This window comes from Acinetobacter sp. IK31 (genome assembly GCF_035615195.1).
GTDB lineage: Bacteria > Pseudomonadota > Gammaproteobacteria > Pseudomonadales > Moraxellaceae > Acinetobacter > Acinetobacter calcoaceticus_C.
Genome location: NZ_JANBOB010000016.1, coordinates 173,015 through 230,685, shown reverse-complemented (window position 1 = coordinate 230,685; position 57,671 = coordinate 173,015). Strand labels below are relative to the sequence as shown.

Genomic DNA, 57,671 nt, shown 5'->3' with positions numbered 1-57,671 from the left:
TTATTGGCAACTTCAACATCACGGTCAGTAAATTTAATGGTGGTTTCATCTGCATTGGCTTTACAAAATGCAGTCCAAGAGGCTTGATTCTGGAAATTTTCTAGGGCTTTTTTATATTGTTTTTGGTCGTAGTTTTTCTTACCTAAGCTCGCGTATTGCTTCACTTTATTACAGCTTTGCTGTAGCTCTTGTGCAAAAGAAAATTCTGCATGAGTAACCGACAAAGCCGAAAGTGTCAGAACCGCGCAACCTGAAATAACAGATTTAATCATTTTTAAAATTCTTTAATAATTAACTAATTATATAATATGAGCTAGTTCGACAAATCACAATTCTCTGCAACAAAAGTCCATTACAATGCTGGTTAGCTTAGGTTCTTTTATCATGTCATATAAAAAGGCCTGAACGTTTAAGTCCAAGCCTTTTGATTTTTAAACTCTAACCACAAACAAACTGGGTTTACAGATACTCAGCTAAGAAGACTCCGTTAGACTCAAACTAGAATGATGATTTTGACAAATTGCGCTTTGCAAAATTTTCATACTATTTTTAATCGCATCTTCGACCTGTATTTGGCTCTCTCCCATGAAATGAATTTTTGCAGGAATATTTTCATAACTAAAATTGTTATGGTCGCCGCTTTCTTGAATTAACTGATATGTAATCGTTTCATTCTCTAATTCTTTAATGCCATTAAATAAAAAGCCAGAACTATACGGATTCGGCATCATCAGAAAACCAGTGATTTTCGTATTTACTGGCTCTAGCGGAATATTCATTGCCGCCTTAATCCACATTTCATATAAATCGACTGACTCATTACGTAATGTAATGAACGGAATTTCCCCTCCACCGACTCGCCCACCGACTTCTAAAAAGACCAGCTCACCTTTAGATTCAATAAATTCGAGATGAATCGCCTGATCTTTTAATTTTAAAAATTTACATACGTTTAAAGTAAATCTTTCTACTTTTTGAATAAACTCAGAATTATCAATCGTGACTGAACCTAATGGCGCACCGTTTCTGAAGTCTAAACAGGTATTAATATATTTTGAGACTTTAAAGTAAGGCATTTTATTGTCAGAAATAATCGCATCGACGTGATAGATATCTCCCTCAATGAATTCCTCTACTTCATAGCCCTCATAGGAAGACAAATGCGGGATATCTTGCAATTCACTGATTTTAATTACGCCTTCAGAAGCTGCACCTACTTGAGGCTTTAAAATAATCGCTGAGCCACTTTCTAGCAGAAATTTCTCAATGTCTTGCTGTGAAGACACTTCCGCATATTTAGGGTAACGGACAGTAGAATGAGCTAAAGCATCCTTCATTTTTTTCTTGTTACGGCACAACAAATTGTCTTCAACTGTTGCACCCACAATATTCAATTCAGTTCGAATGCGAGCCGCAGCATCGAGGTCATATTCCGAGATGGCAATAACATAATCTATTGGCTTTTTTTCATAGATTTTTACGGCTTCTTTTAATACATCCTCTTCATTTAATTGTTCTAAACCCGCTATGTAGCAACAGTTTGAAGAGGTGATATAGCGCATGGTGTCTACTAATGAAATATAAGAGACATGCACGGCATCGTGATCTATATATTTATTAAAGTCAGACAATTCATCGTCATATCTATTGATGATTAATACATGTTTCATATGACTTTCACCTGCTCATGTATATGTGTGACTAAACTACGGATCTTATCTTCACTTTCAGAACGGAGAATGATGTAGCCTAATCGCGAGGTCCAATCATGGTTACACGCCAGTTCATCGTCTGCTTCGTAGTAGAAGTGATGGTGTACACATTCAGGCGCTTCTAACAGTTGCTCTAGCCCACTAAAACCTTTAAAAAGACGGTGGTTTCCTTGCGGAATAAAGGCAATTGCAGAGACCATATTTTTCTCTATTGAAGGTGAATATGGCAGGTCAAGATATTCACTCAGTACCGCTTGTGCGAGATCAAAATTAGTCGCCAGTTTAATTAACTCAACAATATTGTCACCCGGTAAACGTGCAGCTAACTCAATTGCGATTGCTTTCCCCTGAGGTGTTACTCTCAGTTCTAGGTGAAAAGGTCCGATGTTTAATTCTAAGGTTTGAATGACTTTTGCGGCATAATCAAAAACGTGTTCAGAAAATTGACCGTCATATTGATTACCCACAATATGCCCAATTTCGACAAAGTAAGGTTCTGGGCCTAATAGCTTCTCTGTCAGTGAAGCGAAGGTTATTTTTCCATCTGTATGAACAATTCCTTCAACACTGTATTCCTTCCCTACAATGTATTCTTCAACAATTAAATCACCACTTGCATAGAAGCCAATATCATTCGGTTTAGATTTCCAGATCGCTTCAACTGTTCGTAAAAGCTCCTCAAAATCTGCAACTTTTTTAACAGACATACTGCCCGCCATATCAACCGGCTTCACTACAGCAGGAAACTTAAAATCTTGAGGTAAGCAGATCTCTTTACCCTGTGAAATCAAGGCATATTTAATATCGCTTAAGCCTGACTTGGTTAGCTTGTCACGAAATTTGAATTTATTTCGAACCGTTTGAGCTGTCGTATATTCAAGAGAGTTTTTGGCAAATGAATTGCCTAGTTGTGCTGCCATAGGTACAGCATATTCAACCCCCGGTAATATCGCTCTTACTGTCTTTAACTCATTAATTTTAGAGAGCTGGCTATGAAAATCACTGGTATCTATTTTTATTATCTCTTTTGCTTTTTGTCGCATTGTTCCATCAATGCTGCACTCTCCTTCGTTAGTAGAAAAAACATATAAATCTATACCTAATTCTTGAGCGGCATTTAAATAAGTGATGCCCGAAGAAATAGGTTCTATAACTACTACAGTCATTGTTACAGTCTCCGTTAGGGACCAAAACTTTCCAACTCACACAGAGGCTGATTTAAAATTTTATTAATTATTGGGGTAGAACCGACACCCACTGTTAACTCGTGAGAGTCCAAATAATTTGAAAAATCAAATCCATTATTCGTCCACGTACAAAACGGGATATTTATAATATTGACCTCAGCTTCAACCTGCTCTCGAAAAACATTGACGCAATGTTGATGATAATGACTTAAAACTGACCGATTAATCGCATAGATATTCACTTTAGAAATAGGATTTTTTCGGATGAGATCCAATCCCCGAGTAAGTGCAGCACCCATACCACTTCCACCGCTTACAATATTAAGCGTAGATATGGCCTTCTCGTATTCAGGTTCTATATGATTATTCAGGTTGTATTCTAATTGGTCACCAATCGCTAGCTTTTGAAATAAGTTAGAAAATATTCCATTTGGTCTTAATTTTATGTGCAAAACAAAAAAATCATAATTTTTCACACCCAGTGAAACCACAGAGTAACTTCGAATTAAAGATTCTGATGGGTGTTTGATATTTACAATTGCTTTAGAACTAAAGAAGGTCCTTTTAATTTTAAATGTGAGCTCAACAATATTTTCAGAAAGAAAATTTCGAGTTATTAATTGAGCCACACTAAAATTATTAACCGATGGTGCGATTTCAACATCGCTCTGAGCATAGCTAATACAAGGCAAGAACTCTTTATCTATGGCAACTTGGTTTCCCGATTCATATACGACTCCACCTTTTAGCTTACATCGACAAACTCGGCACACACCTTTTAAACAGCCTTTCATCACTGTGCTATCAGGCACTGCATTGATAAGAGGCTGCTCAGAATCAGCAATGAAAATATGCTCTTTAATGCGAACATTCACCATTGGCATATTCTAATTCCATTGCTATGAAAGGGTTTCAGCACGCACAGCCTGAAAATACTCTCCCACCATCGGAACAAAGCTATTGATATGCTTAATTGCAAGATCAAAGTCTTCTTGTGTTTTAATTACAGAAGAAAGCATATCTGTCATCATGCCGCTATGGTCTTCAGCTTCATCAAATGCAACATGCGAAGCTGCACCCGATACAGCCTGATTCCCCATATGAACACCCGCTTTTTGCGTAATAAAATTATTAAATTTGTCGCCATAATATTCGAGGAACCAGTCCCAAACGACTGCTGGCAATGCACCAAATTTCTCTACACAAAAGTTTAAATACCCCATCAGTTTCCATGTTTCAGGAAATGCATTTTTTGAAATAATCTGATCTGAAGAATATCCATATTTAGTCAAGTCTTGACCAAACATTTCATCGTGTCCAAATTCATCATATAAATAATATGAAAGCTGTTTTGCAGCAGAGATATTATTGATTGCAGCAACGCGTACAGCATTTGCATCTAACTCATTATTCATATGAATGCGAATAACGCACTCTAAAATATGTCGTTTATAATATTTTTCATCGAACCAGTCTTCATTATGAAATTTATGCATAATTTCATCTTTTTTAAACTCGCTATGCATAGCATGATCAACCGCACTTTCTAATTTTTTCAGACTTTCCTGTGAAAAAAACACGTTTTATCTCCGTTATATTTAAATTATTATCCAAGTATTAAATACTTATTTAGCTAGAATTAAGATTGTTATTAATTAAACTTAAAACAAGCAAATATTATGTTTAAATATATTTTATAAAATGTCAACAAAATATTATTTTTTAGAATTTCTAACTAAAATAAGTATTATTAATCAAAAATAAAAGCAATAATTTTAATTAACAATTAAGCAACAATATTGTTTAAACAAAAAAATTAATTCCAATTAATATTCACCACCAACAAAATTTAAATAACTTACACTTCATGGAAAAGAAGGAATTTAACAGGGCTATATTATTACAAAAAATAATGTAGAATCCTTTGGCTAAATATATGGAAGTATTATAAAAGTGAATAATTTAATTATCGGAACCCTATTTGCGCTCTGTGCAGCTGCACTCAATGCCTCTATTGGTGTGATTAGTAAATTACTCATGCATAGTGGTTTAAACCCACAAGATATTGCCTTTTTAAAAACCATTATTGCCTTTTTCTTTTTAAGTGTTTTTTTATTTAAAGTCCCTGTCCGCCAAAAGATTGCATACATTAGTAGCACTCCGAGCAAGCTCAGTGTTTTTGCTCAAATTGCGATATGTGCTTTTTTAGGGATTTTCTCTCTATTCTTTTTCGAGACCATTGCCTACAACCACGGCGCTGCGGCCAATGTGGTCGTGGTATTAATGGCTTCAGCAGCTATTTCAGCTTTATTTTTTGGCAGATTAGTTTTAAAAGAAAGTATTTATATTCATTCAATTATTGGAACATTATTAGCTGTAACGGGTATTAGTGTAATTTCATGGAAAGGTGAAAATAGTTTATTAATGCTTCTCAATGCTTCTATTGCAGGTATTGGATATGGTTTATTTTCAGTATTAATTAAAAAATTCAGATTAAATGGTGGTTTATTTCTAACTAAGTACTTATTACTTTTTGGTAGTGTTTATCTTGCTGTTCCCTTTCTAATCAACTTTCATAGCATAAACTTTAACACTGATATTATTTTAGGTTTGGTTGGCTTAGCAGTCTTGCCTACAATTCTTGGCTTTTTCTGTACCACCAAAGCTTTGTCTTACATGAGTGCGGCAAAAGTACAAGTGACTGAGCTTTCTGAGCCAATTTTTGCGGCACTCATGGCTTGGGTCTTCATTCATGAGCAACCGACTTTATCTTTTTTATATGGCGCGATTTTCATTATTTCAGGCATCTTTTTAATGAATAGAGCGTCTAAATCATAATTTGACTAATTTCATTTATATTGCTCTGCATGATGGCAAGCCACTTGCACCACACTGGCAAAATTAATCGCCATTTGTGAAGGGGCATGTTTTTTATATGCAAGCGCTAAACCCACTGTAGGTACTGGCGCTTGCAACGACCGATAAGCCACACCCTGTATTTGCAATTGTTTGGTCGACTCTGGAACCAAAGACACCCCCAAGTTTGCAGACACTAACGATAAAATTGACACAATTTGCGGCGCATTTTGTCCAATTTTAGGTTCAAAGCCACAGTTTTGGCATGCTTGTCTGATCGCATCAAAAAGTCCTGCACTAATTGAAGGTGGAGAGACAATAAAATCAAGCTCTCGTAAGGAAGCTAAATCAATTTCTTTTGATGACTCGTCTAGTTTAAAAGACTCTGAAGGCAAGGCTGCAATTAAAGGTTCAGCCAATAACTCTTGAACGATTAAGCTCTCTGGAATATGACGTGGAGGCCGAATAATCACGACATCTAAACGATCTTCAAGCAGTAAATCGATAAGCAGCAAAGTGTTAGCTTCTTCAAGCTTTAAATTCACTTTAGGATATTGCTGCTGAAAATAGCGAACGCATTTAGGAATTAGAGGATTCAACATTGAAGTACCTGTAAAACCTAATCGCAATTGGCCAACTTCGCCATTTGCCACTTGTTTGACCAAGTTCGCTGCATCTTCTACACGCTGCTGTACTGGCTGAATGGCATTTAAAAAGGCAAGCCCAGCTTCAGTCAGTTCCACCCCATGCGGAGAACGAATAAATAAATCTGCACCTAACTCTTCTTCTAAGTCTCGTATTTGCATGCTTAAAGGTGGCTGGCTCATGTTTAAGCGATGCGCCGCTCTGGTAAAGTTTTTTTCTTCTGCTACTGCTAAAAAGTAGCGTATATGTCTGAGTTCCATCGCTATATATAAAACATATCATGACCTATTGTTAAATATATTAGAAAAATACCATCTAAATTGCTAATTTTAATTTATCGAATTTTCTCGATGAAGCACGCCGAAAGGTGCTGCACCTCTTTTCTGTCATGGTTATGATATGAGCTCTTCATCTACACCCAGTACCTTAAGCACTGAAGCAACTTCTGTTCTTTCCCGCGAGTGGATTCACAAAGGTACTAAAGCCTATAAGCACGCTGGTTTCGCTTTATTCTTGGTAGGCTTTGCTAGTTTTTCTCTGATTTATTGCGTACAGCCGCTTCTGCCAGCGTTTAGCCAAAGCTTCCAGATTAGCCCTGCAAGCAGCTCTTTAGCCTTGTCTTTAACGACCGCCTTTTTAGCGATTTCAATTGTACTATCGAGCGCTTTTTCACAAGCGATTGGCCGTCGTGGTGTGATCTTCAGCTCAATGCTGTGTGCAGCGATTCTTAATGTTGTGGCGATGTTTACACCTAACTGGCACAGTTTACTCATAGTGCGAGCACTAGAGGGTCTGTTACTCGGTGGAGTACCTGCCGTCACCATGGCTTGGATTGCCGAAGAAATCGCACCTGAATACCTTGGTAAAACCATGGGTTTATATATTGCAGGTACGGCTTTTGGTGGAATGATGGGCCGTGTTGGCATGGGCGTTTTGATTGAATATTTTTCTTGGCGCACTGCTTTAGGCTTACTTGGGGCAATCTGTTTTATTTGCTCGATTGCTTTTTTGAATTTACTTCCTGCTTCCCGTAATTTCGTCCAGAAAAAAGGTTTGAATTTAGATTTTCACATACAAATGTGGCGTACCCATTTAAGTAATTTCAAATTGCTACGTCTGTTTGCCATTGGATTCTTGCTCACCAGTGTGTTTGTCACTTTGTTTAACTACGCCACTTTCCGTTTAAGTGGAGCACCTTATTCACTCAGTCAAACGCAAATTAGCCTTATTTTCTTGTCGTATAGCTTTGGTATGGTGTCTTCCTCATTAGCAGGTGGCCTAGCCGATCGCTTCGGCAAAAAAACCATGATGATGAGCGGCTTTGCCTTAATGGTTGTGGGCAGTCTCATGACGCTGCTCACCTCTCTTTTCGGCATTATTATCGGTATTGCATTTATTACAACGGGTTTCTTCATTACCCACTCACTCACAAGCAGCTCAGTAGGTGCTGAAAGCAAACAAGCTAAAGCCCACGCCAGTTCACTGTACTTACTTTTTTACTATATGGGTTCGAGCATTGTTGGCTCGGCAGGTGGTTGGTTCTGGTTACACGGCGGATGGAGCGCCATAGTCAGTTTAACCGTTGTACTTTCATTACTTGGAATATTTTTAGCGGTTTATACCTCACACGCAAAAGCTCATTAATTTTTAATTTAAAGGAACCTCACATGTCGAGTTTATTTGTTTATGGCACATTAGGCCCAGGCCGACCTAACGCTCATATCCTTGAAAATATTGGCGGACAATGGGCAGAAGGCTGGGTAAATGGAACCTTACATAACGAAGGTTGGGGCGCAGATTTAGGCTATCCGGGAATTGTGCTTGATAATAGTGCTAATCAAGTTCAAGGTTTTATTTTTAACTCGGAATACGTAGATTCGAATTGGAAATTGCTTGATGATTTTGAAGGTGAAGAATATGAAAGAGTACCTTTGCAAGTCACTTTAAATAGTGGTGAACGTGTTGATTCTTTTATTTATGTGTTGAAGCCTTAAGTAATTTCTAAAGCTTAAGCGTACAAGCATTTAAAAATTGATAGAAAAAATTTAAATGCTCATTTTTTGGCTTGTATTTTTTTTAAGAAACTGTAAAATTCACTCCACGTTGCCGGCATAGCTCAGTTGGTAGAGCAACTGACTTGTAATCAGTAGGTCCACAGTTCGAATCCGTGTGCCGGCACCATCATTGAACCTCATGAATATTTGATTTATGGGGTTTTTTGTTACCTATAAATTTTGCAATACTCAAAAATTTATAGTTATTACCAAAAGAATAAAGTGCAGATCTATTGCCCTAAACCCCTCAAACTACTTTTCATAGTTCTGCAATTCAGCAACCATTTCTTTTTCTGCCGCTTTAATTTTAAACAAACTATATTAATTATATTTTTTAAAAATATCTTTTTGATAAAAAGCTCTTCTCAAAACTCTGTTTTTAAATTTAATAAATAATTATTATAAATCTAAGCTTAAAAATGATGTTATAAAAACCAATTTATGCCTTTAAAGACAAAAAATTATGTTTCTAATTTATTAAAAAAATATGTTTTAAAATAAAAAATATGAAAAAGATATGATTATAATGCGCCACCAAATAAGGTCATGTTAATAAGACCTATTTATAAACTTTAATTCATTATGATACCAACAAGGAAAAATATGAAACTCCGTTTTATTTTACCTGCTTTATTTCTAGGGTTACCTTTAACAATACATGCTCAAGACGCTGCATCTCAACCCCAAATGCAAACACCAGTTTGCTTAATTGAGGGTAACCCTTCAGCCGAACACTATAAAGTAATCAAACGTATTAAAGCCGCAAAAGGAACCTATGGTGGTTTTGAAGAAATAAAACCTAAATTAGCTATGATTGCCCGTAAATACGGTGCAGATGTGGTGATTAATTATCATCAAAGCCAAAGATTTGGTTTCTGGCCGTGGCGTATTGTTCGTCCTGTACTTACAGGAACTGCCGTGAAATGGAATACGCCTGTTGATTGTGCAACCTTAGGTGGAAAACAAATTTATTAATACAAAATGAAAAAAGCCCAACATCCTGTTGGGCTTTTTTCGTATTTCGTTACTAGGTACACTTCCTGTAATACCTCACATCCTGATGCTTAAACTTATTATTGTTGTTTTACGTTTCGGAACTTCCTGTTCCTGATGAGTTCATCATAGGCAATTCATGAGATCATAGAAAGACGCAAATTTCCTGAATGAATGTACGAAAAAGCGTACGGACTTGTCAGATTAGCTTTAACTTTCTTTTTTCTTCTCTATCATTTTTTTCAAAGTATCTAAGGTTTGGGTTGAGCGTATCCCAAGCTATCTCGACTACTTTGTAGTAGTGAAAACCTAATCATGTATTTTCTTAATCTCTATTTTACATACTGCCAAACATCTGGGTCTTGATATGCCTCATCAATATGAAAACCTTCTTTTTTAGCTTTAATTTCAGCTTTTTTTCTATCCTTTTGATCTACTAACACCATTTCATCGTAAGCTCTTTTTAACTCAGGCCCTGTTAAATTATATCCATTTTCAATTGAGTTTTTTGTTACGTATCTAATTGTTTGTACAGAAAATCTTAATACATACTGTTTTTTATCTTCTTTAGATTTTGTTCTAGACATACTTAATTCTGCTAATATACCATTTGTATATAATCTAATTACCACTATGGACTTGCTATCAAAATATTCTTTCCATTGTTTTAAAGTTAAGAAATTATAAGGATCAATAATAACTCCATCTTCTTGCATAACTTTAAGATTATCTTTTTTATCAAAACGAGTATCTGAAGGATAAAAGTATGCTTTCCACCCTGCTTTTTGTAATTGACTAAATAGCTCCTTATAGGCCATATAAGCCTGCTCTTCACTAACAAACTCTTCTTTATTTAACCCTGCTGTCACATCAATAATTTGGATACCTTCATTTTGCTGTGCATAGTCAATCCGGGTTCCCATTGCTAAAAATGCATTCTTGATAACAAAACTATTTTCACCTAAATATATTTTTATATTTGCTAAATGCGGTGGTTCCCATGTAAGGTCAAAAAAAGACATCCCAGCTGGTTGCTGGTCTACACCTGTTTGCATATAAGATTTAAACTTTTTTTCACCTTCTATACCAAAATTCAATGAGTAAAGTTCAGGTTGAGAAAATGCTTTTTTATTATTTTTCTCAGCATTACATCCTTGTAAATTTAAAAGAATAAAAAATAAGAAGAAATAACTAACTATTTTTTTCATCAATTAGAAAATCCAGAGTTTAGTTTTATAGATTTAAATTCAATAATCCGACTATTTTACATACTGCCAAACATCAGGGTCCTGATACGACTCATCAATATGGAAACCTTCTTTTTTGGCTTTAATTTCAGCTTTGCTTCTTTCCTTTTGATCTACTAACACCATTTCATCGTAAGCTCTTTTTAACTCAGTCCCTGTTAATTTATATCCATTCTCAATTAAATTTTTTGTTACGTATCTAATTGACTGAATAGAAAACCTCAACATAAACTGTTCATTTTTCTCAGCATTTAACTCTTTTTTACTAGTTTTCTCTAAATTTAGTTCAGTTAAAACACCATTTTTATATAAATTGAAATATAGTGAGGTAGAAGATTTAAAATGCTCTCTCCATTCGGCTGGAGTTAATAGATTATAGGGATCTATTACAGTATTATTTTTTCCAATTCTCTTTAAATTATCTTTTTTATCAAAACGAGCATCTGAGGGATAAAAGTATTGTTTCCATCCTGCTTTTTGTAATTGACTAAATAGCTCCTTATAGGCCATATAAGCCTGCTCTTCACTAACAAACTCTTCTTTATTCAATCCTGCAGTTACATCAATAATTTGGATACCTTCATTTTGCTGTGCATAGTCAATCCGGGTTCCCATTGCTGAAAATGCATTCTTGATAACAAAGCTATTTTCACCTAAATCTATTTTTATATTTGCTAAATGCGGTGGTTCCCACGTAAGGTCAAAAAAAGACATCCCAGCTGGTTGCTGGTCTACACCTGTTTGCATATAAGATTTAAACTTTTTTTCACCCTCTATACCAAAATTCAATGAGTAAAGTTCAGGTTGAGAAAATGCTTTTTTATTATTTTTCTCAGCATTACATCCTTGTAAATTTAAAAGAATAAAAAATAAGAAGAAATAACTAACTATTTTTTTCATCAATTAGAAAATCCAGAGTTTAGTTTTATAGATTTAAATTCAATAATCCGACTATTTTACATACTGCCAAACATCAGGGTCCTGATATGACTCATCAATATGGAAACCTTCTTTTTTGGCTTGACTTTCAACTCTAGCTCTCTGTTTTTGATTATATTTCACTCTTTCATCAAAAGCAGTTTTTAGTTCCTGACCTGACAGTTTATAGCCATCTTTAATTGAATTTTTTATACTGTAATTAATTGTTTCTATTGAATATCTAAGCATATATTGTTTTTTATCTTTTTCTGATTTTGTTTTATCTATACTGATTTCTAAAGATACACCATGAGTATATAATCGTACTGTCACTGTTGGTTTTTTATTAAAAAAGTTACTCCACTCTGTAAGCGTTAAAAGATTATAAGGGTCTATAATAAGGCCATCTTCACTCATAGACTTCATATTATCTTTTTTTGCAATTCTAGAAGTACTTGGAAAAAAATACTGTTCCCACCCTGCTTTTTGTAATTGACCAAATAACTCCTTATAGGCCATATAAGCCTGCTCTTCACTAACAAACTCTTCTTTATTTAACCCTGCAGTTACATCAATAATTTGGATACCTTCATTTTGCTGTGCATAGTCAATCCGGGTTCCCATTGCTAAAAATGCATTCTTGATAACAAAACTATTTTCACCTAAATCTATTTTTATATTTGCTAAATGCGGTGGTTCCCACGTAAGGTCAAAAAAAGACATCCCAGCTGGTTGCTGGTCTACACCTGTTTGCATATAAGATTTAAACTTTTTTTCACCCTCTACACCAAAATTCAAGGTATAGAGTTCAGGTTGAGAAGACATTTTTTGTTCCTTTTGCTGGGCATGACAGGCCTGTAAATTTAAAAAAATAAAAATTAGGAATATATAACTAACCGCCCTTTCCATCATTTGAATCTTTTCCTATTTTAATAAATAATTTATCGAACTGACTTAGACCGTCATCCCATTTACTGGTATTCCAACCAGCAATTGTGCGTAACTCTTTTTCTAAATAAGGTCGCCCAACATCACTCAACATCAAACGATGATATTTTTGAGCTGCCAAATTAATCCAACGCATACGGCTATCTTGGTTCTCAACTTTGGTGCCACTCGGCGGTGTGCTGATTGGAGATTCGGGTAATGACTTGATCTTTTTCCCAAATTCAGTTTCATACGAATAAACATTGCCACGAACAGCATGTATTTTTTTTATTGTTCCATCATATTCACTTGAAAGAATCAGTTCAGCTTTGGGGATTCCAGCCTTACGTTGAACATCTGCACCATTTTGTACAATAGGATCATCCCAAACGATTTTCTGTAAGATATTGATCTGTTCTTGATTTGCAATTTGTAATAAGTGATATAACAAGTCTTTAGCAGCGAGGGTGAACTTGTCTTGCCTTAAAGCGTTCGCCGCAAAAACTTTTTCTATGTTGGGTAAAGTCTGTTCAAATGCATTATGAATCTCTGTGGTTGCTTTAAGATTATTAATCTTTGTTAAACACCCAGACCATGGAAAATTATACAAAGAGCTTTTAACTTTTTTATAAGTTTTTGTATTTCTGTTGCCTACGCAAATTTTAAAATCGGCAGATGACTTAGCCCAAACAAAATGCCAGACGCTAATGTCCATATAGAGCCATAAATTGCCTTTTGCAAAAGTATGAATACCTGCAACGCCAACCCTATCTAAATTAAAATGATCAGAACTAATCGATTTAATTAAAGCATCTGCATTAGACCCTGCCTTAGACACAATATGATCAAATACTGCAGCAACTGTTTTTGATGCAAAAGCACCTAACCCCATCCAGTAAAATCTCCCGCTATAGGTTGATGCGGTAAGAGATTGATTCGATGTAAAAGGAAACATTTCCAAATAAATACGGGCGTAAATTGATGCAATTCGTCTAGCACGAGCTTCATAACCAGGTTCTATACGATAATTTTGATTATCTTTTTTATTAGATAAAAGGGACATTGCCATCTGTTGGTAATATTCCCATACTGTAGTGCAATCACAATTTACTGATTTACAACTATTTTCAATATTATTTGTAGTTCCAGCCCAATCAAGAGAACCAGCCATTTTAAAATTTATCCTTTTAAATGATGAGAAGAAATAATTATTTCACAGGGTCATTTTCATCAGGTTCAAAATTCAACCAATTTAAATCAACATCAAGTTGTTCCGCTTCTTTAGTATTAACCCTTTTAGTTTTCCCTTTCATATCAGTGGTTGCCATAACGCTCTGATTATTAGATTGAATGTTATAACTCACATTAGTTAAAGGTTTGCCAGAAGGTAGAAATAAATTAAACTTTTCATCGTATTTTTCATATGCAGGTAAACCTTGCAGGTTTACTCCAACTTCTGCACCACCTTTAAAGATATGCTGTCCCGCTTTTACTTCAAACTTTGCGGGTGTAATAACTGTAATACCATTCTTATTAATAATGATTTGTGAACCACCAGCCATGATTTACCTATTATTTTATTAAAACTAACCTATAATCAGTCTAATATTTTAGACCTTTCTCACTATTTAAACATGACCTTTATTGTTGCTATTCAATTAAACGATAGCATTATTGTTGCTTCAGATAATAAGAAAGTTAACCAGCAAGAAGATGGAATAATTCAATTTTCTCATGAAAAGATCTCAAAGATGCATCTATGGGAGAATGGAATCATTACAGGTACAGGTGAATATCGGGTTATCAGTCAAGCGGTTAATCTTTTCAAAAATCTTCTAATTCCCTCATTAGAAGAGTTACCAAATTGCTTACTTATTTCTAAACTTATTAGAGAGGCAGAAATGGGAACTGGCTTCTATCAAATAGAGAATACTAAGTTATTATGTTCAAGCTATACTGAGCATAGAGCACAACTCTATAAAATCGAAAAATTTTCTCCCGAACAAGATTATTTATCTACTCCATTAGAAACCAACGAAATTCTTATTTGGCTTTTTCAACCCAATATTGATGTGATCGCAAGTAATCTACAATCGCTCTATGCCGGGCTTAGAAGTTGTTCTTTTTTTTCAGATAAAACTGACTGGATAAATTACTACATTCAACAACTTTCTGAGATTTTTAGAAAACAAAGTCAACATGACAAATTAATGAGCAAGAGCTTTGATATTTTTTTCCAGACTAAAGATGAATATATATTTGGTCATATACCGAATACACAAACTACACCTTTAGATTTTCATCATTAAAACCGATTAATTCATCATTCTCATCATAAGATTAGGGTCGGATATATCAAGAACCTGTTTTACTACTCCGTTTGGGCTTTGGAGAATTGCTTGTTGATGGGTATAAATTTTTCCATTTTTATCTATTGCGTTCAACTTTTCAGGGGGAATGAATAACCATGCTTCTTGCTTAGCTAAAGGACGAACCAGTAAATTGAATTCAGTACCTTTAGGATACTTAATATTGCCTAATTTTAAATCTTCTCCCAATCTTGCATTTTCAATACCTACTAAATTCTTATCGTGGTCAAAATAGATATCAGCCCAACTCATCGAAATATTTTTATATTTTATAGAAGCACTTTTAATTTCCCAGTAATCCTTTGAAACAAAGCCATCTGGATATTTCTGGTCTTTTGAACGCTCGACACTAGCTTCTGGCTGAATTTCCAGATGATTCGACCGAACTAAATGCGCAAGCGAACAGTATTCCAGTCCATTAATTTTGGCATCTTTATCTAGGTAAACTTTTATATAAACAGAAACCTTACATGGCCATCCTTCAACCAGATCTGTGCCATCGCCTTCTAAGGTTATAGATCTATCATTGAATAGTTCAAGATCAAATCCTCTCGCAATTTTAATAGAATTGACGTGAAAATTTCCGAATTGAATAGGTTGAGGGAACGTCACATTTCTAAACGAATCAAGCTGATCAGGTTGATATAGCTCAAGTTGAGTACCTTTAGGCATCTGAATACCTAAAATTTTTTCTTCTTTTACAAGTACCTTATTTAAAGCCTCATGATCTTTTTTAATTTTATTATCAATAATGATTGAGAGAATACCTAAACCGATATTCAACAATACACATAAAAAGCTCATTAAAAAAATGAGTCGAATTAATATATTTCCATTCCTAATCACAGAGCGTAATTTAGTACTAAAAATCATGCCCACTGCAAATAGAAAAAAAACGAAACTCCCTAAGGAAGCAATTAAGAAAATCCAGAGATAGTTAAAAGAAAAAGGAATCATATTTTTTGACTATATTTATTAACCTTCTTTCTTCTTCTCTATCATTTTTTCAAAATGTCTAAGGTTTGGGTTGAGCGTATCCCAAGCATAGGCTTGGCTCACAAAAACTTCCGCCCTAGGCTGATAGAGACTCGGGTCATCTAAAGTGCCTGCACGTATTGAAATCATTTCAGGGGCAATTTCAGGTAAGCCAAAAAGCTGAGAACCACAAGTCGGGCAAAATGCTCTTTTAATAGAACGACCAGAAGAACCTAAAGTCTCAAAATATTTAAGCTCGCCACTCACCTTCAATTCAGATTGATGAAAAAAAGCAATTGGCGCATATGCCGAACCTGTTGCCTTCTGGCAATCTCGACAATGGCAATTAAAGCTATAACGTGGCTCTGCTGCACTTTGATAACTTACAGCTCCACACAAACACGATCCCTGATATTTGGCTGACATAGTTCACTCTATTTTTTTATTGCTGTTATCTGAATATAACGTACATATCCGTTCTGGTAGAGTTGTCGACATAACTTTGCAGTCATTTGAATTTTAAAGTTTGCCAACCCTCGGCTTTGATTTCTCTCTTGTTGATTTTGAATATATTGTGAAAAACCGAGTAATACTTGCTCGGATAAATCTTCAATTTGAATATTGGCAAAACCTTGTTGTTCCAAGGCATTTCTTAGCGTTTTCTCGTTTGGCACATTATCCCAAACCACGTCTGCCGCTTTAAGCAGGTAACGATATTTTTGTTCTTGCAACACCGTCATGTTTTGACATGAATCGGCACGCATTAGGTAATGAAAACCTAATCGTCCTTTTGAATTTAAAACTGAAACAACTGAATCAAGAAATGAATTTAAATGACTGTGATAAGCCGCGTCGATACATAGCACGACATCGAAGAATTGTTTGAATTCAAATTGTTTTAAATTTAAAAAAGAACCACTGTAAATCTGGTTTATCTCTGGAATAAGTTTTTGAATTTTATTAACACATTCGGCTTGCAAATCGACCGCACTTACGCTTTTTGGCTGATAGTACTTTAACCAATGCAATAAACTTGCACCCTGCCCACAGCCTAAATCTAATAGATGATCTTTTGAATTTAAATTGACAGCTTGTGCCAAATGGTCGGCCAATTGGCAACAAGCTTCACGGTAGTTTTGGGTATTTTTCCACAAACCCAAATTTGTCCAAGCAAGCTCTCCATCATCCCCTAAATTTGATGCATCAATTGCATATTTATGGGGAATCAATCGAGAAAGAGCTGCTCGAACTTTTGTTTTCACAATTTTAGTAACCGAGCTCAGGAGCAACTTCAACCTGAGGTTTTAAACCTACAAATGGTAAAGGTGCACCTAAAATTTCAGCAATGTGCATCGCAGAGGTTACTGCTGACTCTAAAATTGGCAAACCATCACATGACCATGAACCACAGTAAAATACTTTACGGTTTAAGTCTAAATGACGTTGTTGCAATTCTTTATTTAAAGCAATTGTTTGCGAGTCTACAACTGCACGCGTTAAGGTCACTTTTGAAATAACTTTTTTAGGGTCAATATCGGTGACTGGACGCCAAGTCTGGAATACAGGATTTTTACCAACCAGTGTTGGCTCAACCGCATTCATCCACACGGTGAATTGCTGACGCGTAAATTTACGATCCATCATATAGCTCAGCACCGACCAGTCTTTACGGCGTGGTGGCATTACTGTGGCATCTGTATGAATCACAAGATCGCCTTGCTCAAAACGGAATTGCTTCAAGAGTTTCATATCTTCAGCAAATTGTTCAGGGTTTAAAAACTCATCGATCTTAGATGTCGGAGTTGCAACAATCACGCGATCAAATAAATTCTGTTCACCTTGGCTGTTTTCAACCAGTACTTTTTCGCCTTGTAATTCAACTTTCTTAATCGCTGATCCGCTATGGATGTCGATATCTTTAATTAGACTATCTACAAATGCAGGTGTACCACCTTTCATACGTAACAGCATGTCGCCATCAGTTAAGTGACGTAAAAACTCAAGTAGATTTTTTGCAGGCCAGTCGCCAATTGTTTTTGGATTACACGTACAAATGGTATATAGCACTGGCATTACCACACCATGCCAGAATACTTCTTCTATATCGTTCTGATTAATAAATTCAGCAAGGGTAATATCTTGATTTTTAGATTTAAAGAACTGATGAATCGCAGTTTTTAATTGCAACATCCCTTTAACCAAGCGCCAGCCATATTGCTGGATTCCTTTACGGTTATTAATAATCGGGAAATTACCAATACGGCTACGAGATGTGGTTAACCATGTTTCAGTACGGTCTTCAAATAACCAGCTACATGACATATAAGTACGAACCGGAAAGGTTTTAATGCCTAAATGAGCAGCAAGGCTAAGCGTGTTCTTCCATAAATGCGGGTTCATAACACGCAATGGCGCATCAATAATTCCACCATCGAACTCAATGCTATGGCTGTCCATTCCCCTGCCAGGAAGTGCTTCAAATATCGTGATCGTATGCCCTGCATCTTTCAGAATTCTTGCTGCCGCAAGACCTGCCATTCCACTGCCAATAATTGCGATATTCAAAATGATGTCCCATTCTTTGAGAGTTTTTTTGATTATCACTCATACCCTAAAAAAACACCGTATTAAAAACTACCAGATTTTTATTTTTTGCATGAATTTATACACAAAATATTTAGTTTCTCATCCGATTCATTTTTTATATTTCCTTACAATAGTAGTGAAGCACATAAAACCTTAAATTCTTTAAAAATTTAAAAAAAATCTTTTAAATAAAATAAGATAATTTAACTATATTTATATCATTCGTTTTACAACTGTTGTTTTTTGGGATATCATTGACCCATAATAATGAGAAGCAAATCACACAAAACAATGCCGACACAACAATGCCAACCATCATAAAAATAGAACCTTTACAGCGAAAAAGCCCGCTATTCACACTTGATAGCGGGCTTTTTATTATTTTGCTTTAATGCCTACTCGAGAGCAATTTATCCTTCTTGCATGAGTGAACCAAATTTTCCACGGTTAAAATCATTAATCGCTTCCATAATCTCGGCTTTGGTATTCATTACAAATGGACCATAACCTTCGATCGGCTCATTGAGTGGCTGACCTGTTAGCACTAAAAACTTGGTGTCTTCTTCTGCATTTAGGGTGAACTCAACGCCTTCACGAGATAGAATCGCAACAGTTTTACCTTCAAGACGGTTTGAGTCATTAACCACAACAGCCCCTTCTAACACCACAACCAGCGTTGTATGTCCTTCAGGTACATAAAGGGTATGTTTTTGGCCTTTAACTAGTTTGCCATCCCATACATTTAACGGACTAAACGTAGTTGCTGCACCTTGTATATCTGCATAGTCACCTGCAATAACACGCAAATGGCTACCATGCTCGTCTAATGCAATGTCTGGAATATCTTTAGCTTCAATGGCTTGGTATTTTCCAGGGGTCATTTTTGAATTGGCAGGTAAATTCACCCATAATTGCACCATTTCAAAAAGACCGCCATGCTCTGCAAACTCAGGAGAATGAAACTCTTCATGTAACACTCCTGCACCAGCAGTCATCCATTGCACATCACCAGTTTTAATGGTTCCACCGCCACCACTTGAGTCTTTATGCGTCACTTCACCTTGGTAGGCGATTGTCACCGTTTCAAAACCACGGTGGGGATGTGAACCTACACCTTGTTGCTCAGTCGTTGGTGAGAAGGTATAAGGCGCTGCATAATCCAGTAGCAAAAATGGGCTTAGGGTTTGGCCTAAACGGTCATAAGAGAACAGGTTATATACAGGGAAACCATCACCCACCCAATGCATCTGGTTATTTTGATATGCACCAAGAAATTTCTTCATCTGATCTCTCCTATATATGTAGGATTTTCTTGAACTGGGATTGATTTTACGCCTCAATAATTGCAGTTTATAGATCAGGATTAGCAACACATTATTTCATCTATGAGACAATCTTAGAATTTGATACGCAGTTTAAAAGATCGTCCTATTTTTAAAATTCTTAATCCTATTTTTTAGACTTAATCACAACATAAAACTCAACTAGCATAATTTTAGGCAATGATGACCTACTTAATAATTTTTCATCATTCATTTTGATAACATGAGGAAATAAAAAATGGCTCAAGATTACGTGCGTTTAGACAAGAATAATGCTGCAGTTCTTTTAGTTGACCACCAAGCAGGTTTACTTTCTTTAGTTCGAGATATCGATCCGGATAAATTTAAAAATAATGTTTTAGCACTTGCAGATGCTGCAAAATATTTTAATTTACCTACTATTTTAACGACCAGTTTTGAAAATGGTCCAAATGGTCCTTTAGTTCCAGAGTTAAAAGAACTTTTCCCAGATGCGCCTTTTATTCCACGCCCAGGCCAAATCAATGCATGGGACAATGAAGACTTCGTAAAAGCTGTCAAAGCAACAGGTAAAAAACAACTGATTATTGCGGGTGTGGTAACCGAAGTTTGTGTGGCATTCCCTGCTTTAGCTGCGTTAGCAGAAGGCTTTGAAGTATTTGTGATTACCGATGCTTCTGGTACTTTCAATGAATTAACACGTGATGCTGCTTGGGATCGTATGTCAAAAGCAGGAGCACAACTTATGACTTGGTTCGGGATGGCATGTGAATTACATCGTGACTGGCGTAATGATGTAGAAGGTTTAGGTGCATTATTCTCAAATCATATTCCTGATTATCGCAACCTGATGACCAGCTATAGCTTTAATACATCGCAAAAATAATGACATGACCAAGATTAGAATGCTTAAGCATTCTAATCTTGCATTTAAATGGATTGATCTGAAATTGATAAGCTCTTTTGATGATTTTTATTATTTCTATTTGGTCGTAAAACACGGCGGCTTTAGTGCGGCCAGTGAAGCCGAAAATATTAGCAAGTCAAAGCTCAGCAGACGCATTATTGACCTTGAAAATAAATTTAATGTGAGCCTGATTCAAAGGACAACCCGCCATTTTAAAGTGACCGATTTAGGGCAAGAGTTTTACGAGGAATGCTGCAAAGTTATTGCTCAAGTTGAATGTGCAGAAAACGTTTTATTAAAGCAAAAAAGTGAACCTCAAGGGTTGGTAAAAGTGAGTTGCCCACCTTTGATGATGCATTTTCAAATTAGAAAAATTTTAAATCAGTTTTTAAAAACCTATCCTAAAGTTGAAATATCACTCGAACTTACAAGCCGTCGAGTAGATATTTTGCATGATGACATCGACCTTGCCATTCGGACCAATTTCGAACCCAATGAAGACTCAAATCTTATTGTTCGTGATGTGATTAAAACCGATCATTGTCTGGTAGCCGCGCCTGAATTGCTCCAAGGTCGAGTAATCCAAAATTATTCAGAATTACAGGACTTTCCAAGTATTAGCCTGGGTACTCAAAAGCAAAATCATGTCTGGCATTTATGTAACACACGCAATGGCGAATCGGTTGATGTGCCTTATCAACCACGAATAAAAAGTAATGACTTAGCAGGTGTTTACTATGCCGTTATGGACGGCCTAGGAATCGCGGACCTTCCCTTTTTAACCGTTGAATCTGAAATTCGTAAAGGCAAACTTATTCATATTCTGCCTGACTGGAAGTCAAATATTGGCATGCTACAACTGGTTTATGTGTCCAGAAAAGGCCAGCGTCTTGTGGTTGAAAAACTCATTGAAACGCTGATTGATGAATTGCGACGTTTGCCTGAAAGTAATCAAGGTTATTCATTTTCATAATGCATTGAATACTTCTTTTAATAAAGAACAGATGCATTCTTTTTAAGTTCTTTAAACTTTTCTACAAGAAAATCAATGAGCAACTTTACTGAAGGCAACAATCCACGCCTGCTTGTATACACCAAATGAATCATTTCAGGAGGAAATTGCCATTCAGGCAATACGTTCACGAGTGTTCCTTTAGCGAGATCTTCATAGACCACAAGTTCTGGTAATTTTGCTACCCCTAATCCTTGTAATGTGGCATTTTTTAAAGCGGTTAAATCCGTAGTGGTGAACCGAGGGTGACATTTTACTGTGACTTTTTGCTTATCTTGCGAATCGAGATGCCATGTATATTCAGGTGCAAAAGACTCCATCATCAAAATAGGCCAATCGGCTAATTGCTCAGGTCGTGAGATTGAAAAATATCGACTGGTTAAGTTAGGACTAGCAACAACAAACTGTCGTGCCAGAGCCAGCTCACGAACAATAGAATCACTATCAGGTAAAGGCAAAGGACGGATTCGAATGGCCAAATCAAATCTTTCATCAATCAGGTCGACTCTTCGGTTTGTCGCTTCTACATGTAGTTTAATTTTAGGATAAAGTGCCAGAAACTCGTTAAGCATTTCACTTACATTAATGTGCAGTAAGTTTGTGGGACAAGACAATTTAATTAGGCCACGTGGTTCCGATGTTAAATATTCAATCGCCTCTTCTGCTGCCTCTGCTTCAATCAGCATTGCCTTACAGTGCTGATAGTAAATCTTGCCTACCTCAGTAATCGAGACTTGGCGAGTTGTTCTATTGAGTAACTTCACGCCAAGCCGATTCTCTAGCTCTGCCATACGTCGGCTTAATAAAGACTTGGTCACCATCAACTCGTGACTCGCAGCCGAAAAACCACCGCAATCAATAATCTTTACGAAAAAAAAGAGGTCATTTAAGTCTTTCATTTTGTAATCCTGACATATCACATATTAATTACAGTGCATTTCAGCAAGCTGAATATAAAACATACCATATTGTTTTCTGTATATGACAATGATTTCTATTTTAGATATTTTTCACCCTTTATCCTATTTGTAATATGAATTACACACTCATCAAAGAGAGCATATAACAATGACAACTCCAGCAAATTTCAATGGTCAACGCCCAGTCATCGATCCAGATGATTCAGTCATGCTTTTGATCGATCATCAAAGTGGTCTATTTCAAACTGTAGCAGACATGCCAATGACCGAATTACGTGCCCGTGCAGCAGCATTAGCTAAAATCGCAAGCTTGTCGAATATTCCGGTAATTACAACCGCTTCTGTTCCACAAGGTCCAAATGGTCCCCTTATTCCAGAAATTCACGCAAATGCACCTCATGCACAATATGTTGCCCGTAAAGGTGAAATCAATGCATGGGACAATCCTGAATTTGTAGCTGCAGTAAAAGCGACTGGCCGTAAGACTCTTATTATTGCTGGGACAATTACCAGCGTTTGTATGGCTTTCCCAGCTATTAGTGCAGTTGCAGAAGGATATAAAGTTTTTGCAGTGGTTGATGCTTCAGGAACTTATAGCAAAATGGCGGAAGAAATTACGTTAGCACGTGTTGTGCAAGCTGGTGTAGTTCCTATGGATACAGCAGCAGTTGCTTCTGAAATTCAAAAAACATGGAATCGAGATGACGCGCTTGAATGGGCACAAGTTTATACTCAAATTTTCCCTGCCTACCAGCTACTGATTGAAAGCTATACCAAAGCTCAAGAAGTGATTAAAAATAGCGAAGTTTTAGACTCAGCACGCTAAGTCCGAATTCGAAATCTTATTTAAAAAAAACCGGTCATGAATGGGCATGACCGGTTTTTGTGAAACATCACATACAGCATAACTGCATGTTTTCGTTCAGAACAAAACGAACCCGCGTTGTTCCTTACTCAGATAAGTCTACGCAGAGGTATTTCATTTCGACATATTCTTCAATGCCGAATTTTGAACCTTCACGGCCTAGACCTGACTGTTTTACGCCACCAAACGGAGCGACTTCATTTGAAATCGCACCCGTGTTAATGCCGACCATACCGTACTCAAGTGCTTCACCCACTCGCCATTGACGAGCTGTGCTTTGTGTAAACAAATAAGCAGCTAAACCAAACTCGGTATCGTTCGCCATTGCTACTGCTTCATCTTCAGTTTTAAAGCGGAATAGCGGTGCAAGTGGACCAAATGTTTCTTCTTTCGACACTTTCATGTCTTGTGTTACACCAGTCAAAACTGTTGGTTCAAAGAATGTGCCACCAAGTGCCGAGCGTTGACCACCGATACGAATTGTTGCACCTTTCTCGGTTGCATCTGCAATATGAGACTGAACTTTTGCAATCGCATCTTCATCAATTAAAGGCCCTTGAGTTGAACCTTCTTGGCGTCCATCACCGACTTTAAGCTTAGACACCGCTTCAACCAGACGCTCTGCCAACGCATCGTAAATACCGTCTTGAACATAAATACGGTTCGCACAAACACAGGTTTGACCGCTATTGCGATATTTGCTTGCCATAATGCCCTGAACAGCTTGTTCAAGGTTGGCATCGTCAAACACCACGACTGGTGCATTACCACCCAGCTCAAGCGACAGTTTCTTAATGGTTGGCGCACATTGTTGCATCAAGATACGACCAACTTGTGTTGAACCCGTGAAGCTGAGCTTACGAACGATATCGCTTTCACATAAAGTTTTGCCCACTTCAGCCGCATCACCGCTAATGTTAATTAAAACATCGGCTGGTAAGCCTGCTTGTAATGCCAAAACTTCAAGCGCATAGGCAGTTAATGGTGTTTGCTCTGCTGGCTTAACCAACATTGAACACCCCGCAGCAATTGCCGGACCCGCTTTACGCGTAATCATGGCAGCTGGGAAGTTCCACGGTGTAATTGCAGCAGTCACACCAATCGCTTGTTTAATCACTAAAAGACGTTGATTTGGCAGTGTCGGTGTTAAAACCTCACCATCAACACGGCGGGCTTGCTCAGCAAACCAACGAATGAATGATGCTGCATAACCAATTTCACCACGTGCTTCTGCCAATGGTTTACCTTGCTCAGCCGTTAAAATTTGAGCCAGATTTTCTTTGTGCTCAAGCATGAGGTTGTACCATGCCAATAACACATCAGCACGAACCAAGGCAGTTTGCTTTTTCCAAGCAGCTTGCGCTTTGGCTGAGCGGTTAATTGCGGCTTCAACCCCTGCGCGGTCATAGGTTTTTACCCATGCCAAAGTTTCACCCGTAGCAGCATCATTTACCTCGATATAGTCATTTGATGCAGGCGCTTCTAATGAAATATCAGGGTGTTTTAATAAATACTGCAAATTATTTTGAATCATGCAGATTGCTCCATTGCTTTTGCACTACCCGCCTTGAGTGCCGCAAAACCTTGTTTCAGGATATCAAGGCCTTGACGGAATTGCTCAGCAGGAATGGTTAATGGATATAAGAAACGAATTACATTACCGTATTTACCACAAGTCAGAAGTAACAACCCGTTTTCCATTGCATAGTTTTGTACAACTTTTGCTTGTTCGGCAGTTTCTAGTTCTACTGCAACCATTGATCCTAATGCACGAATATCAGTCACTACATTGCCTGTTGCTTGCTGAATGTCTTTAAGCGAAACAACCAACTCAGCGCCTAGCTCATTTGCACGGTCGCATAAGTTTTCTTCTTCAATCGCATCAATAACTGCGTGTGCAGCAGCAACCGCAATCGGGCTACCTGCATAAGTACCACCTAATCCACCTGGGTTAGGTGCATCCATCACTTCTGCACGGCCAACGACACCCGAAATTGGGAAACCGCCGCCTAAGCTTTTTGCCATGGTGATCAAGTCAGCTTTAGTCTCGTAATGGTTCATTGCAAACAATTTACCAGTACGTGCAAAACCAGATTGCACTTCGTCAGCCACAAGTAAAATACCGTGCTTATCGCAAATAGCGCGTAACCGTTTTAAGAACTCGGCAGGTACAACATGGAAACCACCTTCACCTTGTACTGGCTCAAGCACAATCGCTGCAACATCATGTGGTGCAATATCTTCACTGAAAATATCTTCAACACTTTCAATCGCTGCATCAACCGAAATACCTTTAGCAGGCACTGGATAACGCGCATGGAACACACCTGCTGGCATAACACCAAAGTCGCGTTTGTAAGGCGCTGTTTTTCCTGTCATTGCCATGGTCATAAATGAACGACCGTGGAAACCATTACCAAAAGTGATAATGCCGTGACGACCAGTGTAACAACGAGCAATCTTCACAGCATTTTCAACTGCTTCTGCACCTGTTGTGAAAAAAGCAGACTTGGCAGGTCCTGCAATTGGTGCACGTTCATTAATACGCTCAGCTAAAGCGACATAGCTCTCATAAGGTGTTACTTGATAGGCAGTATGCGTAAATTTAGTGAGTTGTTCAGTTACCGCTGCAATCACTTTAGGGTGGCGATGGCCTGTATTTAAAACCGCGATACCACCAGCAAAGTCGATAAATTGGTTGCCTTCCTTGTCCCAAAGCGTGGCATTTTCAGCTTTTTCAGCGTACCACTGACACATCACGCCTACACCACGTGGAGTTGCTTGCTGTTTACGTGCGTTAAGTGCAGAATGTTGATTATCCATTTGATTCCCTCATATTTTCATCATCAGTTGCAGCTTTGGTTTTTTACATCCTGTGCTTAATTTTCAGGGTGCTTTACAACAACTGCCTATGCATGTAATTTCGCTCGTCTGGCGGCAACTGACGAGAGCCATTTTTTAACTGTAGGAGAGAGCCAATTGCGTAGTTTACTTGGAGATCATTTGTTACAACGGCTCCAACAGGACATCGAGGGTAAACTCCATCAGCGACTTTTTCGTTGTCTACGCGCTGCCATTATTGATGGAGTGGTTCAACCCAAAACGCGTTTGCCCGCTTCACGGGATTTGGCCAGTGAAATTCATGTTTCGAGAAATACAGTTCTTACTGCCTACGAACAACTACAAGCGGAAGGTTACTTAGAAGCACGTACAGGACACGGCACATGGGTTGCAGAGAAACTACCCGAAAGCTTTTTAAATACAAAAAATGAAAAGAAAACAGTTTCAAAACCACATGTTCAAAACTCTTATGCGCTATCACAGCGTGGTTCAAATTTATTAGGCTATGCCGCAGCATCTCCACATCAATGGGGTGCATTTGTGCCTGGCGCACCTGATGTCACTGAGTTCCCACATCATATTTTTAGCCGTATTCAAGCAAAATTAAGCCGTGAGCCAGACATTAACCGCCTTATCTATAGCAACGCGGGCGGATGTATTGAACTTCGAAGTGCATTGGCAGACTACTTACTGGTTGCCCGTTCAGTCCAGTGCGATGCCGACCAAATTATTATTACCGAAGGTATTCACCAAGCGATTGATTTAGTTTCACGTGCACTCAGCGATATTGGTGACCGGATCTGGATTGAAGATCCAGGCTATTGGGGAATGCGTAATACTTTACGTATTAATGGTGTTGATATTCAACCAATGCCAGTCGATGCCGAAGGCATTATCCCCGAAGAAAATCCAGTTAAACCGCCTAAACTCATTTTTGTCACTCCCTCACACCAATATCCACTGGGTTCACATTTAAGCCTAGATCGTCGACGCAAATTGATTGAGATTGCCCGTCAGCACAATAGCTGGATTGTAGAAGATGATTACGACAGTGAGTTCCGTTTCTCGGGCCAACCTTATCCTTCTTTACAGGGCCTAGAAAATGATGCACCTGTGCTGTACATGGGAACATTCAGCAAAACCATTTATCCATCTTTAAGAATTGGCTATTTAGTCGTACCTAAGCCGCTCTTTTCACCCTTACGGATTGTGGCAGCCGAACTATATCGTGGTGGACATTTGCTCGAACAAAAAGCTTTAGCTGAATTTATTCGTGAAGGCCATTATGAAGCGCATATTCGTCGTATGCGTCTGCTCTATGGCAAACGGCGTGATTACTTGGTGAGCCTGATTAAACGCTATCTGGGGGCTGAATTTATCCATGATTATGATGAAGCAGCAGGGTTACATCTGGTTTTAAAACTACCAAACTCTTGCGATGATGTCGCGATTGCAGCCACTGCACTTGAACGTGGTGTCAAAGTTCGCCCACTTTCCCAGTATTACATGCAATCACATGCACACGCGCAACGTGGTTTGCTCATGGGCTTTGCCTGCGTCAATGAAAAAGACATGGTGATGGCTTTTGGTGTGCTACTCCAGTGCTTACGTGAAGCAGGTGTATCAACCCTGAATTAATTCTTTAATCTCATCATACTGAATAAAAAAGAGCCTCATAAAGAGGCTCTTTTGGTTTCTAAAATATTAAACTAACTTTTCTTCTTGAGTATGAGTTAAATGGGTCGTTCTACGATCTTTACCCCAACCAAGTTTTTCCGACAATATTCCAAAGAACACAATAATGCCGAACAATGCTGTGGTGTAAATCACTTCTTTGAAATATGTGCCTTCAATGAGCATGGTAAGAATTGCACCAATAATCGCAAAGATCACCACATAAGTTAGGAAAGGAAACATCCACATTTTAAAGTCAATTTTGACGCCTTCTGCTTCTAATTTTTTACGCATACGGAGTTGAGAATAAGCAATAGTCAAATAGACATACAATGTCGCTGCACCCGTCGTTAGCATGAAAAAGTCATAAACATCCATGCTCTTGGTTGCAGTTAAAATCACGGCAATCACAGAGAAAAAGCATGACACAATCACACCAACCCACGGGCTGCTTTTACTGTTCACAGAACCAAAACTTTTCGGTGCATCACCACGTTTAGCTAATGAGAACAACATACGTGAACACGTGTAAAGTGCTGAGTTAAAACAGCTACACACCGACGTTAACACCACAAAATTCACAATATGGCGAGCCCCCGGGATCCCAAGTGCACTTAACGTTACGCTATATGTTCCCCAAGTCGAATCTTTCAAAAGTTCATTGTTGTGCGGAATTAAACATACCGCAACAAACATTGAACCGACATAGAATAAAATAATTCGCCAAACCACCGAGTTAGAAGCTTTACGAATTTCTTTAGAAGGATTTTCTGATTCTGCTGCTGCTACAGTCACAATTTCAGCACCAATATAGGCAAACATGACCCCAAGCAAAGCGGTAATAACGGATGATCCCCCATTTGGCATAAAGCCTTGAGAGGTTAAGTTACTAATACCAGAAGCAGCTGGATTACCCCAAGGCCACAAATGCATGATGGCCAAACTACCAATCACAAGGAAAATAACAATCGCAATAACTTTAATGAGCGCAAACCAAAACTCAAATTCGCCATAGTTTTTCACGTTTTGTAAATTGACTGCGACCAAAGCAACAATGACCACGACCATATAGGCCCAGATTGGTATAAATGGGAACCAATTATTTAAAATTTTACCTGCCACATAGGCTTCCCACCCCATAAGCATTGCGAGCGTACACCAGTACAACCAGCCGATTGAAAAACCAGCCCAACGGCCAATCGCACGGTCTGCATAAGTTGAAAAAGAGCCACTGTCAGGGTTTAAAACGGCCATCTCGCCCAACATACGCATGATGAACCAAACGAGTAGACCACCCAAAGCATAGGTTAGAAAAACTACAGGTCCCGTATTGTAAATAATACTGCCTGAGCCCACGAATAGAGAACCACCAATAACCCCTGCAATCGAGATCATCGTCAGGTGCCGTGATTTGAGTCCATGTTTTAAACTTTGGGAGTGATTGGCTTCAGAACCATTTTGATGAGCTGCCATATCATTTTCCTTAATATATGGAGGATATCGGCTAGTCTCGGAAAACCTCCGAAGCCAAAAAATATCCCCTAAAAATTTAGCCGTTCTGCCCAATTCCTAAAACAGAAAATTCACTGAGCTTATCCGGCGCTTCCGTATGCATACTTCCAATGGCTTTAATTTGTCGTTTCGGCAGTCAAGAAACGAGAGCCATTTTTGTAATAAAAGAGAGAGCCAATTGCAAAATTTATACGCAAAATTGGCTCTTTTTGTATGGGATGCTGGTAAATGGTTTTTATTTTAAATAATAAATAAGTTTTAATTTAATCAGTTTAAAATTCTTTAATTTTGTTCAGAAATTAATAAAGCTTTTGTACCCTTTTCTAAGGCTCTAAATATATGTTTTTGATCGGCAGGGTAACAAATATAATCTCCAACACCGAGCTCAACAGCTTCATCAATTAAGCCGACCAAAGCTTTGCCCTCAACCACAATAATGTGCTCTACAGAACCAACTGGATGGGGTTCAGAAAGACGGTCTTCGCCAGGCTCAACAATGAGTAGATACACATCTCGACGTGCATGAGGCGGACAATTCGCCAGTAAAATTGCCTTGTAATTGGCAATCTCAGAACTCACTGTTGGACCCTCGCCGCAACGAATCACTTGTACCTGATTGCTAGGCTCTTCCATCAGACGTGCAAATGGAATATTTAGTGCAACACAAAGCGCCCATAAGGTTTCAATACTTGGGTTACCTTGGCCTGCCTCTAATTGTGAAAGTGTAGATTTGGCGACACCTGCACGACGAGCAACCTCTGCCAATGAAAGCCCTACTCTTTGGCGCTCACGAGTTAAACCTTTGGCAATAATTTGAATTGGCTGAGACATTCAACACACCCGTTCTATATAAAAAACGATCGTTCATTTTGACAAAACAATCAGACTTATTCATTATAATGGAAAATCGTTCGTTATATCATGCTATGACTACATACTCTCTCATTAAGAAACTTAGTAAAGACACCACTCGCTCAATTTTCTTTGTGTGTCTGGCAACCAGTGTAGTCGGAATGTCTTTAGGTTCTCTTGCCGCGAGCTATGGCCTCCCACTGTGGATTCCACTTTGCTTATCGATTTTTGTACTTGCAGGAACTGCTGAATTTATCTTTATTGGTTTTTTAGCGGTAGGCGGTAGTCCGATTGCAGCTGCAATTGCAGGTCTATTGGTCAATTTACGGCATTTACCTTTTGGAATTGCAGTTAATGAACTAATCCGAGGTAAATATTCGCGTTATTTCGGTTGCCATATCATGAACGATGAAAGTGTTTTGTTTGGCATGGCACAACCTGATTTTGAAACGAAAAAAGCTGCTTATTGGTTGTGTGGTATAGGCATCATGCTGAGCTGGCCACTCGGTGTAATGGCGGGTTATTTTATTGGAACCGCTATTCCAGATCCTAAAACATTTGGCTTAGATACAATTTTCCCCGCCATTTTAATTGCTCTTACTTTTTCTGCTTTAAAGAATAAATCCACTCGAAAAGCTGCATTTGCTGGATCAACTTTGGCACTCATTACCACACCTTTTTTAGCATCAGGACTTCCAATTTTAATATCTCTTTTTGGCTTAATATTTGGGAGAAAGAAATGAATCAACAATTACTCATTATTTTGGGTATAGCTCTACTTGCACTGGGTACTTATAGTATTCGTTTTGCTGGTTTTCATTTAGGTGCCAAGTTTACTTTTTCTGAAAAATACCAAGTTTTATTGTCAAATGGTACAACTGTTTTGTTGTGTGCTATTGCCGTGACGACGACATTTTTTGAAGGCCAACATTTCGCCGGTTTCGCGCGTATTTTTGGTGTTGGGTTAGCGCTTTTCTTGGTCTGGAAAAAAGTGCCTCTATTATTGGTGATTTGTTTGGCAGCCGCTGGTACCGCACTTTTACGTTTGCTTGGAATTGAGTAATAAAAAAGGCGAGATAAACTCGCCTTTTTTGAAACTTTGATTAGAACGGTAAATCGTCGTCTAAATCAGCTGGTGCAGACGCAGGCTGTTGTGGAGCTTTTGGAGCAAAACCACCAGATTGTGGGTTACTGTTTCCACCATTACCAAAACCAGCTGGGTTACTGCCATAGCCGCCACCACTATTTTGGTTATAACCACCACCTTGGTTATTATTATTTTGATAACCATTGCCACCTTGTTGAGGTGCGTTAAAACGCGGTTGATTAAAATCATTACCGCCAGCGAGACCTTGTTCACCTTGTTGACGACCATCTAACATTTGCATCTGTTCGCCACGAATTTCTGTTGTATAGCGCTCTTGGCCATTTTGATCAGTCCACTGACGCGTACGTAATGAACCTTCAATATAAACCTTAGAACCTTTACGTAAAAACTGCTGAGCAATTTCCCCTAAACGGTTATGCAAAACAATACGGTGCCATTCTGTTTGTTCTTTACGTTCACCCGAAGTTTTATCAGTCCAAGCTTCACTTGTCGCGATTGAAAATTGAGTCAACGAGCCCCCATTTGGAAAAGTTTTTGTTTCAGGATCACGACCCAAAGTACCAACCAAAATAACCTTATTTACACCACGCATTAGCTGTCTTCATCCTATACATTTCTATGTTTTACTTTATAAGAGTTATGCTTAAATGGCTACCTCTTTACCGAACAACTGCGTTAAATCACGTCGCGCAGCCTCATCAAGTGACTGTTTATCGACTTTAATATAAGCAACTTGCTGGTCAGGCATCACCACAACTTCTTCAATACCACGAATTGCCAATAGCTGTGTGGTCCACTCATTCACCTGTTGCACTTGCGGTAATGGCAACACAATAGATGACAAATACCGCGGCTGAGCTAAACCAAAACTAATTAGCAACCATATTATAGCAATCCCTGCTAAGACACTCCATCCCATCGCAGTATTATGTAACATCAATAGTTGTCCACCAAGTGTGCCCCCAAAAAAAGCACCTAAAAACTGACTACTGGCATTTACACCCATAGCAGTCGCTTTTGACTGGATTGGCGCACATTTTGATAACCACGATGGCAATAATGCTTCCATCACATTAAATGCAATAAAGAAAATACCTAGGCCTGCGAGCAATACATATTTTGATTGATAACCAAATATGAGTAACAGCAAACCTGCAATAATCCCTGTAATTGCCGTTAAGAAAATACCTCGCATTTTGCGATATTTTTCAGCCACAATAATGCTGGGAAATGCAAAAAACAGACTAATCACCAAGAGTGGCAGATATACCAAACCATGACTGGCTAAAGGAATATGCGCAAACTCGATGAGCTGTGAAGGCACATAAATAAACATGGCTGTGAGCAGTAAGTGCAATGAAAAAACCGAAACATGCAAACGGTTTAAATCACCCATTTGAATCACTTGCTTAAGCTGCGCCATGTAGCCTTGCTGATAATTACGATGATGACGGGTCACTTTAGGCACAAGCAATAGCATCAAAATCGCGATTAAACCCATAATGGTCGTGACAAAGAATAGACCTGAAATGCCGAAAAGACTTGTGAGCCAAGGCCCTAGGCTAAAAGCCACCACAAAAGACAAGCCAATACTCATGCCCATGGCTGCCATGGCTTTAGTACGTTGTTCTTCGCGCGTGACATCGGCAAGAAGTGCCATCACGACTGCCGAAACAGCACCTGCACCCGCAATCGCACGGCCAATAATTACGCCATAAATCGTGTCAGATAAACCGGCAATTGCACCACCAAGTGCAAAGAGCAACAAGCCAAGCACCACGAGAGGTTTACGGCTAAAGCGGTCAGCAAGCAGGCTAAATGGAATTTGTAAAATCGCCTGACTTAAACCATAGACACCCACAGCCAAACCAATGAGTGCTGGAGTCGCATATTGATATGACTGCCCGACTACAGAAAAGACAGGAATAATCATGAACAAACCCAACATGCGTAGCGCAAAAATACTACTTAAGGCAAAAGTTGAGCGACGTTCCAAAGCATTCATCATATCAATACACGTTTATCAAACTAGGCAAATTATAAGCCGATTCGTTTCTAAAAATACGGGACCCCTTATTTAAATTAACGATTTCAGCTTAAAAAAATAAAGAGGCATTTAGCCTCTTTATTTTAAACATCTTTACTGAAAATTAGCTTAAGACGAGTGTGGATGGCGTTTACTATATTGAATTGAAGCAAATACAGCCCAAACAATAAATGCTACACCAATTAAACCTGTTACCACTTCTGGTACATGTACGCCTGTACCACTTGCAATCATAATGAATGCTAAAGCACCAATGGCATAATGTGCTCCATGTTCCAAGAACACATACGCATCTAGCGTGCCTTTTTCAACAAGATAAACTGTCATTGAACGGACAAAAATAGCACCAATTGCAAGACCAAGCATAATCACGACAACATCACTCGTAATCGCAAAAGCACCAATCACGCCGTCAAAACTAAAAGATGCATCTAACACTTCTAGGTATAAGAAACCGCCGATACCCGCCTTAACTACACCCGAAGCAGCGCCTGATCCATCTTTCATAACGGCATTGCCGTCTTCATCAATTTCAGGTTCACCACCTAACATATGGCTTAATACTTCTACCCCAATATAAACCACAATGCCCCAAATACCTGCCATAGTCACAACAAGGCGCTGCGATTCATCAACATTAGCTGCCATAATTAACATTGCAATGAGAGCAATAAAAACAGACATTGCCGGTACGCTAGCTAAGCTAGAAAGTTTAGCTTCAAGCCATCTGAACCAATGGGTTTCTTTTTCCTCATCAAAGAAGAAGTTTAGGAAAACCAATAATAGGAAAGTTCCACCAAAAGCAGAAATCTCGGCGTGGTGGGCCATTAAGCGCTCAGAATACGTTTTTGGATCGTTGAGTGCTAATTTAGCCACCTCAATCATTCCCATATCCGCAGTCACGGCAACAATCGCCACTGGGAAAATTAAACGCATACCAAAAACGGCGATTAAAATACCAACCGTCAAAAATAGCATTTTCCAGAAAGGATCCCAATTACGCAGAACCGATGCATTGACAACAGCATTGTCAAAAGATAGAGAAACCTCCATTACAGCTAAAATGGCTGTAATTGTTAAAGCTTTAAGCATGGTAGACATGCCCGCTTCAGGTCCATGGGTAAAACCCCAATACGCGGATAGTGCTAAACACACCACCGTAAAAAATATCGAAAATCGGAAATGCTTCATGGATCAGACCTATGCCAAGAATTAAACTTAATCTTTCTTTAAAAACGCGGTTATTATATCGATAATTCACCATAAAATGATGTCGTTTTGTGCCGTTATTACACTTACTTTATCCCTATGTTAAATAAGAAATTTATAATTCTTTATTAACTTGTTAATCGTATTAAATATTTTCTTGCGATATATCTATCATTATTATTTTTATATTTTAAAATTGATTTAAAATCCGGTTCAGCTGTCTTATTTTAAATGGAATGATTTTATGCTTTTTTCTCAAGAACTCTGGCAACGTAATCTAAATTTATATCAAAAAATTCTCGACCTGCCTTTTAATCAGGAACTTGCCAATGGAACTTTAGATAAAGAAGCTTTTTGTCATTATGTAATTCAGGATGCCCAATATTTAGTGGCCTATGGTCGTGTGCTTGCTGTTGCAGCAGCAAAGGCTTTTGATGCTGACGATATTATGCAATTTTCAGACGCAGCCAAAATTGCGATTGTGGTTGAACGCAGTTTGCATGATGACTTCATGAAAAACTTTAGCGTAACCAAAGAAGAATTTAAAAATACGCCATTAACGTTGGCAGGCCACCATTATACTTCATTTTTAACCGCAACTGCTTGGTCTGAGAGCTACCCTGTTGTACTCGCTGCACTGTTACCTTGCTTCTGGATTTATGCCGAAGTCGGTAAAGATATTGTGAGCAAATCGGTTCCGAACAACCCGTATCAAGCATGGGTAGACACCTATGCTGGTGAAGAGTTTCATATAGCCGTTCATAATGTGATTGCGACAGTAGATAAAGTTGCGGCACGTTGCGATGCAGACACTTTAGAAAAAATGCATGCTGCTTACACTATGGGCGCAAAACTTGAGTGGTTATTTTGGGATAGCGCCTACCACCAAAGACAATGGTTAGGTTTAGATCATATTTAAAACTTCAAATGAATTGATCAGATTGTTCAATACGCTGATCGATTTTCAATAAAATATGAGACAGATATGTATATCGGCGAATTAGCATCTTTAACTGGAGCCACTCCTAAAGCCATTCGGCATTATGAGAAATTAGGCTTACTACCTGTGGCAAAAAGAAAGGGAAATTATCGTATTTATGAAGCGATTGATGTTCAGTCGGTTAAGATGATTCGCCTCGCGCAAGCTGTCGGATTTAGCCTTTTAGAACTGTATGACTTATCAGCTTTAAAATATAAAAATAATCGATTTCCTGTAGAAGTTGCACAACAGCTCATTCAGAAAAAGAATCAACAAATTATTGAGCAAAAAGCAGCATTAACGCGTTTACAAGAAGATTTAAAGCAACTGGAGAATGAGATTATTCAAACTTATATTACCCATAAAATTTCTGCCTAAAACTGCTTATTAAAATATGAAAATAGCTTTCAAAATGAGTGCTTGACTCTGCCCTTAGGGACAAGGTTTATCGTAACAACTTCTGTTATTACGGACCAATAAAATGAGTGCTCATCTTTCTACCTTCAAAAATTCAACAGCATTAATTACTGGCGCATCTTCAGGAATAGGCAAAGCCTATGCACAAAAACTTGCATCTTTAGGTATTAATTTAATTTTAACGGCGCGGTCCGAGCAAAAGCTGAATGATTTAGCCGATGAACTTAGAAAAAAATATAACGTGACTGTTGAGGTGATCGTTTTAGATTTAGCTCAACCAAATTCAGCTCAAACCTTATTTGATGAAGTACAAGCTAGAAAATTATCAGTAGAAATTTTAATTAACAACGCAGGATTTGGAAAATGGACTAAATTTCTAGATCAATCTGTAGCTACCTATCAAGAAATGATCACGCTGAATATCAGTAGCGTAACGTCTTTATGTTATTTATTTCTGCCGCACATGCTTGCTAACAAAAAAGGCATCATGATTAATATTTCATCGACAGGTGCGTTTCAGCCATTACCCTATATCGCTGTTTATGGTGCGAGTAAATCTTACGTATTGCAATTTACTGAGGCACTGGCAGGAGAATATGCATCTTCAGGTGTTAAGTTTCTAGCGGTTTGCCCAGGAAATACAGAAACCAATTTTACTCAGGTCGCAAATGCCGATACCAGCGGTATGAAAAGTTCGACAGTTGATGATGTTGTGTCTGCAACGGTTGCAGCATTAGATAAAAATAAACCGACTCTTGTTGTAGGTTGTAGCAATTATTTAACGTCTCAACTGCCTCGAATTCTTTCTCGCAAAAAAATGATCAATTTAGTTGAAGGCATGCTTAGAACCCGCGTTATTGAATCATAAACATATTTAAATTTAAAAGATTAAGGGTTCTCTCTTAATCTTTTTTAATGCTGAAACGACTGCCAGCCATAAATTAAACCTGCCGCGGCAACTACCCAACACAGTGTTGCCAAACCTAGACATGACCACATCGACATACGCGTTGCAAGTACATAGACCGCCACTAAATAAATGGCATATGGAATAAGTGACCATAGGCCAAACAGAGCTGTTTTCTGTAAAGCCTCAGCTCCTTTTTGCTGATAAACAATCACATGAGCAATCAAAGCGAATGTAGGAAAAAGCGGAACTAAACCTGCAATATAAAATGCCTTACTTTTCGATAAAATCGAAATGACGAGAACAACCCCTGCTCCCAACATACATTTTAAAAATAACGCCCACATGCGCCGATCCTATCTGGTCATTTCCATATCAAAACGCTGTATTGTGCGCTTTTCAGAGAAAATTAACAGCAAGCAACGCAATCAATGCGGGAACTGCCTGAATATAAATAATCTTTTTACTGGCTGTTAGTCCACCGTAAATACCTGCAATGAGTACACAGCCTAAAAAGAAGTTGGCAATGGATGTCGCAAACGGTGCATCTGCAAATAAAGCCCAGAATAAACCCGCAGCCAAAAAGCCATTATAAAGACCTTGGTTTTGTGCCATGACTTTGGTGAGTTTTGCTTTTTCTGCATTATTTCCAAAGGCTTTCATGCCATAGGGCTTATCCCACAAAAACATCTCTAACACTAAAATATAGACATGTAATATTGCAATTAAACCCACTAAAACTTGTCCGATCATACGATTTTCCTTTTTATTTTAAAGATATTAAAAAAAGATCAGTCTCTCGACTGATCTTTTAGTATTTTACGGCTTTAACAATACTTTGCCTTGGCGAGCACCTTGAGTTGCTCTTTGGGCAGCAGTTTTAATCTCATCAAAACTAAAAACGCCTTCTACAGGAAGGATTAATTTTTTCTGAGTCGCTAACGTTAATAACTCGACAATAAGCTCTTTTTTACGTTCTGCTGGCATTTCTTTGTTGACCACACTTGCCCAGAAACCTTTTACAGTTGCTTGTTTGAAAATAAGATCACCCGATGAAATTTGCATGGTTTCACCTGTCATGCTTCCAAATGAAACCAATAGGCTATTTTCACTAAGCAAGTTAAGCATTTCACCACTTGCACTTCCGCCAATCGAGTCCACACCCGCAATTAAAGGTTGGTCCCCATGAATCTGTTTAACTTGCTCTTTCCAGTTAGGCTGATCGGTTGCTACAACATGTTGAATGCCTAATGCTTGCATCTCGGCAATTGCATCAGTACGACGAACCAGATTAATCACAGGTAAACCACGTGCCTGCGCAATCATGGCAACAGTTTTACCCACCGCGCCATTCGCTGTGTTTTGAATTAACCACTGACCCGGTTGAACATTTACAAAGTCCAATAGCATGAGAGCACTAATTGGCATACCAATCAGCTGCGCCGCTGTTTCATCATCAATTTCATTATTTAATGGAATAAGACCCTGAGCTGGTGCAATAAAGTATTCAGCCCAACTGCCATGAACAGCTGCAACTGCAATACGTTGCCCTACCTGTACATGAGTAACGCCTTCACCCAATGCATCAACAATACCAACGGCTTCACTACCACCAATAGCGGGTAAAGTAGGCTTGTAGCCATAACTTCCACGTACCGTCCACACGTCATGGTTATGGATTGGAGACATGATCGTTTTAATACGTACTTCGCCTGCTTTTGGTTCTAGCTTTGGCATATCCGCCTGCTCTAAAACGTCTACAGGTTCGCCAAAATTACCATGGATAATACTTCGCATGCTTTATTCCTCTATCGGTTTTAAGAGTTGTTGGGTGGTTTCTAAAGCTAGATGTAGATGCGCTTTGTCTTGCGACAATTTTGTGAGTAAAGCTGCACCTAACCATAACTGATACATCACTTGGGCAGTTTTCAAAGGGTCAATATATTTTGGAATTGATCCTTCTTGTTGGCCTTCTTTGAGTAGCAAAGCCAAACGTTGCGTTAATTTGTGCACACCGTCATTGAGAATTTGACGCATATCTTCTGACAAGTCAGAAACTTCGGCTGCCAACTTCACAATCAGGCAGTTTTCAGCCCAGCTACCATTTACCGGATCATCAATCCATGCCTGCCATAACGCCATTAAACGGGCGTGGGCACTTTGCTCACTGTGCTGCCAAAGCTGTTCCATACGCACTTTATAGTTGGCCATGTATTGCTCTAGCAAAGCACAGCCAAATGCCTCTTTTGAAGCAAAGTAGTGGTAGAACGAACCTTTAGGTACGTCACACGCTTTTAAGATTTCTTGCAAACCAACACCGACAAAACCTTTGTGTAATACCAGCTCAAAACTGGTATCCAAAATATGTTGACGGGTGGTTTCACTTTTATTTAGTCGTTTCATGCATACATCATAAACAACTATTAGACCAGTCGTCTAGTAAAATTATGTTGCTTCATTTTGTTTGTGACTTAAAGTGGAAATCTAAAGTGATGAGTGTTAAAAATACAACCTGAAAAATTAAACAAATTTTGTCGATTGTCGTTTAACCGTCACAATTTGTCGCTTTAAATCATTTTATACCACTTGAACAATTTTAAATCGTTATCATATATGGTCTGTTGTTTCTAAATAGCCGTGCAACACATAGCTGATCGATCAACAACTAAATTTTCATCAATACATATTGAGATGTTTTATGAGCCAAAGTCATATCCGTATTCGAGGCGCACGTACCCATAATTTAAAAAATGTGTCACTCGATATTCCACGCGACAAATTTGTGGTAATTACGGGGTTATCAGGTTCAGGAAAATCTTCTCTTGCCTTCGATACCCTCTATGCCGAAGGACAACGCCGTTACGTCGAATCACTTTCGGCCTATGCCCGTCAGTTTTTATCGCAAATGGAAAAGCCTGAAGTAGACTCGATTGAAGGTCTGTCTCCAGCCATTGCGATTGAGCAAAAATCTACCAGTCACAACCCCCGCTCAACTGTCGGTACCATTACCGAAATTTATGACTATTTGCGTTTGCTTTACGCTCGTGTCGGTACGCCTTATTGCCCTGAGCATGATTTACCGATGGTTGCGCAAACTATTTCTGAAATGGTAGATGCGGTAAAAACGCTGGAGGAAGGCACATCGCTTATGTTGCTTGCCCCAGTGGTTCGTGAACGTAAAGGTGAATACAGTAATTTGTTCGAACAACTACAAGGTCAAGGTTTTGTACGAGCACGTGTTGATGGCGAAATCATTGATATTGATACACCACCTGAACTCGACAAAAAGAAAAAGCACACTATTGAAGTTGTAGTTGACCGTTTTAAAGTACGTGAAGACTTAGGTAATCGTATTGCTGAATCATTTGAAACCGCTTTACGTTTAGGTAGTGATATTGCAGTTTTATCATGGATGAATGGTGAACATCCTGATCGCGTTTTTTCTGCAAAACATTCATGTCCTGAATGTGATCGTGCTGTGGCAGAACTCGAACCGCGTTTATTTTCATTTAACAATCCATTCGGTGCCTGCCCTGTTTGTGATGGATTAGGTACACGCAGTCACTTTAGCTCTGAGAAATTAATTCCAACTCCTGATCTTGCGATTAGTGAAGGAGCAATTCGTGGTTGGGATCGTCAGCGTCCTTACTATTACTCAATGCTACAAAAAGTTGCTGATCATTTTGGTTTTCAACTGGATACACCGTGGAACCAGTTAGATAAAGATACTCAAAAGAAATTTTTACAAGGTACGGGCAAAGAAAAAATCGATTTAAGTTATATCGATGAACGTGGCCGCAAACACACACGTGTACAACCTTTTGAAGGAATTTTGCCACATCTGGAACGTCGTTACCGTGAAACTGAAAGTAACTATGTACGTGATGATTTAGCTCAATATTTATCTAACGCAGCTTGTGACGCCTGTGATGGCTCACGCTTAAATGAAATTTCACGCAACGTCCGTGTTAAAGACAAAACTATTGCCGACATTACCCGCATGTCGATTGGTGATGCCGAAAGCTACTATCAAGACTTAAATCTGGAAGGTGCCAAAGGCGAAATTGCCGATAAAATCTTTAAAGAGATTCGTGAACGTCTACACTTCTTGGTGAGCGTTGGTCTGAACTATTTAAGTCTGGCCCGTTCTGCCGAAACGTTATCGGGCGGTGAAGCACAGCGTATCCGTTTAGCCTCACAAATTGGTGCGGGTTTAATGGGTGTGATGTATGTACTTGATGAACCATCGATCGGTCTACATCAACGTGATAATGACCGTCTACTACAAACCTTAATTCGCTTACGTGATTTGGGTAATACGGTACTGGTTGTTGAACACGATGAAGATGCAATTCGTGCAGCCGACCATATTATTGATATTGGTCCAGGCGCAGGTATTCATGGTGGGGTGATTATTGCCGAAGGAACTTATGATGAATTGGCTAACCATCCTGACTCGCTCACAGGTCAATATCTTTCAGGCAAACGCAAAATTGAGATACCAAAACAACGGACTCAATCGCCACGTCCAGACGAGTTCATCAAACTTTCAGGTGCGAGCGGTCATAACCTAAAAAATGTCGATTTAACCATTCCACTCGGCATTATGACTTGTGTGACTGGCGTTTCAGGTTCAGGTAAATCGACGCTGATTAACCGTACTTTGCTACCTTTAGCGGCGACACAGCTTAATGGTGCAACGACTTTAACTGCTGAAAAATTTGATGCAATTGATGGTCTTCAACATCTTGATAAAGTCGTTGATATTGACCAAAGTCCAATTGGTCGTACGCCACGCTCTAACCCTGCGACCTATACAGGACTATTTACCCCAATCCGTGAATTATTTGCCCAAACACCAGAAGCAAAAGCCCGTGGTTACAGCGCAGGACGTTTCTCATTTAACGTGAAAGGCGGGCGCTGTGAAGCATGTGAAGGCGACGGCATGATTAAAGTCGCGATGCACTTCTTGCCAGACATGTATGTGCCTTGCGATGCATGTCATGGCAAACGCTACAATCGTGAAACACTTGAAGTAGGCTATAAAGGCAAAAACATTTCTGATGTTTTAGAAATGACCGTTGAAGATGCTGCCGAATTCTTTAGTGCAATTCCTGTCATTCATCGTCGTTTAGAAACCTTAACTCAAGTGGGTCTCGGTTATATTCGCTTAGGTCAAGCTGCAACCACACTTTCTGGTGGTGAAGCACAACGTGTGAAACTAGCGCGTGAGTTAGCAAAACGAGATACGGGTAAAACTTTATATATCTTGGATGAGCCAACCACAGGTCTTCATTTCCACGATATTGCAAAACTTCTTGATATCTTGCATGAGCTACGCAACAAGGGTAATACCATTGTGGTGATTGAACATAACCTAGACGTGATTAAAACAGCTGACTGGGTTGTCGACTTAGGCCCTGAAGGTGGTTCAGGCGGCGGGATGATCATTGCTGAAGGTACACCTGAACAAGTGGCTGATGTTGAAATTTCTCATACAGGTCGTTTCTTAAAACCGATGTTGAAGTAATTTATTGAATAAAAAGCCGGAAATCATTTCCGGCTTTTTTATCCCTCAACCACATTTCGTCCTCGAGCTTTAGCTCTTAAGAGTGAACGGTCAGCCTTCTCTAAAAGCTCAATCCAACTCGCAGCTCCTATCGCAAAACCAATACTGACAGACACATGTAATTTTTCGTCTGAACCAGATAAATCAATTTCTTCTAAAGAAATAGCACTACGAATTTTTTCTGCTAAAAGGCGAGCATCTACAAATTGCACCTGCTCTAACAATATTAAAAATTCATCTCCACCATAACGAACAATTAAATCCGAACTTCGGATATTTTGCTTTAATTGCTCGGCAATACTGACAATGACATGGTCACCCACAATATGCCCATATTGGTCATTCACCTGTTTAAAACGATCTATATCTATAATCATTAAACAGGTCTGGGTAAATTTTTGAGGATAGCTTTCAACAATTTTTAAATATTCAGATAAAGCTAGACGGTTGGACACACCAGTTAATGGATCAGTATTAGCAATATTCTTTAATTGAAATTCAAAAGCATCGCGTTGTTGCAACATACGCTGTAATCGATCAATCGCTTCAAATAGGGAAAGGAATTCACCTTTTGTTGTTACATTCATCTCATCTGTCCAATGATTAGAACTATGCGATAAATCTAAAATTAAAGTTCTTGCTTTTATTAAAGGAGAAAACACTCTTCTTTGTGCATAATTAAGCGTAAGTAACGCTGTGGCTAAAGAAATTAAAGAAATTAATAAAGTCAAAAGAAAACCATTTCGAGCAATTACATTTTCTTGAGATGCAATCACTACACTTTCATCAAGAATATAACTTTGTAAATCAACCACAGTGGTAAATTTACCCACGATTGCTTCTGTCAATTGAGTGCCATTTAAATAATATGGCTCTCCTTTTTGGCTTTCTTCTAATAACTTTTCTACAATCGGAATACCTTTATCTATAAATTCTGTTTTCACTTGGGAATATAAGCGACGGTATTTAGGGTTCTTTGCCTGTTCAGGCTGTAAGGTATCAACCAAAATCCATAAATATCGAGCTTGATGCTGAGTTTGCAGGGAACGTGCACGATTATTACTTGGAATTTCTTCATTAAAGCTCACAGGAGCAATAATATTAGATGCCATCCGCCCCGCCTGATCTCGCATATCGGTCAGGACTATAATCAGCGTAAAGTAATTAGAAATACGGCTATCTTTACTTTTTAGCTGCAACATCAATTTTTGCAGTATTTCTCTACAATTATCCCATACTCCAAACATCCCCAAAATAGCATTATCCATTTGGACGGAAGTTCTCGCTTCATATGAAGTTTCACCGTAATAATCAACGACACGTCGAGCTTGTTTAAGATTTTCTTTAAAGTTGGTTTGCAGCTCATTTGCTAATGAAATATAACCGGCTTGTTTTAAGATAAGAATGCTTGTATCAATTTGCGCATCAACAATTAAACGAAATTTTTTTAATTCTTGCTGATTTTTCAATAAATTATCAGGCCTACTCGACATCATTTTATTAGCTGGAGCACGCTCCTTAGAAATTTTATAGGCAATATCGGCTACCGCTCTTAAACTTTTTATTTCGGCTAAGGCTTGTCTAGTTTTTATATAATCCTGATAGCTTCCCACAATAAGTGGTATTGCCATGAATAATAGGGACAAAATAATAACCAGCATAAAAAAGAACAGTCGATTACTGATGTGCTCTGAACGTAATCCTGACATTTCTAGCTCGTACTCCGTAAATGTCCTGACATTTTTACGACTATATAAATTAGGCTTAAATCCATCCTAGCATTTTAATAACTAGAATTTCATCAATAACCCCTTCATTTCTCGTTTAATAATTATACGGTTCCTACATTTTAGTAAGCTTAAATAATAAACTGTATCGAAAAATTAAATTACTTTTATGAAAAAACTCTATTTTACAGATTAAAAATATTTAGCAATGATAGTAAAACGTATTTAGTTATCCTCTTGGATGCAATTCTCCCAGCATCCACTGCCCAGCTTTAAGCTGGGTTCTTTTTGGTCTAATATTTTTTAACTAAATTTCATGTAATTCTTATTATAATTTTAAGATTTTCTTATAGATAAAAAAAAGCTCAACCTTGGGGAAAGCTGAGCTCATAAAATCTGATGTGCTATGCACATCGTATCTGGAAAAGCACTTTAAATCCTAAAAAATGTTAGGCAGTGAACTTTGCAATTAAATTATGTGACTTGTCTCTACTTTTGTAAAGCCGATTAAATTAATCAGAATTTAAAATTTAATCGTTTTTTCAATTTAAAATAGAGATTTCTTTTATTTTATTCACTTATATAATAACTAAAAATAGTTAAATTTTTTAGTTAAACTAATCTAAATATCGTTAACTATTACTCAAAATAATACTAATTTGATAAGAAATAGGTGATTTTTTATCCACTCTGTAAACAATATTATACTTTTATTAATGTTAAAACCGATTAATGTAATCTATTTTTCCAATTATTATTGTAATAACTTTTAAACATTTACTACTAAATTCCTTATGAAATATAATTATTAGTCTCTTGTAAATGTTCATTTTTTTACCAGGTTGACAATTTACTTTTCATTTGATTAGTTTTTCACCATTTTTTACATAAGTGTCAAATATCTTTAACATTCCTTTTTTTCATTATTGACTTCATAAATTGTTACAATACAATGACCCCAGCTTTATCTCTTGTTATTGCTGGAAATGATTATGAAAAAACTTGGTTTAGCCACTGCTGTATTATTAGCCATGACCGGTGCTCATGCTTATCAATTTGAAGTTCAAGGTCAATCTGAATATGTTGACACAACTGCAAATGATAAAAACTTCACTGGTGACGTTGCTGGTACATACTATTTAAAAAATGTTGATACCACTAAAGGTCCTTTAGCTGAAGCGGCTTTCTTGAACCAAGCTTCTAACGTATCTGTAGGCTATAGCTACCAACAGTATGACCAAAACAACGTAAACTACCACGTTGGTACTTACGGTGTTAAAGGTGAGGCTTACGTTCCTACACCTTACCTTCCTGTATATGCTAGCGCAACTTACAACCACACTGATGTTGATGGTAAAAACAACTTCTCTAAAGATGACAACGGTGACCGTTATGCATTAGAAGTTGGTGCTATGTTGTTACCTAACTTCTTGATGACTGTTGGTTATACAAGTGTTGCTAACCAATTCGCTTTAGACAACTTTGGCATCATCAGCAACGGTATCTACTCTGCTGTAAACCAAACTGCTGCGATTCAAGATGACCAAGATGCTATTACAGCACGTGCTAAATATGTAGGTCCAATCGATGGAACTAACATGGCAATTGGTTTTGAAGCTGCTGGTGCTTTCGGTGAAGAAAACCAATACGGTTTAAAAACTGACCTTTACTTAACTCCTAAGTTAAGTGTTGGCGCATCTTTCGTGGGTAACGATGGCGTAGCTGACATCAAAGGTAATGAACTTGGTGAATTCCGTCAAGCTTGGGGTGGTAACGTAAACTACTTCATTACTCCAGCTTTAGCAGTTGGTGCATCGTACATGAAAGCTGACGTTAAAAATGCTTCTACTAGCTACGACACACAAACTATCGGCTTAAATACTAAATTCCGTTTCTAATTTAATTTAGAAATCGAATTAAAAAAGGACTCAATTGAGTCCTTTTTTAATGCCTAAATATTAGCTTCGTACAATATTTAAGAAATACAGATGACGTTCATATTGATCAATAATGTCCTGAATTAAATCTTCTTGAGTCCAATCCATCACATCATAGTTCTGACCGCCCTCTCGTAAAAAGACTTCTGCCTGAAAGTATTGTCCATCTTCCGCTTCAGTACGTCCCATAAGAAAACTTGGCGGTAATGTTTCACGTGAAACAACTTTATAAATAAAATTAATTTCATGATGATGGTCTACTCTAAGCTGCATACCATCTTCAAGTTGACTAATTGAAACTTCCAGATGACGGCGTCTAAACTCATGTTTAATATTTTCAAAAGCACCGCTCACCTGCTTTTCAATATACTGTTTTACTTCTGCTTCACTATGAGGATAGTGCATGATTAATCCCAGACGCTGTTGCCAGCTCCGCGGATTATGAATAGCGCGCGGTGTAATTCTCGCTTCTTGAATAGCAGTCATTTTAGTGACATCAAGATGCAGCGCCTTTATTAACCCCCAACTCATAAATAGCATGACGACTGTAAATGGGAGTGCGCTCATAATGATTGAAGATTGAAGTGCAGCCAAACCTCCTACCAACAATAAAATAATAGCGAGTAGAGCCATCAGTACTGTCCAGAACAGACGTTGCCATGTTGGCGAATTTTCTGTTTTTGCAGTTAAATAGTCGGTCACTAATGCACCCGAGTCAGCGGAGGTGACAAAAAATAAAACCACTAAAACAGTTGCCAAGACATTCATTACCCCAGAGAAAGGTAAATGATTTAGAAATTCAAATAATGCAACTGACGAATCTTGTTGAACAGCCTGAATTAAAGTTGTTTGATGCTCATGAATAATACTAAATAGCGCAGCATTTCCTAAAAAGCCCATCCAGATAATAGTGAAGCCTGTTGGAATAAGCAAAACCCCAACAATAAATTCTCGAATAGTACGACCACGCGACACTCTGGCAATAAACATTCCCACGAATGGTGACCAAGAAATCCACCAAGCCCAGTACAAAATTGTCCAACCACCAATCCAACCATTTGGCTGATAAGCATATAAATTGAATGTCATGGTAAAAAGATTAGAAATATATTGCCCAGTGTTTTGAATGGTTGTCTGGAGCAAATAAATGCTTGGGCCGGCAATAAAAATAAATACTAAGAGAATTACAGCTAAAACCAAGTTTATTTCTGATAGGCGTTTTACACCTTTATCTAGACCTAAAAAAACAGATAAAGATGCTAAAATACTAACGAAAATAATGAGTAAAACTTGAACATGGGTACTTTGCTCGACACCAAATAAATAATGCAAACCGGAATTGATCTGGGTTACCCCAAAACCAAGAGATGTTGCGACACCAAATACAGTTCCTATCGTTGCAAAAATATCAATACTATCGCCCAGTGGGCCGTAAATCTTTTTACCGATGAGAGGATAAAGTGCAGAACGTGTCTTTAAAGGTAAATTATGTCTATAGGCAAAGTAAGCTAAAGCCAATCCCACTAAAGCATAAATCGCCCAAGCATGTAGCCCCCAGTGGAAAAAGGTAACTCTTAGCGCTTGCTGGGCCGCATCAATTGTTTGTGCGTCACCGCTCGGGGGAGTAACGTAATGCATAACGGGTTCAGCAACACCGAAGAACATTAAGCCAATTCCCATACCTGCGGTGAACAGCATGGCAAACCAAGACCCATTATTATAATCAGGTTGACTATGGTCGGGGCCTAATTTAATACGTCCAATTGATGAACAGGCGATATAAATCAATAAGATGAGAAAGAAAGCAACAGATAAAACATAAAACCAGCTAAACGAGTCAGTGATCCATTGTTTCAAGTGTTGCGTTAAAAGTTCAAAAGAACTCGGAGCGATCACAACAACTGCTAAGAACAGAGCAATAATAATGACCGTACCAAAAAATACGTTAGGATTAACGTTTGCGAACCAACCGGGTTGTTTGGAAGGCATAAATCCTCCATGTTATTTTAATGACGAGTGACAGGCTTAAATGCCGATAAGATATTCATAGAATGAACGAAGTTAGGCCTTTCAATTGAGAAAGCCGATAATACTCTAATTAAACTTAAAGAATATTGCAGTTACAAAGGTGTAAATAAATTAAAACACCTTCTACATTATTTATCTGAATTTTTTTTAGGGAGGTGGGTAATATATTGTAAAGCAATTAATCGAGTCACAATTAAAGCTAAATACATGACGCCACAGAACATTTGGAGCATGGCTAAAACGCGTGCTGGTGGGCTAAGGGGCATTAAATCAGACAAGCCTGTAGCCGACTGCAAACTAAAGCTTAAAAATAATAAATCTAACCAAGTTTGTAAGTGGTGCACGTTATTTGGATTTTGAAAGCTAGACGGAAGAATAAGCTGACAAATGTTATATAAAAATGCAAACCCCCATGCGATAAGCGTAAAGACTGCTGCTGCTGCAAACAGCTCATCTCTTGTTAAATACTGATCGGCAAACATATAACGAAATAAGCCATAAGCTGCTGAAAAATACGCTAGCGCTTCACAACCATGCGCAAAAACCTGAACGTATAAATTTCCATATCCTAATAAAATAAATACCGAGGATATAATCGCCCCACTGACAAATGTTAACCCGAGAAAAGTAAACATTGGGGTTTGACGAATAACCTTGGCAATAATGAGTAAGGCCAGCACTCCTAAAGCCCATGTTAGGGTACGGTAAAATACATCATGAAAAGTCAGCATAGCCAAAATGAGTAAGATAAATTGCACAAGTAGCAACCATGCAGAAGGTAGCAATCGAAAGCTCGCCCAGAACTCGATGATAGATCGCATTATTATTTTCCTTGTTTCATTATGCTTTTTGAGGTCTAGCAAATCATACTGTACACAAAACAAGGCAAACAAGTTATTCTTTATTAATATCTAAGCCCTAAATTGGAAATTAAATAAGCATAAAAAAAGCCCCGTAGGACTTTTTTCAAAAATTAGATAGCAATATTGCGCTTAGTGATCCGAGGCACCAGATGCTCCAATACCTGTCATTGAGCGAACATACTGAGCATCGAAAGCAGCGCGCTCTTTTTTAGCACGCGTAGAGTTGTCAGTAACCGAGAATAACCAACAGCAAAAGAAAGACAATGGCATTGCGAATAATGCAGGACCATTGAATGGATTAATTGGTGTATCCGAAATTTTTAAGGTATCGACCCAAACTGCTTTAGAAAGAATAATTAATGTCACTGCCATTAGAAGCCCAACAACACCACCAATAACTGCCCCACGAGTCGTTAAGCCTTTCCAGAACATTGAAAGAACAAGAACCGGAAAGTTTGCACAACACGCGACAGAGAACGCTAAACCCACCATGAAAGCGACGTTTTGCTTTTCAAACAAAATACCCAAAATCATGGCAAAAATAGCTAAACCAAGTGTCGCAATTTTTGACATACGAAGTTCAGAAGCTGGTGTAGTTTTGCCTTTCTTAAATACGTTAGCGTATAAGTCATGCGAAATTGCAGATGCACCTGAAAGTGTTAAACCAGCAACAACAGCAAGAATAGTCGCGAACGCTACTGCTGAAATGAAGCCCATGAATAAGTCACCGCCTAAAGCGTCACTTAAATGCACGGCTGCCATATTGTTACCACCAACAAGCTCAAGTTTGCCTGTCATTGCCATTTTTGCAACATCAAGGAACTGCGGGTTGTTTGAAACGAAAAGAATCGCACCAAAACCAATAATGAAAGTTAGAAGATAGAAGTAACCAATAAAACCTGTCGCAACTACAACTGATTTACGAGCTTCTTTCGCATCTTTTACTGTAAAGAAACGCATAAGGATGTGCGGTAGACCTGCTGTACCAAACATTAATGCTAGACCCAGAGACAAGGCATCAATCGGATTTGCCGCAAGTTTACCTGGTCCCATAATTTTTGCAGCATCGGTCAAGCTGACATCGTGTACTTTACTAAAAACTTCAATTGATTGGCTAAACATATTGCTGAAGCTGAAACCGACTGCTTTCATCACCATGAATGCCATGAAGGTTGCGCCACTGAGTAACATGACCGCTTTGATAATTTGTACCCATGTGGTTGCCAACATGCCACCAAAAATTACATAGGCCATCATTAATAAACCAACGATGACGACAGCAATATTGTAGTTCAAACCAAATAGTAATTTGATGAGCTGGCCAGCACCTACCATTTGAGCAATAAGATAAAATGCTACAACAACAAGCGAACTGACCGCAGCTAAAGTACGTACTGGTTTTTCTTCAAGACGAAATGAAACTACATCTGAAAGGTTATATTTACCAAGGTTACGCAAACGTTCTGCAATTAAGAATAAAACGATTGGCCAACCCACCATAAACCCAAGAGAATAAAGTAGGCCATCAAAGCCCGAACTAAACACCAACGCAGAAATACCAAGGAAAGATGCGGCAGACATATAGTCACCAGCAATTGCCAAACCATTCTGGAAACCGCTGATGCCACCCCCTGCGGTATAGAAATCTTGTGTTGATTGGGTTTGTTTTGCAGCCCACTTGGTAATAAACAAAGTGAAACCAACAAAAATTAAGAACATGATGATGGCATGCCAGTTAGTCGCCTGTTGCTCAGCTTCACCTAAGTCAGGACCCGCCATAGCTACCGTTGAATATAGCGATGCTGCTGTCAGCAAGACTTTCGCCTTTAATGAATTCCATTTCATATTAGTGTAGTCCTTTCTCATGCGCGATGGCTTCAACTTCCTTCAACGCTTCTTCACTCAACTGGTCAAGGGTCCTATTCGCGATAAAAGAATACACGCCACATAGTAGGAAAGATAAAACAATAATTCCTAAACCTAGCGGGATTCCCCATGTCGTTACACCACCACTAAATGAACTCATCAAAAATTCTTTGTTGTAGCCCACAAGTAGCATAAAGCCCACATAAAGCACTAACATGATGACTGTGAGCGTCCAACTTAATGCACTTTTTTTCTTGACCATCTTTTGAAACTTTGGATTGTGTAGAATCTGTTCTACTTGGTTCTGATCCATAACCAAACTCCTTGCCCTGTGTCCAGCCTTGGCCACTTTTTTAATAGTAGTTTCTCAGGATTAAAGTTAGCAAAATTACGTGTAATTCGTAACTTAGACTTTGGTCGTTAAAATTTAATCAATTTATAGCTTTGTTTCTGCTTGCGGTATGATAGGCACAAGGTTTTAATCATGTGAGTCATATGAACAGCTGGCTGATTATTGGGGTACTCACCCTTTATATAGCACTCTTATTTGTTTGTGCTTTTTTTGGTGAAAAGCATGCCAGCCGTCTGAGTACACGTGGCCGCATGTTCTTGTTCAGCTTAACACTAGGCGTTTACTGTTCATCATGGACTTTTTACGGCGCGACTGGAGCAGCTGTCCGAGAAGGCGTCATTTTCTTGCCTATTTACTTAGGTCCTCTCTTATTTGTCTGGTTCGGTTATGACATTTGGCGGCGTTTAGGTCGGGTACGCCAACACCACGCCATCTCATCTATTGCTGACTTTGTTGCAGCACGTTATGGAAAAAGTGGGGTATTGGCATCACTGGTTACCATTTTGGCTGTAATCGCAATTATTCCCTATCTGGCCTTACAGTTACGTGCGATTGCATTAAGTACTTCTGTCATTATGGAACAGAATGCTCATATTCATACAACTACCAATAGTGTTTTGCTTTTAACCAGTGTACTGGCTATTTTGGCCATGATTTTTGGTACAAGGCAAATTGCAAATACCGAGCAACATGGTGGCCTCATGTTAGCCGTCGCATTTGAATCTTTTGTAAAATTATTCGCACTTATTTGCGTCGCTTTATTTTTTATTTTTGAAACACCAGCAAACCTTGTACAAGTTACAGCCGATGTGAACCAAACCTTTCAGGAAGTTCAACTCTTTGGAGTGCCTGAAACATTCTGGATTCAGACATTATTGGCAGGTTTAGCAATTATCTGCTTACCACGTCAGTTTCATGTCGCAGTAGTTGAACTGCGTGACGAAAAGCATATCCGTGGTGCGCGTAAATGGTTTGCGGTTTATCTCATTTTAACGATTTTAGCCATTATTCCGATCGCAAGCTGGGCCTTACATGCAGCACCGAAGTTCTTGACTGTACCCGATGTTGCCGTGTTGTCATTACCCCTTAGCTATAACCAAGAAGGGTTGGCTTTACTGGCTTTTTTAGGGGGGTTCTCTGCATCAACCGGTATGTTACTGGTTTCTTCAGTTGCGTTGTCTATCATGCTCAGTAATGACTTGATTATGCCCGCACTCTGGCGTTTTAAGTTACTTTCACGGCACGATAAACATTTGCCTAAAGTTCTTAAATTTAGCCGCCGTATTAGCATTGTAGCGGTCATGTTACTTGGTTTTTTATTCTTCCATTTCTTTAATGATATTAACCAGCTTTCTGTATTTGGTTTATTAGCGTTTAGTGCTGTTGCTCAGTTTGCACCGGCCCTCATTGGCGGATTGTACTGGCGGGGTGGAAGTCGCCAAGGTGTTTATGCAGGACTCATCGTTGGATTTTTAATGTGGAGCTACACTTTACTCGTCCCAACTATTTTACGTAGCTTGCCAGAAACCTATCAGGAAACTGCTCAACACATTTTACTTTTCGGCCCTTTAGGAATTAATGGGTTACGTCCAGAGTCACTTTTTGGTTTTGAATCATTTGCACCCTTAACACATGGCGTTATTTGGTCTCTCGGTTTAAATATTCTTTTATATATCTGGATTTCAAAAATTTATCGGCCAAGCGTGGCTGAGCAAATTCAGGCAGAAAGCTTTTTCTATTATGAAACAAAACCGCTACCTTCACCGCATACATCTACCGATTTAACCTATTTACCCCACGATGCAGCACGTTTAAAAGTAGGTGATCTGTTCGCCCTTGCTAAAAGAATTACAGGTGAACAGCCAACAACCCAAGCATTTGAAAACTTTTGTGAGCAAAATCATTTAATATTGAATGAAAATAGTATTGCGAATGGCATGTGGTGGCGTTTTACCGAGCAATATCTAGCCGGTATTATCGGCGCTGCTTCTGCCCGTACTTTGCTCACTACAGCAATGATCAATAATGGTCTGGCGTTGGGCCAAGTGGCTAATATTTTGGACCAAGCCTCACAATGGCAACGTTTTAACCAGAACTTACTCATGACCATGATTGACCACATGACTCAAGGGGTGAGTGTAGTTGATAAAAATATGTGTCTGGTGGCGTGGAATAACCAATATTTAAAACTGTTTGGATATCCAAAAGACTTAGTGTACGTTGGCTGTCCAATTGCCGACCTGATTCGTTATAACGCTGAGCGAGGCGAATGTGGTCCCGGTTCAGTCGAAGAACATGTCCGTAAACGCTTGCACTGGATGAAAGTAGGAAGCGCACATGAGTTCGAACGAATCCGTAAAGATGGCCGCGTCATTCAAATGCGTGGGAACCCGATTTCAGGTGGCGGCTTTGTGACAACCTTTGCCGACATTACACCCTTCCGTACCAATGAGGCAATACTTGAAGCCCGAGTAAAAGACCGAACCCAACAGCTTGCCGGTGCTTTAACAGAACAACAGCTTGCACGTGAACAAGCAGATATGGCCAATATGTCAAAAAGCCGTTTCATTGCTGCGGCAAGTCATGACTTATTACAACCGATGCATGCGGCTCGCCTCTTTAGTACCGTTCTTGAACAAAGCATTGCGACAGAAGAAGATCGTCAGACTTTACAACAACTTGATCGTGCTCTATATGGCGCGGAAAGTATGCTCTCTGCCCTACTCGATATTGCCCGTTTAGAAGGCGGTAGCATACAGCCAAAAAGACAACCTTATCCTTTGCATGATTTACTCAGTGATCTTGAACTACAGTTTAAATCAATTGCCGCTCAGCGAAATATTTCACTCAAAGTTCACGATGTATCGTTCTGGATTGATACAGATCCACAATGGATTCGACGTATTATTCAGAACTTTGTCAGCAATGCTCTGCGCTATACAGCCAAAGGCCGAGTGATTGTAGGCGTTCTACGCTCGGCGCAAAAGTCAGGCCATATTCGTATTGGTGTGTGGGATACAGGCCCCGGAATTGCAGAAGAACAGCGAATTAAACTGTTTCAAGAATTTGAACGCTGTGGACATCTGTCACCTTGGGGAGAGCAAGGTTTAGGCTTAGGACTTGCTATTGTGCAGCGTATGACAAGCTTGTTGAATTACCCTGTTCATGTCTATTCGCAGCTCAATAAAGGCTCATGCTTTATGATTGAAGTTCCAGTGGTAGAAGCGCCAAAAGTGATCACCCCAGCCGTGCAGACAGTGCCATTAAAAACCAAAGCCTATCGAATTTTGTGTTTAGACAACGATGAAACTATTTTAGAAGGTATGAGTAGTTTACTCGGTCGATGGGGATATCAAGTCTTTAAAGCTACTGAACCAGAACAGGCGCTTGAGATTATTCAAAAGGAAAATATTCAGGTCTGGCTCATCGACCAACACTTGAATAACAACCAACTCGGCGTCGATTTTATTTTGCAAAATCGACAGCATGATGTTCCAGTTGCCCTGATTACAGCTGACTCCCATCCAGAGTTACCTCAACAATTGAAAGAACTTAATATTGTTTTACTCAAAAAACCGCTTAAACCAGCTTCATTAAGAGCTTGGTTATCGGGACTTAAAATTGCCAGCGCGGCAGATTAAATATCTTCTCTCCCAGCTTTTTTATAGGTCTGGGAGAGATTTTTGGCAAAAGTTATAGGTTTAATTTAAGCCAATAGGCAGAACTGCTCAAAAAGTCTACTTTTACCCAAGAAATAATTGACCAAACTTTCCAATGCCCTTTTTCCTATGGCAAAGCCCACCTTTTTTGTAAGTGAACACGTGTACACCTAGTTACAATTTAATAAGCATTTGTTTTTTAAAATTATTATATACATAAAGCCACCACATACGACTTTAGTCTTATTCTACTTGCATTCTTGATGACACATAACTATTCCAAACGCATTTGATAAATGTATAACTATTTTTTAACCGATTTCTATATTAAGCATCCCTGCTCACGAATTAATGCAAAGGACAATTGCTATGAATATTTCTGATAACAGCCCACAAAACCAACTCTCATCTCAACAGTTTTATCGTCAATATAGTGCCAATGCTTTACTTCCTGAATTAGATTGGCGAAGTATTTTTCTCAACAGCAAACTGAATGAAGCACATATCAAGGCATTAAATACGATTTATCAATGTGCTGTTCCTTTGGCACTTAATATTTTTCATGATTTGAATTTTGATGTATTTGCTCCAGCAGCCTATCACCCGCAAGGTTTAGGATTATTTGATAAATTAGGCCAACAAGAAGAGAAATTCTTACAGGTCCTTACCACTGAAAGCGAAAACCTTGATCACGATACGCGTCATCAAATCTGGAGCATGCTACTTCGCGGTGGAGCAGTACTCGTTTTCAAAGCTTGGCTTGGCCATGTCAAACTCGGAGAAAATCAGTTAGATATGACTCAGTTTGATGAACTCTCTGACCTACTTTTTATTAAGACTCATCCAGATCAACTTGCTGAACGATTACATGTTGATGCAAAAGCAAAACTCGACCATATCTTCTTAATGTATGGCAATGATATTTTTCTAGATCGATTTAATAGCCTTGAAACCGCTGCCCTGTTTGTTGATTTGGGTGTTTATGATGCGGCGTTCTTAAGTCTTCGCGATGACCGCGTGGCTGAATATTTAAAAACGAAAGGTTATGTGACTCAAGAACAGATTGATGATTTGCAATGTGCACTCAACCCATTGTACTGCGACAGCCTAACCCCAAAACAAGATTGCCTTGCTTAATTCACACATATAAAAAGACCTCAATTGAGGTCTTTTTTTTAATTTTAGATTTTTCTATCTTCAATATTTAATGCACTAATGGCCAGTACAGCCTGTGTTCGGTTTTGTACACCCAATTTTCTAAAGATGGCTGTCACATGGGCTTTAATCGTTGCTTCTGAAACATCTAGCTCGTAGGCAATCTGTTTATTTAACAAGCCTTCTGCAACCATCATCAAAACACGAAATTGCTGTGGTGTTAAAGATTGAATACGTTCAGCTAAAGCAGTTTCCTCTGCCGCTCTCGGGTCAAGATTAAGGTTAGATGGCAAGTTAGGTGGTAACCAGATATCACCTTCTAAGACTTGACGAATCGCTTCACCAATATGACTTGGATGAGCAGATTTAGGAATATAACCCATCGCGCCATGTGCAATCGCACGCTGAATGATTGAAGTTTCTTCATGTGCAGAAACCACAATAATTGGAATAGCTGGATACTGTGCTCGCACATAAACCAAAGCAGAAAAGCCTGAAGCACCCGGTAAATTTAAATCGAGCAATACCAAATCAGGTTCTGCCCCATTTTCCAAACGCTCATAAAACTCATCAACCGAAGCTGTTTCATGAATTTGTGCCTGTGGCAGGCTATAACGTACTGCTTGAATTAAAGCATGACGAAACAAAGGATGATCATCAACGATTAAAATATTCATAAGCGATTAAAGTAATCTTGAGCATAATTATGGCCTATTGTAACCCTACTATTTAGATGAAAGATACGTTCATCTTATCCATTTTTATGCAAAATGTTGATAAATGCAGAACTTAGCAAAAATTTTCAGACGTTTTTGAACTTTTAATCAAAATTAATCTGTTTTTTATATAAGCTTCCTTTTTATTATAAAAAATATATCACCAATAATTATATAGAATAAAAACAGTTACTTAATTAAGAAACAAAGTATAAAAATCCACTATTTATCTTTTATCTTTAAAACAGATAAGGTTGACCAATTTCGTTATTTTACAGTTTACCGTCGTTGTTGATTAATAGGTCCAATCACCTTTTTTAGGCTTAGGAACCAAATTATGACTGGTATCTCATCACCAAAACCTTTGAATATTGTTGCTGTTTCTGGTGGCTTAAATACCCCATCTAAAACGGAAAGTCTGGTTCAAGCCATTCTTGATGAATTATCTGAAGCCATCGATATTAAAGTTCATTTCATTAAATTAAGCGAAATTGGACCGTTATTAGGCGGCGCATTTTATCGCAATCAACTTCCACAGCGTGTACAAGATGACCTCGCAGCGGTTGAAGCAGCAGATGCTTTAATTGTCGGTACACCTGTTTACCGTGCCTCTTTCACAGGTCTTTTCAAACACTTCTTCGATTTTGTTGAACAAACTGCATTAGTTGATGTGCCTGTACTTTTAGCTGCATCTGGTGGTAGTGATCGTCATGCGCTTGTACTTGAGCATCAGCTTCGTCCATTGTTTAGTTTCTTTCAAGCACAAACTTTACCAATTG

General features: G+C 38.5%; 53 protein-coding genes and 1 tRNA gene (2 of these 54 running past the window's edge). 20 read left to right on the top strand and 34 right to left on the bottom strand.

The window, feature by feature from the left end:
• The 5 genes from MSG66_RS09705 to MSG66_RS09685 form a co-directional block, all read right to left on the bottom strand.
• Nucleotides 1-272, bottom strand: partial view of a hypothetical protein gene (locus MSG66_RS09705; protein ID WP_324653895.1) — the start only. Its footprint begins 472 nt before the window's first position; 272 of the gene's 744 nt are visible here — the first part of the coding sequence; the start codon lies at nucleotides 270-272; its stop codon lies off the left edge, out of view.
• A gap of 201 nt (nucleotides 273-473) precedes the next feature.
• A complete protein-coding gene (locus MSG66_RS09700; RefSeq protein WP_324653893.1) occupies nucleotides 474-1,670 on the bottom strand; it encodes an ATP-grasp domain-containing protein in 1,197 nt (398 codons plus the stop codon).
• Entirely contained in the window at nucleotides 1,667-2,878 is a 1,212-nt protein-coding gene (locus MSG66_RS09695; RefSeq protein ID WP_324653892.1) for an ATP-grasp domain-containing protein, read from the bottom strand. Before MSG66_RS09695 ends, MSG66_RS09700 begins: the two co-directional genes overlap by 4 nt.
• Nucleotides 2,879-2,892: 14 nt before the next feature.
• The gene (locus MSG66_RS09690; RefSeq protein ID WP_324653890.1) at nucleotides 2,893-3,783 is read right to left on the bottom strand and encodes a 2Fe-2S iron-sulfur cluster binding domain-containing protein; all 891 of its coding nucleotides are present in this window, start codon (nucleotides 3,781-3,783) and stop codon (nucleotides 2,893-2,895) included.
• A gap of 15 nt (nucleotides 3,784-3,798) precedes the next feature.
• A complete protein-coding gene (locus MSG66_RS09685; protein ID WP_003653956.1) occupies nucleotides 3,799-4,479 on the bottom strand; it encodes a hypothetical protein in 681 nt (226 codons plus the stop codon).
• A 373-nt stretch (nucleotides 4,480-4,852) separates the two neighbouring features.
• On the opposite strand from MSG66_RS09685, the gene MSG66_RS09680 reads away from it, so the two are divergent.
• Nucleotides 4,853-5,737, top strand: coding sequence for a DMT family transporter (locus tag MSG66_RS09680; RefSeq protein ID WP_324653888.1), 885 nt, complete (start codon nucleotides 4,853-4,855; stop codon nucleotides 5,735-5,737).
• A gap of 11 nt (nucleotides 5,738-5,748) precedes the next feature.
• Here the strand turns inward: MSG66_RS09680 and sxtR are convergent, their stop codons facing one another.
• Nucleotides 5,749-6,660, bottom strand: a complete 912-nt coding sequence (gene sxtR, locus MSG66_RS09675; protein ID WP_005038131.1) for a multidrug efflux pump transcriptional activator SxtR — start codon at nucleotides 6,658-6,660, stop codon at nucleotides 5,749-5,751.
• 139 nt (nucleotides 6,661-6,799) lie between these two features.
• Between sxtR and sxtP the strand changes: the two genes are divergently transcribed.
• From sxtP to MSG66_RS09655, 4 genes are all read left to right on the top strand, one after another.
• Entirely contained in the window at nucleotides 6,800-8,044 is a 1,245-nt protein-coding gene (gene sxtP / locus MSG66_RS09670) for a multidrug efflux MFS transporter SxtP (RefSeq protein WP_324653885.1), read from the top strand.
• Nucleotides 8,045-8,067: 23 nt separating this feature from the next.
• Nucleotides 8,068-8,394: a gamma-glutamylcyclotransferase family protein gene (locus tag MSG66_RS09665; protein WP_324653884.1), complete on the top strand. Its 327-nt coding sequence runs from the start codon at nucleotides 8,068-8,070 to the stop codon at nucleotides 8,392-8,394.
• A 111-nt stretch (nucleotides 8,395-8,505) separates the two neighbouring features.
• Nucleotides 8,506-8,581, top strand: a tRNA-Thr gene (locus MSG66_RS09660).
• 476 nt (nucleotides 8,582-9,057) lie between these two features.
• A complete protein-coding gene (locus MSG66_RS09655; protein WP_324653882.1) occupies nucleotides 9,058-9,429 on the top strand; it encodes a hypothetical protein in 372 nt (123 codons plus the stop codon).
• Between the two features lie 350 nt (nucleotides 9,430-9,779).
• Here the strand turns inward: MSG66_RS09655 and MSG66_RS09650 are convergent, their stop codons facing one another.
• The 5 genes from MSG66_RS09650 to MSG66_RS09630 all read right to left on the bottom strand — a co-directional run bounded on the left by MSG66_RS09650 (nucleotide 9,780) and on the right by MSG66_RS09630 (nucleotide 14,101).
• Entirely contained in the window at nucleotides 9,780-10,655 is an 876-nt protein-coding gene (locus MSG66_RS09650; RefSeq protein ID WP_324653881.1) for a hypothetical protein, read from the bottom strand.
• 51 nt (nucleotides 10,656-10,706) lie between these two features.
• Entirely contained in the window at nucleotides 10,707-11,594 is an 888-nt protein-coding gene (locus tag MSG66_RS09645; protein ID WP_324653880.1) for a hypothetical protein, read from the bottom strand.
• Between the two features lie 51 nt (nucleotides 11,595-11,645).
• A complete protein-coding gene (locus MSG66_RS09640; protein WP_227549218.1) occupies nucleotides 11,646-12,437 on the bottom strand; it encodes a hypothetical protein in 792 nt (263 codons plus the stop codon).
• Between the two features lie 67 nt (nucleotides 12,438-12,504).
• On the bottom strand, nucleotides 12,505-13,710 hold the full coding sequence (locus tag MSG66_RS09635) for a DUF2515 family protein (protein WP_324653878.1): 1,206 nt from the start codon (nucleotides 13,708-13,710) through the stop codon (nucleotides 12,505-12,507).
• Between the two features lie 37 nt (nucleotides 13,711-13,747).
• Nucleotides 13,748-14,101, bottom strand: coding sequence for a hypothetical protein (locus tag MSG66_RS09630; RefSeq protein ID WP_324653876.1), 354 nt, complete (start codon nucleotides 14,099-14,101; stop codon nucleotides 13,748-13,750).
• A gap of 72 nt (nucleotides 14,102-14,173) precedes the next feature.
• Between MSG66_RS09630 and MSG66_RS09625 the strand changes: the two genes are divergently transcribed.
• Nucleotides 14,174-14,848: a hypothetical protein gene (locus tag MSG66_RS09625; RefSeq protein ID WP_324653875.1), complete on the top strand. Its 675-nt coding sequence runs from the start codon at nucleotides 14,174-14,176 to the stop codon at nucleotides 14,846-14,848.
• A gap of 6 nt (nucleotides 14,849-14,854) precedes the next feature.
• Here the strand turns inward: MSG66_RS09625 and MSG66_RS09620 are convergent, their stop codons facing one another.
• From MSG66_RS09620 to MSG66_RS09600, 5 genes are all read right to left on the bottom strand, one after another.
• A complete protein-coding gene (locus MSG66_RS09620) occupies nucleotides 14,855-15,865 on the bottom strand; it encodes a hypothetical protein (RefSeq protein ID WP_324653874.1) in 1,011 nt (336 codons plus the stop codon).
• 18 nt (nucleotides 15,866-15,883) lie between these two features.
• Nucleotides 15,884-16,309, bottom strand: coding sequence for a GFA family protein (locus MSG66_RS09615; RefSeq protein WP_133971357.1), 426 nt, complete (start codon nucleotides 16,307-16,309; stop codon nucleotides 15,884-15,886).
• An 8-nt stretch (nucleotides 16,310-16,317) separates the two neighbouring features.
• Complete coding sequence (locus MSG66_RS09610) at nucleotides 16,318-17,145, bottom strand: SAM-dependent methyltransferase (RefSeq protein ID WP_133971355.1); 828 nt, start codon at nucleotides 17,143-17,145, stop codon at nucleotides 16,318-16,320.
• A 4-nt stretch (nucleotides 17,146-17,149) separates the two neighbouring features.
• Nucleotides 17,150-18,448 carry an FAD-dependent oxidoreductase gene (locus MSG66_RS09605; RefSeq protein ID WP_044425777.1) on the bottom strand — a complete coding sequence of 433 codons (1,299 nt, stop codon included), beginning with the start codon at nucleotides 18,446-18,448 and terminating at the stop codon, nucleotides 17,150-17,152.
• A 431-nt stretch (nucleotides 18,449-18,879) separates the two neighbouring features.
• Nucleotides 18,880-19,752, bottom strand: coding sequence for a pirin family protein (locus tag MSG66_RS09600; RefSeq protein ID WP_133971352.1), 873 nt, complete (start codon nucleotides 19,750-19,752; stop codon nucleotides 18,880-18,882).
• Nucleotides 19,753-20,029: 277 nt separating this feature from the next.
• On the opposite strand from MSG66_RS09600, the gene ycaC reads away from it, so the two are divergent.
• Nucleotides 20,030-20,656, top strand: coding sequence for an isochorismate family cysteine hydrolase YcaC (ycaC, locus tag MSG66_RS09595; protein WP_324653872.1), 627 nt, complete (start codon nucleotides 20,030-20,032; stop codon nucleotides 20,654-20,656).
• A gap of 19 nt (nucleotides 20,657-20,675) precedes the next feature.
• Complete coding sequence (locus tag MSG66_RS09590) at nucleotides 20,676-21,650, top strand: LysR substrate-binding domain-containing protein (protein WP_133976117.1); 975 nt, start codon at nucleotides 20,676-20,678, stop codon at nucleotides 21,648-21,650.
• A gap of 17 nt (nucleotides 21,651-21,667) precedes the next feature.
• Here MSG66_RS09590 and MSG66_RS09585 read toward each other — a convergent pair whose 3' ends face one another.
• Nucleotides 21,668-22,588, bottom strand: coding sequence for a LysR substrate-binding domain-containing protein (locus MSG66_RS09585; RefSeq protein WP_324653870.1), 921 nt, complete (start codon nucleotides 22,586-22,588; stop codon nucleotides 21,668-21,670).
• Nucleotides 22,589-22,757: 169 nt separating this feature from the next.
• On the opposite strand from MSG66_RS09585, the gene MSG66_RS09580 reads away from it, so the two are divergent.
• Nucleotides 22,758-23,435 carry an isochorismatase family protein gene (locus tag MSG66_RS09580; protein WP_003653987.1) on the top strand — a complete coding sequence of 226 codons (678 nt, stop codon included), beginning with the start codon at nucleotides 22,758-22,760 and terminating at the stop codon, nucleotides 23,433-23,435.
• A gap of 124 nt (nucleotides 23,436-23,559) precedes the next feature.
• On the opposite strand, the gene MSG66_RS09575 is transcribed toward MSG66_RS09580, so the two are convergent.
• Both MSG66_RS09575 and gabT read right to left on the bottom strand, forming a co-directional pair.
• Entirely contained in the window at nucleotides 23,560-25,008 is a 1,449-nt protein-coding gene (locus MSG66_RS09575) for an NAD-dependent succinate-semialdehyde dehydrogenase (RefSeq protein WP_004639889.1), read from the bottom strand.
• The gene (gabT, locus tag MSG66_RS09570) at nucleotides 25,005-26,297 is read right to left on the bottom strand and encodes a 4-aminobutyrate--2-oxoglutarate transaminase (RefSeq protein WP_133971346.1); all 1,293 of its coding nucleotides are present in this window, start codon (nucleotides 26,295-26,297) and stop codon (nucleotides 25,005-25,007) included. Before gabT ends, MSG66_RS09575 begins: the two co-directional genes overlap by 4 nt.
• Before the next feature lie 156 nt (nucleotides 26,298-26,453).
• Between gabT and MSG66_RS09565 the strand changes: the two genes are divergently transcribed.
• Nucleotides 26,454-27,953, top strand: a complete 1,500-nt coding sequence (locus MSG66_RS09565; protein ID WP_324653867.1) for a PLP-dependent aminotransferase family protein — start codon at nucleotides 26,454-26,456, stop codon at nucleotides 27,951-27,953.
• A 66-nt stretch (nucleotides 27,954-28,019) separates the two neighbouring features.
• Here the strand turns inward: MSG66_RS09565 and MSG66_RS09560 are convergent, their stop codons facing one another.
• Both MSG66_RS09560 and MSG66_RS09555 read right to left on the bottom strand, forming a co-directional pair.
• Entirely contained in the window at nucleotides 28,020-29,462 is a 1,443-nt protein-coding gene (locus MSG66_RS09560) for an amino acid permease (protein WP_324653865.1), read from the bottom strand.
• Nucleotides 29,463-29,783: 321 nt separating this feature from the next.
• Nucleotides 29,784-30,332, bottom strand: a complete 549-nt coding sequence (locus tag MSG66_RS09555) for a helix-turn-helix domain-containing protein (protein ID WP_133971340.1) — start codon at nucleotides 30,330-30,332, stop codon at nucleotides 29,784-29,786.
• Between the two features lie 68 nt (nucleotides 30,333-30,400).
• On the opposite strand from MSG66_RS09555, the gene MSG66_RS09550 reads away from it, so the two are divergent.
• Together MSG66_RS09550 and MSG66_RS09545 are read left to right on the top strand one after the other, a co-directional pair.
• Entirely contained in the window at nucleotides 30,401-31,096 is a 696-nt protein-coding gene (locus tag MSG66_RS09550; protein WP_324653862.1) for an AzlC family ABC transporter permease, read from the top strand.
• Nucleotides 31,093-31,416, top strand: coding sequence for an AzlD domain-containing protein (locus MSG66_RS09545; RefSeq protein WP_324653860.1), 324 nt, complete (start codon nucleotides 31,093-31,095; stop codon nucleotides 31,414-31,416). Before MSG66_RS09550 ends, MSG66_RS09545 begins: the two co-directional genes overlap by 4 nt.
• Before the next feature lie 40 nt (nucleotides 31,417-31,456).
• Here MSG66_RS09545 and ssb read toward each other — a convergent pair whose 3' ends face one another.
• The 3 genes from ssb to MSG66_RS09530 form a co-directional block, all read right to left on the bottom strand.
• On the bottom strand, nucleotides 31,457-32,053 hold the full coding sequence (ssb, locus tag MSG66_RS09540) for a single-stranded DNA-binding protein (RefSeq protein WP_042895689.1): 597 nt from the start codon (nucleotides 32,051-32,053) through the stop codon (nucleotides 31,457-31,459).
• A 51-nt stretch (nucleotides 32,054-32,104) separates the two neighbouring features.
• Complete coding sequence (locus MSG66_RS09535) at nucleotides 32,105-33,469, bottom strand: MFS transporter (protein WP_324653858.1); 1,365 nt, start codon at nucleotides 33,467-33,469, stop codon at nucleotides 32,105-32,107.
• Nucleotides 33,470-33,616: 147 nt separating this feature from the next.
• Nucleotides 33,617-34,699, bottom strand: a complete 1,083-nt coding sequence (locus MSG66_RS09530; RefSeq protein WP_133971314.1) for a DUF475 domain-containing protein — start codon at nucleotides 34,697-34,699, stop codon at nucleotides 33,617-33,619.
• A 262-nt stretch (nucleotides 34,700-34,961) separates the two neighbouring features.
• Between MSG66_RS09530 and tenA the strand changes: the two genes are divergently transcribed.
• The 3 genes from tenA to MSG66_RS09515 all read left to right on the top strand — a co-directional run bounded on the left by tenA (nucleotide 34,962) and on the right by MSG66_RS09515 (nucleotide 36,981).
• Nucleotides 34,962-35,636: a thiaminase II gene (gene tenA / locus MSG66_RS09525; RefSeq protein ID WP_324653857.1), complete on the top strand. Its 675-nt coding sequence runs from the start codon at nucleotides 34,962-34,964 to the stop codon at nucleotides 35,634-35,636.
• A gap of 66 nt (nucleotides 35,637-35,702) precedes the next feature.
• Nucleotides 35,703-36,074, top strand: coding sequence for a MerR family transcriptional regulator (locus MSG66_RS09520; protein ID WP_324653855.1), 372 nt, complete (start codon nucleotides 35,703-35,705; stop codon nucleotides 36,072-36,074).
• A 103-nt stretch (nucleotides 36,075-36,177) separates the two neighbouring features.
• Nucleotides 36,178-36,981, top strand: coding sequence for an SDR family oxidoreductase (locus MSG66_RS09515; protein WP_324653854.1), 804 nt, complete (start codon nucleotides 36,178-36,180; stop codon nucleotides 36,979-36,981).
• A 44-nt stretch (nucleotides 36,982-37,025) separates the two neighbouring features.
• Here the strand turns inward: MSG66_RS09515 and MSG66_RS09510 are convergent, their stop codons facing one another.
• From MSG66_RS09510 to MSG66_RS09495, 4 genes are all read right to left on the bottom strand, one after another.
• Complete coding sequence (locus MSG66_RS09510; RefSeq protein WP_324653853.1) at nucleotides 37,026-37,367, bottom strand: GlpM family protein; 342 nt, start codon at nucleotides 37,365-37,367, stop codon at nucleotides 37,026-37,028.
• A 52-nt stretch (nucleotides 37,368-37,419) separates the two neighbouring features.
• Nucleotides 37,420-37,773, bottom strand: a complete 354-nt coding sequence (locus tag MSG66_RS09505; protein WP_324653851.1) for a DUF1304 domain-containing protein — start codon at nucleotides 37,771-37,773, stop codon at nucleotides 37,420-37,422.
• 66 nt (nucleotides 37,774-37,839) lie between these two features.
• Entirely contained in the window at nucleotides 37,840-38,817 is a 978-nt protein-coding gene (locus MSG66_RS09500) for a zinc-binding dehydrogenase (RefSeq protein ID WP_133971302.1), read from the bottom strand.
• Between the two features lie 3 nt (nucleotides 38,818-38,820).
• Nucleotides 38,821-39,423 (bottom strand): TetR/AcrR family transcriptional regulator, encoded by a 603-nt coding sequence (locus MSG66_RS09495; protein ID WP_324653848.1) that lies wholly within the window; start codon nucleotides 39,421-39,423, stop codon nucleotides 38,821-38,823.
• 295 nt (nucleotides 39,424-39,718) lie between these two features.
• Between MSG66_RS09495 and uvrA the strand changes: the two genes are divergently transcribed.
• Nucleotides 39,719-42,550: an excinuclease ABC subunit UvrA gene (uvrA, locus tag MSG66_RS09490; RefSeq protein WP_324653846.1), complete on the top strand. Its 2,832-nt coding sequence runs from the start codon at nucleotides 39,719-39,721 to the stop codon at nucleotides 42,548-42,550.
• 38 nt (nucleotides 42,551-42,588) lie between these two features.
• On the opposite strand, the gene MSG66_RS09485 is transcribed toward uvrA, so the two are convergent.
• Nucleotides 42,589-44,298 carry a GGDEF domain-containing protein gene (locus MSG66_RS09485; RefSeq protein ID WP_324653844.1) on the bottom strand — a complete coding sequence of 570 codons (1,710 nt, stop codon included), beginning with the start codon at nucleotides 44,296-44,298 and terminating at the stop codon, nucleotides 42,589-42,591.
• A gap of 1,010 nt (nucleotides 44,299-45,308) precedes the next feature.
• Here MSG66_RS09485 and omp33-36 point away from each other — a divergent pair.
• Entirely contained in the window at nucleotides 45,309-46,214 is a 906-nt protein-coding gene (gene omp33-36, locus MSG66_RS09480) for a porin Omp33-36 (RefSeq protein ID WP_042895717.1), read from the top strand.
• A gap of 60 nt (nucleotides 46,215-46,274) precedes the next feature.
• Here the strand turns inward: omp33-36 and MSG66_RS09475 are convergent, their stop codons facing one another.
• The 4 genes from MSG66_RS09475 to MSG66_RS09460 all read right to left on the bottom strand — a co-directional run bounded on the left by MSG66_RS09475 (nucleotide 46,275) and on the right by MSG66_RS09460 (nucleotide 51,323).
• Complete coding sequence (locus MSG66_RS09475; RefSeq protein ID WP_133971294.1) at nucleotides 46,275-48,242, bottom strand: BCCT family transporter; 1,968 nt, start codon at nucleotides 48,240-48,242, stop codon at nucleotides 46,275-46,277.
• 167 nt (nucleotides 48,243-48,409) lie between these two features.
• Entirely contained in the window at nucleotides 48,410-49,102 is a 693-nt protein-coding gene (locus MSG66_RS09470; RefSeq protein ID WP_003654029.1) for an ion channel, read from the bottom strand.
• A 171-nt stretch (nucleotides 49,103-49,273) separates the two neighbouring features.
• Nucleotides 49,274-50,989 (bottom strand): cation acetate symporter, encoded by a 1,716-nt coding sequence (locus tag MSG66_RS09465; protein WP_262473120.1) that lies wholly within the window; start codon nucleotides 50,987-50,989, stop codon nucleotides 49,274-49,276.
• 1 nt (nucleotide 50,990) lies between these two features.
• Nucleotides 50,991-51,323, bottom strand: coding sequence for a DUF485 domain-containing protein (locus tag MSG66_RS09460; RefSeq protein ID WP_133971290.1), 333 nt, complete (start codon nucleotides 51,321-51,323; stop codon nucleotides 50,991-50,993).
• 182 nt (nucleotides 51,324-51,505) lie between these two features.
• Between MSG66_RS09460 and MSG66_RS09455 the strand changes: the two genes are divergently transcribed.
• Nucleotides 51,506-55,003, top strand: coding sequence for a PAS domain-containing hybrid sensor histidine kinase/response regulator (locus MSG66_RS09455; protein ID WP_324653839.1), 3,498 nt, complete (start codon nucleotides 51,506-51,508; stop codon nucleotides 55,001-55,003).
• A gap of 387 nt (nucleotides 55,004-55,390) precedes the next feature.
• Nucleotides 55,391-56,158 carry a hypothetical protein gene (locus MSG66_RS09450; protein WP_324653838.1) on the top strand — a complete coding sequence of 256 codons (768 nt, stop codon included), beginning with the start codon at nucleotides 55,391-55,393 and terminating at the stop codon, nucleotides 56,156-56,158.
• Between the two features lie 44 nt (nucleotides 56,159-56,202).
• Here MSG66_RS09450 and MSG66_RS09445 read toward each other — a convergent pair whose 3' ends face one another.
• Nucleotides 56,203-56,853, bottom strand: a complete 651-nt coding sequence (locus MSG66_RS09445; RefSeq protein ID WP_042895731.1) for a response regulator — start codon at nucleotides 56,851-56,853, stop codon at nucleotides 56,203-56,205.
• A gap of 376 nt (nucleotides 56,854-57,229) precedes the next feature.
• On the opposite strand from MSG66_RS09445, the gene msuE reads away from it, so the two are divergent.
• Nucleotides 57,230-57,671, top strand: partial view of an FMN reductase gene (gene msuE / locus MSG66_RS09440; protein WP_133971284.1) — the 5' portion only. The gene runs 296 nt beyond the window's last position; 442 of the gene's 738 nt are visible here — the first part of the coding sequence; the start codon lies at nucleotides 57,230-57,232; its stop codon lies off the right edge, out of view.

Excerpts from the sequence above, each read along its gene's own strand:
- MSG66_RS09700 (WP_324653893.1), bottom strand. The coding sequence starts at position 1,670 with ATGAAACATGTATTAATCATCAATAGATATGACGATGAATTGTCTGAC.
- MSG66_RS09695 (WP_324653892.1), bottom strand. The coding sequence starts at position 2,878 with ATGACTGTAGTAGTTATAGAACCTATTTCTTCGGGCATCACTTATTTA.
- MSG66_RS09690 (WP_324653890.1), bottom strand. The coding sequence starts at position 3,783 with ATGCCAATGGTGAATGTTCGCATTAAAGAGCATATTTTCATTGCTGAT.
- sxtR (WP_005038131.1), bottom strand. The coding sequence starts at position 6,660 with ATGGAACTCAGACATATACGCTACTTTTTAGCAGTAGCAGAAGAAAAA.
- sxtP (WP_324653885.1), top strand. The coding sequence starts at position 6,800 with ATGAGCTCTTCATCTACACCCAGTACCTTAAGCACTGAAGCAACTTCT.
- MSG66_RS09665 (WP_324653884.1), top strand. The coding sequence starts at position 8,068 with ATGTCGAGTTTATTTGTTTATGGCACATTAGGCCCAGGCCGACCTAAC.
- MSG66_RS09655 (WP_324653882.1), top strand. The coding sequence starts at position 9,058 with ATGAAACTCCGTTTTATTTTACCTGCTTTATTTCTAGGGTTACCTTTA.
- MSG66_RS09650 (WP_324653881.1), bottom strand. The coding sequence starts at position 10,655 with ATGAAAAAAATAGTTAGTTATTTCTTCTTATTTTTTATTCTTTTAAAT.
- MSG66_RS09645 (WP_324653880.1), bottom strand. The coding sequence starts at position 11,594 with ATGAAAAAAATAGTTAGTTATTTCTTCTTATTTTTTATTCTTTTAAAT.
- MSG66_RS09640 (WP_227549218.1), bottom strand. The coding sequence starts at position 12,437 with ATGTCTTCTCAACCTGAACTCTATACCTTGAATTTTGGTGTAGAGGGT.
- MSG66_RS09635 (WP_324653878.1), bottom strand. The coding sequence starts at position 13,710 with ATGGCTGGTTCTCTTGATTGGGCTGGAACTACAAATAATATTGAAAAT.
- MSG66_RS09630 (WP_324653876.1), bottom strand. The coding sequence starts at position 14,101 with ATGGCTGGTGGTTCACAAATCATTATTAATAAGAATGGTATTACAGTT.
- MSG66_RS09625 (WP_324653875.1), top strand. The coding sequence starts at position 14,174 with ATGACCTTTATTGTTGCTATTCAATTAAACGATAGCATTATTGTTGCT.
- MSG66_RS09620 (WP_324653874.1), bottom strand. The coding sequence starts at position 15,865 with ATGATTCCTTTTTCTTTTAACTATCTCTGGATTTTCTTAATTGCTTCC.
- MSG66_RS09615 (WP_133971357.1), bottom strand. The coding sequence starts at position 16,309 with ATGTCAGCCAAATATCAGGGATCGTGTTTGTGTGGAGCTGTAAGTTAT.
- MSG66_RS09600 (WP_133971352.1), bottom strand. The coding sequence starts at position 19,752 with ATGAAGAAATTTCTTGGTGCATATCAAAATAACCAGATGCATTGGGTG.
- ycaC (WP_324653872.1), top strand. The coding sequence starts at position 20,030 with ATGGCTCAAGATTACGTGCGTTTAGACAAGAATAATGCTGCAGTTCTT.
- MSG66_RS09590 (WP_133976117.1), top strand. The coding sequence starts at position 20,676 with ATGCTTAAGCATTCTAATCTTGCATTTAAATGGATTGATCTGAAATTG.
- MSG66_RS09585 (WP_324653870.1), bottom strand. The coding sequence starts at position 22,588 with ATGAAAGACTTAAATGACCTCTTTTTTTTCGTAAAGATTATTGATTGC.
- MSG66_RS09580 (WP_003653987.1), top strand. The coding sequence starts at position 22,758 with ATGACAACTCCAGCAAATTTCAATGGTCAACGCCCAGTCATCGATCCA.
- MSG66_RS09575 (WP_004639889.1), bottom strand. The coding sequence starts at position 25,008 with ATGATTCAAAATAATTTGCAGTATTTATTAAAACACCCTGATATTTCA.
- gabT (WP_133971346.1), bottom strand. The coding sequence starts at position 26,297 with ATGGATAATCAACATTCTGCACTTAACGCACGTAAACAGCAAGCAACT.
- MSG66_RS09560 (WP_324653865.1), bottom strand. The coding sequence starts at position 29,462 with ATGGCAGCTCATCAAAATGGTTCTGAAGCCAATCACTCCCAAAGTTTA.
- MSG66_RS09555 (WP_133971340.1), bottom strand. The coding sequence starts at position 30,332 with ATGTCTCAGCCAATTCAAATTATTGCCAAAGGTTTAACTCGTGAGCGC.
- MSG66_RS09550 (WP_324653862.1), top strand. The coding sequence starts at position 30,401 with ATGGAAAATCGTTCGTTATATCATGCTATGACTACATACTCTCTCATT.
- MSG66_RS09545 (WP_324653860.1), top strand. The coding sequence starts at position 31,093 with ATGAATCAACAATTACTCATTATTTTGGGTATAGCTCTACTTGCACTG.
- ssb (WP_042895689.1), bottom strand. The coding sequence starts at position 32,053 with ATGCGTGGTGTAAATAAGGTTATTTTGGTTGGTACTTTGGGTCGTGAT.
- MSG66_RS09535 (WP_324653858.1), bottom strand. The coding sequence starts at position 33,469 with ATGATGAATGCTTTGGAACGTCGCTCAACTTTTGCCTTAAGTAGTATT.
- MSG66_RS09530 (WP_133971314.1), bottom strand. The coding sequence starts at position 34,699 with ATGAAGCATTTCCGATTTTCGATATTTTTTACGGTGGTGTGTTTAGCA.
- tenA (WP_324653857.1), top strand. The coding sequence starts at position 34,962 with ATGCTTTTTTCTCAAGAACTCTGGCAACGTAATCTAAATTTATATCAA.
- MSG66_RS09520 (WP_324653855.1), top strand. The coding sequence starts at position 35,703 with ATGTATATCGGCGAATTAGCATCTTTAACTGGAGCCACTCCTAAAGCC.
- MSG66_RS09515 (WP_324653854.1), top strand. The coding sequence starts at position 36,178 with ATGAGTGCTCATCTTTCTACCTTCAAAAATTCAACAGCATTAATTACT.
- MSG66_RS09510 (WP_324653853.1), bottom strand. The coding sequence starts at position 37,367 with ATGTGGGCGTTATTTTTAAAATGTATGTTGGGAGCAGGGGTTGTTCTC.
- MSG66_RS09505 (WP_324653851.1), bottom strand. The coding sequence starts at position 37,773 with ATGATCGGACAAGTTTTAGTGGGTTTAATTGCAATATTACATGTCTAT.
- MSG66_RS09500 (WP_133971302.1), bottom strand. The coding sequence starts at position 38,817 with ATGCGAAGTATTATCCATGGTAATTTTGGCGAACCTGTAGACGTTTTA.
- MSG66_RS09495 (WP_324653848.1), bottom strand. The coding sequence starts at position 39,423 with ATGAAACGACTAAATAAAAGTGAAACCACCCGTCAACATATTTTGGAT.
- uvrA (WP_324653846.1), top strand. The coding sequence starts at position 39,719 with ATGAGCCAAAGTCATATCCGTATTCGAGGCGCACGTACCCATAATTTA.
- MSG66_RS09485 (WP_324653844.1), bottom strand. The coding sequence starts at position 44,298 with ATGTCAGGATTACGTTCAGAGCACATCAGTAATCGACTGTTCTTTTTT.
- omp33-36 (WP_042895717.1), top strand. The coding sequence starts at position 45,309 with ATGAAAAAACTTGGTTTAGCCACTGCTGTATTATTAGCCATGACCGGT.
- MSG66_RS09475 (WP_133971294.1), bottom strand. The coding sequence starts at position 48,242 with ATGCCTTCCAAACAACCCGGTTGGTTCGCAAACGTTAATCCTAACGTA.
- MSG66_RS09470 (WP_003654029.1), bottom strand. The coding sequence starts at position 49,102 with ATGCGATCTATCATCGAGTTCTGGGCGAGCTTTCGATTGCTACCTTCT.
- MSG66_RS09465 (WP_262473120.1), bottom strand. The coding sequence starts at position 50,989 with ATGAAATGGAATTCATTAAAGGCGAAAGTCTTGCTGACAGCAGCATCG.
- MSG66_RS09460 (WP_133971290.1), bottom strand. The coding sequence starts at position 51,323 with ATGGATCAGAACCAAGTAGAACAGATTCTACACAATCCAAAGTTTCAA.
- MSG66_RS09455 (WP_324653839.1), top strand. The coding sequence starts at position 51,506 with ATGAACAGCTGGCTGATTATTGGGGTACTCACCCTTTATATAGCACTC.
- MSG66_RS09450 (WP_324653838.1), top strand. The coding sequence starts at position 55,391 with ATGAATATTTCTGATAACAGCCCACAAAACCAACTCTCATCTCAACAG.
- MSG66_RS09445 (WP_042895731.1), bottom strand. The coding sequence starts at position 56,853 with ATGAATATTTTAATCGTTGATGATCATCCTTTGTTTCGTCATGCTTTA.